Origin of the sequence: Streptomyces sp. TP-A0874, from assembly GCF_001748085.1 — a bacterium.
Classification (GTDB): domain Bacteria; phylum Actinomycetota; class Actinomycetes; order Streptomycetales; family Streptomycetaceae; genus Streptomyces.
In genome coordinates this window covers 632,736-690,406 of sequence record NZ_BBZK01000003.1, presented here as the reverse complement: position 1 = coordinate 690,406, position 57,671 = coordinate 632,736, and the positions used below count along the sequence as shown (strand labels likewise).

48 protein-coding genes (2 of these 48 cut by a window edge) are annotated in these 57,671 nt (G+C 72.5%); 27 read left to right on the top strand and 21 right to left on the bottom strand.

Annotated elements, in window-relative coordinates:
* On the top strand, positions 1 to 428 hold the 3' end of the coding sequence (nadA, locus tag BGP73_RS02770; RefSeq protein ID WP_069811761.1) for a quinolinate synthase NadA. It extends 745 nt beyond the left edge of the window; only the last 428 of its 1,173 coding nucleotides appear in the window; its start codon lies off the left edge, out of view; its stop codon occupies positions 426 to 428.
* A gap of 104 nt (positions 429 to 532) precedes the next feature.
* On the opposite strand, the gene pspAA is transcribed toward nadA, so the two are convergent.
* A complete protein-coding gene (gene pspAA / locus BGP73_RS02765) occupies positions 533 to 811 on the bottom strand; it encodes a PspA-associated protein PspAA (RefSeq protein ID WP_069811760.1) in 279 nt (92 codons plus the stop codon).
* 43 nt (positions 812 to 854) lie between these two features.
* On the bottom strand, positions 855 to 1,640 hold the full coding sequence (locus tag BGP73_RS02760) for a PspA/IM30 family protein (protein WP_069811759.1): 786 nt from the start codon (positions 1,638 to 1,640) through the stop codon (positions 855 to 857).
* 258 nt (positions 1,641 to 1,898) lie between these two features.
* Here BGP73_RS02760 and BGP73_RS02755 point away from each other — a divergent pair, with 258 nt between their 5' ends.
* Together BGP73_RS02755 and BGP73_RS02750 are read left to right on the top strand one after the other, a co-directional pair.
* Entirely contained in the window at positions 1,899 to 2,495 is a 597-nt protein-coding gene (locus BGP73_RS02755; RefSeq protein WP_069812086.1) for a DUF3043 domain-containing protein, read from the top strand.
* Positions 2,496 to 2,521: 26 nt separating this feature from the next.
* Positions 2,522 to 3,232, top strand: a complete 711-nt coding sequence (locus BGP73_RS02750; RefSeq protein ID WP_244501056.1) for a class I SAM-dependent methyltransferase — start codon at positions 2,522 to 2,524, stop codon at positions 3,230 to 3,232.
* Between the two features lie 151 nt (positions 3,233 to 3,383).
* Here BGP73_RS02750 and BGP73_RS02745 read toward each other — a convergent pair whose 3' ends face one another.
* On the bottom strand, positions 3,384 to 3,635 hold the full coding sequence (locus BGP73_RS02745) for a hypothetical protein (protein ID WP_069811758.1): 252 nt from the start codon (positions 3,633 to 3,635) through the stop codon (positions 3,384 to 3,386).
* Between the two features lie 181 nt (positions 3,636 to 3,816).
* Here BGP73_RS02745 and cobT point away from each other — a divergent pair, with 181 nt between their 5' ends.
* The 8 genes from cobT to BGP73_RS02705 all read left to right on the top strand — a co-directional run bounded on the left by cobT (position 3,817) and on the right by BGP73_RS02705 (position 15,625).
* Positions 3,817 to 4,881 (top strand): nicotinate-nucleotide--dimethylbenzimidazole phosphoribosyltransferase, encoded by a 1,065-nt coding sequence (gene cobT, locus BGP73_RS02740; RefSeq protein WP_069811757.1) that lies wholly within the window; start codon positions 3,817 to 3,819, stop codon positions 4,879 to 4,881.
* Between the two features lie 144 nt (positions 4,882 to 5,025).
* The gene (locus BGP73_RS02735; RefSeq protein ID WP_069811756.1) at positions 5,026 to 6,570 is read left to right on the top strand and encodes a leucyl aminopeptidase; all 1,545 of its coding nucleotides are present in this window, start codon (positions 5,026 to 5,028) and stop codon (positions 6,568 to 6,570) included.
* A gap of 357 nt (positions 6,571 to 6,927) precedes the next feature.
* Positions 6,928 to 8,316 (top strand): dihydrolipoyl dehydrogenase, encoded by a 1,389-nt coding sequence (gene lpdA, locus BGP73_RS02730; RefSeq protein WP_069811755.1) that lies wholly within the window; start codon positions 6,928 to 6,930, stop codon positions 8,314 to 8,316.
* A 50-nt stretch (positions 8,317 to 8,366) separates the two neighbouring features.
* The gene (sucB, locus tag BGP73_RS02725) at positions 8,367 to 10,136 is read left to right on the top strand and encodes a 2-oxoglutarate dehydrogenase, E2 component, dihydrolipoamide succinyltransferase (protein WP_069811754.1); all 1,770 of its coding nucleotides are present in this window, start codon (positions 8,367 to 8,369) and stop codon (positions 10,134 to 10,136) included.
* A gap of 210 nt (positions 10,137 to 10,346) precedes the next feature.
* Positions 10,347 to 10,934 carry an NADPH-dependent FMN reductase gene (locus BGP73_RS02720; protein ID WP_069811753.1) on the top strand — a complete coding sequence of 196 codons (588 nt, stop codon included), beginning with the start codon at positions 10,347 to 10,349 and terminating at the stop codon, positions 10,932 to 10,934.
* A 194-nt stretch (positions 10,935 to 11,128) separates the two neighbouring features.
* Positions 11,129 to 11,773 (top strand): GntR family transcriptional regulator, encoded by a 645-nt coding sequence (locus tag BGP73_RS02715; protein WP_069811752.1) that lies wholly within the window; start codon positions 11,129 to 11,131, stop codon positions 11,771 to 11,773.
* A gap of 188 nt (positions 11,774 to 11,961) precedes the next feature.
* The gene (gene aceE, locus BGP73_RS02710; protein WP_069811751.1) at positions 11,962 to 14,649 is read left to right on the top strand and encodes a pyruvate dehydrogenase (acetyl-transferring), homodimeric type; all 2,688 of its coding nucleotides are present in this window, start codon (positions 11,962 to 11,964) and stop codon (positions 14,647 to 14,649) included.
* Position 14,650: 1 nt separating this feature from the next.
* Entirely contained in the window at positions 14,651 to 15,625 is a 975-nt protein-coding gene (locus tag BGP73_RS02705) for a helix-turn-helix transcriptional regulator (protein ID WP_069811750.1), read from the top strand.
* Positions 15,626 to 15,683: 58 nt separating this feature from the next.
* Here the strand turns inward: BGP73_RS02705 and BGP73_RS02700 are convergent, their stop codons facing one another.
* The gene (locus BGP73_RS02700) at positions 15,684 to 16,601 is read right to left on the bottom strand and encodes an SDR family oxidoreductase (protein ID WP_069811749.1); all 918 of its coding nucleotides are present in this window, start codon (positions 16,599 to 16,601) and stop codon (positions 15,684 to 15,686) included.
* 207 nt (positions 16,602 to 16,808) lie between these two features.
* Between BGP73_RS02700 and BGP73_RS02695 the strand changes: the two genes are divergently transcribed.
* Positions 16,809 to 17,327 (top strand): DUF4240 domain-containing protein, encoded by a 519-nt coding sequence (locus tag BGP73_RS02695; RefSeq protein ID WP_069812084.1) that lies wholly within the window; start codon positions 16,809 to 16,811, stop codon positions 17,325 to 17,327.
* A gap of 81 nt (positions 17,328 to 17,408) precedes the next feature.
* Here BGP73_RS02695 and BGP73_RS02690 read toward each other — a convergent pair whose 3' ends face one another.
* Entirely contained in the window at positions 17,409 to 17,915 is a 507-nt protein-coding gene (locus BGP73_RS02690) for a GNAT family N-acetyltransferase (RefSeq protein WP_069811748.1), read from the bottom strand.
* A 60-nt stretch (positions 17,916 to 17,975) separates the two neighbouring features.
* Between BGP73_RS02690 and BGP73_RS02685 the strand changes: the two genes are divergently transcribed.
* On the top strand, positions 17,976 to 18,875 hold the full coding sequence (locus BGP73_RS02685) for a TIGR01777 family oxidoreductase (protein ID WP_069811747.1): 900 nt from the start codon (positions 17,976 to 17,978) through the stop codon (positions 18,873 to 18,875).
* Between the two features lie 302 nt (positions 18,876 to 19,177).
* Entirely contained in the window at positions 19,178 to 20,506 is a 1,329-nt protein-coding gene (locus tag BGP73_RS02680; RefSeq protein ID WP_069811746.1) for an NAD(P)/FAD-dependent oxidoreductase, read from the top strand.
* A 98-nt stretch (positions 20,507 to 20,604) separates the two neighbouring features.
* Here the strand turns inward: BGP73_RS02680 and BGP73_RS02675 are convergent, their stop codons facing one another.
* Complete coding sequence (locus BGP73_RS02675) at positions 20,605 to 22,191, bottom strand: regulator (protein ID WP_374701109.1); 1,587 nt, start codon at positions 22,189 to 22,191, stop codon at positions 20,605 to 20,607.
* Positions 22,192 to 22,557: 366 nt separating this feature from the next.
* On the opposite strand from BGP73_RS02675, the gene lipB reads away from it, so the two are divergent.
* From lipB to BGP73_RS02660, 3 genes are all read left to right on the top strand, one after another.
* Complete coding sequence (lipB, locus tag BGP73_RS02670; RefSeq protein WP_069812082.1) at positions 22,558 to 23,352, top strand: lipoyl(octanoyl) transferase LipB; 795 nt, start codon at positions 22,558 to 22,560, stop codon at positions 23,350 to 23,352.
* A gap of 175 nt (positions 23,353 to 23,527) precedes the next feature.
* The gene (gene lipA, locus BGP73_RS02665; protein ID WP_069811745.1) at positions 23,528 to 24,472 is read left to right on the top strand and encodes a lipoyl synthase; all 945 of its coding nucleotides are present in this window, start codon (positions 23,528 to 23,530) and stop codon (positions 24,470 to 24,472) included.
* 255 nt (positions 24,473 to 24,727) lie between these two features.
* Positions 24,728 to 25,420: a DUF4191 domain-containing protein gene (locus BGP73_RS02660; protein WP_069811744.1), complete on the top strand. Its 693-nt coding sequence runs from the start codon at positions 24,728 to 24,730 to the stop codon at positions 25,418 to 25,420.
* Between the two features lie 185 nt (positions 25,421 to 25,605).
* Here the strand turns inward: BGP73_RS02660 and BGP73_RS02655 are convergent, their stop codons facing one another.
* Entirely contained in the window at positions 25,606 to 26,073 is a 468-nt protein-coding gene (locus BGP73_RS02655) for an RDD family protein (protein WP_069811743.1), read from the bottom strand.
* A 251-nt stretch (positions 26,074 to 26,324) separates the two neighbouring features.
* Here BGP73_RS02655 and glnA point away from each other — a divergent pair, with 251 nt between their 5' ends.
* Positions 26,325 to 27,734: a type I glutamate--ammonia ligase gene (glnA, locus tag BGP73_RS02650; RefSeq protein ID WP_069811742.1), complete on the top strand. Its 1,410-nt coding sequence runs from the start codon at positions 26,325 to 26,327 to the stop codon at positions 27,732 to 27,734.
* Between the two features lie 131 nt (positions 27,735 to 27,865).
* On the opposite strand, the gene BGP73_RS02645 is transcribed toward glnA, so the two are convergent.
* From BGP73_RS02645 to BGP73_RS02635, 3 genes are all read right to left on the bottom strand, one after another.
* On the bottom strand, positions 27,866 to 29,143 hold the full coding sequence (locus BGP73_RS02645) for an MAB_1171c family putative transporter (RefSeq protein WP_069811741.1): 1,278 nt from the start codon (positions 29,141 to 29,143) through the stop codon (positions 27,866 to 27,868).
* Entirely contained in the window at positions 29,136 to 29,606 is a 471-nt protein-coding gene (locus BGP73_RS02640) for a hypothetical protein (protein WP_069811740.1), read from the bottom strand. Before BGP73_RS02640 ends, BGP73_RS02645 begins: the two co-directional genes overlap by 8 nt.
* Positions 29,607 to 29,733: 127 nt before the next feature.
* A complete protein-coding gene (locus BGP73_RS02635) occupies positions 29,734 to 30,168 on the bottom strand; it encodes a helix-turn-helix domain-containing protein (protein ID WP_069811739.1) in 435 nt (144 codons plus the stop codon).
* 313 nt (positions 30,169 to 30,481) lie between these two features.
* Between BGP73_RS02635 and lanKC the strand changes: the two genes are divergently transcribed.
* From lanKC to BGP73_RS23730, 3 genes are all read left to right on the top strand, one after another.
* Positions 30,482 to 33,100, top strand: coding sequence for a class III lanthionine synthetase LanKC (lanKC, locus tag BGP73_RS02630; protein ID WP_069811738.1), 2,619 nt, complete (start codon positions 30,482 to 30,484; stop codon positions 33,098 to 33,100).
* A gap of 36 nt (positions 33,101 to 33,136) precedes the next feature.
* Complete coding sequence (locus BGP73_RS22455) at positions 33,137 to 33,280, top strand: SapB/AmfS family lanthipeptide (RefSeq protein WP_107473933.1); 144 nt, start codon at positions 33,137 to 33,139, stop codon at positions 33,278 to 33,280.
* A 294-nt stretch (positions 33,281 to 33,574) separates the two neighbouring features.
* Positions 33,575 to 35,755, top strand: a complete 2,181-nt coding sequence (locus BGP73_RS23730) for a LuxR C-terminal-related transcriptional regulator (RefSeq protein ID WP_069811737.1) — start codon at positions 33,575 to 33,577, stop codon at positions 35,753 to 35,755.
* 37 nt (positions 35,756 to 35,792) lie between these two features.
* On the opposite strand, the gene BGP73_RS02620 is transcribed toward BGP73_RS23730, so the two are convergent.
* The 7 genes from BGP73_RS02620 to BGP73_RS02600 all read right to left on the bottom strand — a co-directional run bounded on the left by BGP73_RS02620 (position 35,793) and on the right by BGP73_RS02600 (position 44,940).
* Entirely contained in the window at positions 35,793 to 37,607 is a 1,815-nt protein-coding gene (locus BGP73_RS02620) for an ATP-binding cassette domain-containing protein (protein ID WP_079127141.1), read from the bottom strand.
* A complete protein-coding gene (locus BGP73_RS02615) occupies positions 37,589 to 39,367 on the bottom strand; it encodes an ABC transporter ATP-binding protein (protein WP_069811736.1) in 1,779 nt (592 codons plus the stop codon). The genes BGP73_RS02620 and BGP73_RS02615 overlap by 19 nt, the downstream gene beginning before the upstream one ends.
* 130 nt (positions 39,368 to 39,497) lie before the next feature.
* Entirely contained in the window at positions 39,498 to 40,100 is a 603-nt protein-coding gene (locus BGP73_RS02610; RefSeq protein WP_069811735.1) for a flavoprotein, read from the bottom strand.
* A 20-nt stretch (positions 40,101 to 40,120) separates the two neighbouring features.
* Positions 40,121 to 40,267, bottom strand: coding sequence for a hypothetical protein (locus tag BGP73_RS22955; RefSeq protein ID WP_170837730.1), 147 nt, complete (start codon positions 40,265 to 40,267; stop codon positions 40,121 to 40,123).
* A gap of 168 nt (positions 40,268 to 40,435) precedes the next feature.
* The gene (locus tag BGP73_RS23260) at positions 40,436 to 40,570 is read right to left on the bottom strand and encodes an ALQxL family class IV lanthipeptide (protein ID WP_212732772.1); all 135 of its coding nucleotides are present in this window, start codon (positions 40,568 to 40,570) and stop codon (positions 40,436 to 40,438) included.
* 119 nt (positions 40,571 to 40,689) lie between these two features.
* The gene (gene lanL, locus BGP73_RS02605) at positions 40,690 to 43,401 is read right to left on the bottom strand and encodes a class IV lanthionine synthetase LanL (protein WP_139134520.1); all 2,712 of its coding nucleotides are present in this window, start codon (positions 43,399 to 43,401) and stop codon (positions 40,690 to 40,692) included.
* A gap of 663 nt (positions 43,402 to 44,064) precedes the next feature.
* Entirely contained in the window at positions 44,065 to 44,940 is an 876-nt protein-coding gene (locus BGP73_RS02600; RefSeq protein WP_069811733.1) for an MBL fold metallo-hydrolase, read from the bottom strand.
* A gap of 362 nt (positions 44,941 to 45,302) precedes the next feature.
* On the opposite strand from BGP73_RS02600, the gene BGP73_RS02595 reads away from it, so the two are divergent.
* On the top strand, positions 45,303 to 45,827 hold the full coding sequence (locus tag BGP73_RS02595) for a hypothetical protein (protein WP_139134519.1): 525 nt from the start codon (positions 45,303 to 45,305) through the stop codon (positions 45,825 to 45,827).
* 135 nt (positions 45,828 to 45,962) lie between these two features.
* A complete protein-coding gene (locus tag BGP73_RS02590; RefSeq protein WP_069811731.1) occupies positions 45,963 to 47,408 on the top strand; it encodes a glyceraldehyde-3-phosphate dehydrogenase in 1,446 nt (481 codons plus the stop codon).
* 249 nt (positions 47,409 to 47,657) lie between these two features.
* Here BGP73_RS02590 and BGP73_RS02585 read toward each other — a convergent pair whose 3' ends face one another.
* Positions 47,658 to 48,254 (bottom strand): TetR/AcrR family transcriptional regulator, encoded by a 597-nt coding sequence (locus BGP73_RS02585; protein WP_069811730.1) that lies wholly within the window; start codon positions 48,252 to 48,254, stop codon positions 47,658 to 47,660.
* Positions 48,255 to 48,419: 165 nt separating this feature from the next.
* On the opposite strand from BGP73_RS02585, the gene BGP73_RS02580 reads away from it, so the two are divergent.
* The gene (locus BGP73_RS02580; protein WP_079127140.1) at positions 48,420 to 50,078 is read left to right on the top strand and encodes an MDR family MFS transporter; all 1,659 of its coding nucleotides are present in this window, start codon (positions 48,420 to 48,422) and stop codon (positions 50,076 to 50,078) included.
* 133 nt (positions 50,079 to 50,211) lie between these two features.
* Positions 50,212 to 50,598: a VOC family protein gene (locus BGP73_RS02575; protein WP_069811729.1), complete on the top strand. Its 387-nt coding sequence runs from the start codon at positions 50,212 to 50,214 to the stop codon at positions 50,596 to 50,598.
* Positions 50,599 to 50,814: 216 nt separating this feature from the next.
* Here the strand turns inward: BGP73_RS02575 and BGP73_RS02570 are convergent, their stop codons facing one another.
* Positions 50,815 to 51,720 (bottom strand): Gfo/Idh/MocA family protein, encoded by a 906-nt coding sequence (locus BGP73_RS02570; RefSeq protein ID WP_069811728.1) that lies wholly within the window; start codon positions 51,718 to 51,720, stop codon positions 50,815 to 50,817.
* Positions 51,721 to 51,987: 267 nt separating this feature from the next.
* Between BGP73_RS02570 and BGP73_RS02565 the strand changes: the two genes are divergently transcribed.
* Together BGP73_RS02565 and BGP73_RS02560 are read left to right on the top strand one after the other, a co-directional pair.
* The gene (locus BGP73_RS02565; protein WP_069811727.1) at positions 51,988 to 55,122 is read left to right on the top strand and encodes an alpha-N-acetylglucosaminidase; all 3,135 of its coding nucleotides are present in this window, start codon (positions 51,988 to 51,990) and stop codon (positions 55,120 to 55,122) included.
* 75 nt (positions 55,123 to 55,197) lie between these two features.
* Complete coding sequence (locus BGP73_RS02560; RefSeq protein WP_079127139.1) at positions 55,198 to 55,938, top strand: TetR/AcrR family transcriptional regulator; 741 nt, start codon at positions 55,198 to 55,200, stop codon at positions 55,936 to 55,938.
* A gap of 11 nt (positions 55,939 to 55,949) precedes the next feature.
* Here the strand turns inward: BGP73_RS02560 and BGP73_RS02555 are convergent, their stop codons facing one another.
* Positions 55,950 to 57,020 (bottom strand): LacI family DNA-binding transcriptional regulator, encoded by a 1,071-nt coding sequence (locus BGP73_RS02555; RefSeq protein WP_069811725.1) that lies wholly within the window; start codon positions 57,018 to 57,020, stop codon positions 55,950 to 55,952.
* On the bottom strand, positions 57,005 to 57,671 hold the 3' portion of the coding sequence (locus BGP73_RS02550) for a glycoside hydrolase family 13 protein (RefSeq protein WP_069811724.1). 1,010 nt of this gene lie beyond the right edge of the window; 667 of the gene's 1,677 nt are visible here — the last part of the coding sequence; the start codon falls outside the window, past its right edge — the gene reads right to left on this strand; it ends in the stop codon at positions 57,005 to 57,007. The genes BGP73_RS02555 and BGP73_RS02550 overlap by 16 nt, the downstream gene beginning before the upstream one ends.

Sequence of the window (57,671 nt, the reverse complement as noted above, 5' to 3'; positions counted from 1 at the left end):
GCGGCCACTGCTCGGTACACGGCCGCTTCTCGCTCGACTCGGTGCGGGACGTCCGGAGCCGGATCCCCGACGTCAACGTCCTGGTGCACCCGGAGTGCCGCCACGAGGTGGTCCAGGCCGCGGACCAGGTCGGCTCGACCGAGTACATCATCAAGACCCTCGAGGCCGCCCCGGCCGGCTCCAGCTGGGCCATCGGCACCGAGCTGAACCTGGTGCGCCGCCTGGCGAACCGCCACAGCGACAAGACGGTGGTCTTCCTCGACAAGACGGTCTGCTTCTGCTCCACGATGAACCGCATCGACCTGCCGCACCTGGTCTGGGCGCTGGAGTCGCTGGCGGACGGCAAGCCGGTCAACCGCATCCGGGTGGATCCGGAGACGGAGAGGTACGCCAAGCAGGCGCTGGAGCAGATGCTCGCACTGCCCTGACCCGGGCGAGCACCTCCCGGCGTTCGGGCGGAGCAGGAAAGGCGACGGGCTGGTGGACCTCCGCGGAGGTCCACCAGCCCGTACCCGTCACCGTCCCGGCACCGCTACCCCGGGATCAGCCCCTGCTCGTCGAGCATCTCCCGCACTTCCTCGAGGGTGGCGTCCGGCGCCGGCAGAATCAGCTCCGACGGCTCCAGGGAGTCGTCCGGCAGCGCCTCGCCGAGTTCCCGCACCGCGCCGAGCAGCGCGACCAGGGTGCGCCGGAAACCCTGCTCGTCGCCGCTCTCCATCTCCGCGAGCAGCTCGTCGTCCAGCTTGTTGAGTTCGGCGAAGTGACTGTCCGCCAGCTCCACCTGCCCCTCACCCATGATCCGTACGATCATGAAAGACCTCCCATGTCGTGAGACCTCGTCGGCGAGGGGTCTCTTACTGCTTGTCGAAGTCGGGCCGCGCTTGCTGCTGCCCCTGGGACTGCCCGCCGCCCTCGATCGCCTGCTGCGAACCGCTGCCGCCGGCCAGCTCGGCCTTCATCCGCTGCAGCTCCAGTTCCACGTCCGCCCCTCCGGAGAGCCGGTCCAGCTCCGCGGAGATGTCGTCCTTGGCGGTCCCGGTCGGGTCGTCCAGGGCACCGGAGGCCATCAGCTCGTCGATCGCCCCGGCCCGCGCCTGCATCTGCGCCGTCTTGTCCTCGGCCCGCTGGACCGCCAGGCCGACGTCGCCCATCTCCTCGGAGATACCGGAGAACGCCTCGCCGATGCGGGTCTGGGCCTGAGCGGCGGTGTAGGTGGCCTTGATGGTCTCCTTCTTCGTCCGGAAGGCGTCGACCTTGGCCTGCAGCCGCTGGGCAGCGAGGGTCAGCTTCTCCTCCTCGCCCTGCAGGGTCTGGTGCTGCGTCTCCAGATCGGTGACCTGCTGCTGGAGGGCGGCGCGCCGGGACAGCGCCTCACGGGCCAGGTCCTCACGGCCGAGCGCCAGCGCCTTGCGGCCCTGGTCCTCCAGCTTGCTGGACTGGCTCTGGAGCTGGCCGAGCTGCAGTTCCAGCCGCTTGCGCGAGGTGGCGACGTCGGCCACCCCCCGCCGGACCTTCTGCAGCAGCTCGAGCTGCTTCTGGTACGAGTAATCAAGGGTTTCGCGTGGGTCCTCGGCCCGGTCCAGGGCCTTGTTGGCCTTCGCGCGGAAAATCATCCCCATCCGCTTCATGACACCGCTCATGGGCCTCGCGCGCCCCCTTCTCCGGGCTTGAGCTCCAGCATTCTCAGGACCCAGCCTACGGGTCCCACCCCTATTACCGCACTGATCGAGCGCTGATGCGCTCCTCCCGCAGGACGAACACGATACGGACTTCCTACGGCGCAGGGAGTAGGCGAGGGGCGCTATATCCGGATTGGACACGTGTCGGGCGGCCTGCCGCCGATCTTTCCCGGCACCGCACGGGACCTCTGCGGCGAAGACACCGTACCCTTGGGTCTCGTGTTCCGAAGCCGTTCCAAGGATGAGCAGGCCGCCGAGTCCACCGCGACCGCGGGCCAGCCCAAGCAGCCCCGTGACCCCCAGGCGCCCAAGGGCCGCCCGACGCCCAAGCGCGCCGTCGCGCAGTCCCAGCGTCGTGCGGCGGCCCTGACGCCGGTCTCCCGGAAGGAGGCCGCCAAGCGGCAACGCGAGGCCCGCCGAGCCGAGCTCGGCAAGCAGCGCGAGGGCCTCGCCAAGGGCGACGAGCGGTTCTTCCCCGCTCGCGACCGCGGGCCGGTCCGGAAGTTCGTCCGCGACTACGTGGACTCGCGCTTCTCCGTGCCCGAGTTCTTCCTGCCGCTCGCCGTGATCATCCTGGTGCTGAGCACCATGCCGTCGCCGACCCTGCAGAACATCTCCCAGCTGCTGTGGCTCTGCGTCATCGTCGTGATGATCCTGGACTTCGTCACGCTGTCGTTCCGGCTGAAGAAGCGGCTGCGGGAGCGCTTCCCCGACGAGAACCTCCGGGGCGCCGTCCCGTACGCCCTGATGCGGTCGCTCCAGATGCGGCGGCTGCGCCTGCCGAAGCCGACGGTCAAGCGTGGAGAACGGCCCTGACGACCGCCGCCACCCTCCCGGCCGGCGTGCCCGGCGGGGAGCGCGAGACGCTGCGCGGGGAACTCGTGGCCCGGCAGTTGTCGGAGCAACTCGACAGCCGTTTCGGCCCGGACCGACGACTGCGGATCCTGGAGGTCGGCCTCGCGGCCGGCCCGCACTCCGTACGGCTGGCCCGAGCGGGCCACGAGGTGACCGCGCTCGAGCCCGACCCCGCGCGGTCGGCCGCCCTGCGCCACGCCCTGGTCGACGACCCGCTCCGGGTCCAGCGGCGGGTCCACCTGGTCGCGGGCGACTGCCCGGACACCGGTGCGCACTTCCCGCCCGGCAGTTTCGACGTGGTGCTCTGCCACGGCGCCCTCATCCCGCTCCCCCAGCCCGACCCGCTGCTGGCCGGCCTCGCCCGGGTCCTCGCCCCGGGAGGGCTCCTCTCGCTGCTGGTTCGGAACGCCGACGCCCTGGCCATGCGCCCCGGCCGGGCCGGCGACTGGACGGCCGCCCTCGCCGCCTTCGACTCCCCCGCCCAACCCGACCGGTTCAGCAACCTGACCAGGACGCTGGCGGACCTCGGGGTCCCCGTCCACTCCTGGTACGGGGTCGGCGTCTTCACCGATCCGGCGCCCGCGGCGTCGGATCGGCGGAACCGGGAACAGCTGCTGGCCGCCGAGGAGCGCGCCGGGCGCACCGACCCCTACCGTGCGATAGCGGACCTGCTGCACGTCTGCGGCGTCCGCGGCTGAGCGACCGCCGCCCGCCGGAGCCCGACCCCCCGGGCGCTGCCCGGGACGGTGGGACGGCGGACCCGGCCGGCCCCTCCCCCGGTCGGCCCGTACCGGGCTCCGTACCGGAGGGCCGGTGGACGGTCCGCCGCCCCAGCCGTGCCCGTCGCGCTCACCCGTTGAGGGAGTCGCCCGCCCCTTCGCCGGTCTCCGAGACGGCTTCCGGACCGTGCAGGACCATCGGCCCGTAGACCTTCCTGCCGTCCTCCAGGAGCGTCACCTGGTCGGTGCCGCCGTCCAGCAGCTCCCGCCACACCTCACCCACCCAGGACTCCGCATCACCTTGGGTGCTGAACTCCTCCTGCTCGACCGAGGGTTCGGTCTCGGTGCCGTCGGCCTTCTCGAACCGCCACGTCCACGCCATGTACTGCCTCCTGGCTCCGCCGTCTGCCTGCTCGTCGCAGCCTATGGTCTTCCGGGCCCCGCCGGACCAGGGCCGCTCCGCACACCGGACCGATCCGGCCGCCACCGCCCGCGACCGCCCGCTCCGCACCCCACCGGGCCAGTCCGGTCACCAGCCTCGGGGCAGCGATAGGGTTCGGCGGATGAGCGGTCTGAATCTTGATGACTTCGGCAACCTGATCAAGCGCCCGGACTCCGCCGTGCGGCGCGAGGCCGAGGAGCGCCGGGGGCGGCTGGCAGTGCCCCCCGGATCGCTGGGCCGCCTCGACGACCTCGGCGATTGGCTGTCGGCGGCCCAGTCCACCGCCGCGGTACGCCCGGTCGAACACCCCAGGGTGCTGCTCTTCGCCGGTGACCACGGAGTCGCGCGGCTGGACGTCTCGGGGCGACCCGCGGGGAGCACCGAGCGACTGGTCCGCGGGGTGCTGGACGGCGAACGGGCCGTCGCCATCCTCGCCCGCCGCTCCGGAACGCCCGTCCGGGTGGTGGACCTCTCCGTCGACTGCGAACCGGGTGACCTGCCGGCGGAGGTGGTCCGGCACCGGGTACGGCGGGGCTCGGGCCGGATCGACATCGAGGACGCGCTGACGGCCGAGGAGGCGGAGCAGGCGTTCCGCTCCGGGATGGCGATCGCCGACGAGGAGGCGGACGCCGGCACCGACCTGGTCGCGCTCGGCGATCTGAGCGTCGGTGGCAGCACGGCGGCGAGCACCCTGATCGCCACCCTCTGCGGCACCGACGCCTCGGTGGTGACCGGCCGCGGGGGCGCCGGAATCGACGATCTGGCCTGGATGCGCAAGTGCGCGGCGATCCGGGACGCGCTGCGCCGCGCCCGCCCCGTCATGGGGGACCCGCTGGCGCTGCTCGCCACCGCGGGCGGGGCCGACCTCGCCGCCATCACCGGGTTCCTGCTGCAGAGCGCGGTGCGCCGGATGCCGGTGGTCCTGGACGGCGTCGTCTCGGCGGCCTGCGCGCTGGTGGCCCAGCGCGTGGCCTTCCGTGCCCCGGACTGGTGGATCGCCGGTCACCTGAGCGGGGAACCGGCCCAGGAGAAGGCGCTCGACCGGCTGTCCCTGGAGCCGTTGTTGGACCAGGGGCTGCGCGTGGGGGAGGGCGTGGGGGCGCTGCTCGCGCTGCCGATCGTGCGGGCCGCCGCGGCGCTCACCGCCGAACTGCCCGAGCAGGTCCCGCCGTCCGTGACACGGTAGGTGGACGGCGACGGCCTGGAAGGCCATTAAGGTGCGGACAACGGCCCACGCCCGGCGGCCAGTAGTCCGGAACGTACGATGCACCGGGCGGCGGCCGGCCCACCCATCGGCCGAGGAACTCAACGGAAGAGGGACCCCACAACCGTGACAGCACTGACTCTCAGCACCTCTGCCCCGGCCGCTCTGCGTTCGGACGCCATCGTCGTCGCCGTGGCCAAGGGCGCCAAGGGCCGCCCCGTCGTGGTGGCCGGCGCCGAGGCCGTCGACAAGGCGTACGACGGCAAGTTGGCCGCCGTTCTGGAGACTCTCGGCGCCTCCGGGGGTGAGGGGGAGGTGACCAAACTCCCCGCTCCCTCCGGCTTCAAGTCCCCGGTCGTGTTGGCCGTCGGCCTGGGCGACGCCCCGGAGAAGGGCGAGACCTTCGACGGTGAGACGCTGCGCCGCGCGGCGGGGTCGGCGGCCCGGGCCCTGGCGGGCGCGGAGTCCGCCGGTTTCGCGCTTCCGCTCGACAGCGCCGAGTACGCCGCGGCCATCGCGGAGGGCGCCCTGCTGGGCGCGTACTCCTTCACCACCTACCGCGCCGGCGCCGCCCAGAAGGCCGCCGCCGACCAGGAGAAGAAGGACAAGAGCGCGCCGCTGGGCGAGGTCGTCCTGCTCGGCGGGAAGCCGAAGGACAAGGCCTACAAGGCGGCCACCGAGCGCGCCACGGCGCTGGTCGGAGAGGTGCACCGGGCGCGTGACCTGGTCAACATCCCCTCGAACGACCTGTTCCCGAAGTCTTTCGCCGACATCGCCCTGGCGGTCGGCAAGGAGCACGGCCTCAAGGTCGAGGTCCTCGACGAGCAGGACCTCCGCGAGGGCGGCTACGGCGGCCTCCTGGGCGTCGGTCAGGGTTCGGCGAACCCGCCGCGCCTGGTGCGGCTGGTCCACAGCCACCCCAAGGCGAAGAAGACCCTGGCGCTGGTCGGCAAGGGCATCACCTACGACTCTGGCGGCATCACGCTGAAGCCGGCCGGCCACAACGAGACGATGAAGTGCGACATGAGCGGTGCGGCCGCCGTCTTCGCCGCCGTCGTCACCGCGGCCAAGCTGGGTCTGGAGGTCAACGTCACCGGCTGGCTCGCCCTGGCCGAGAACATGCCGTCCGGCTCGGCCACCCGCCCCGGCGACGTCCTGCGGATGTACAGCGGCAAGACGGTGGAGGTGCTCAACACCGACGCCGAGGGCCGACTCGTGCTGGCCGACGCCCTGACCCGGGCCTCGGAGGAGAAGCCGGACGCGATCGTCGACGTGGCGACCCTCACCGGCGCCATGATGCTCGCCCTGGGCAACCGCACCTTCGGCATCATGGCGAACGACGACGCCTTCCGCACCTCCATCCACGAGGTCGCCGAGGAGGTCGGCGAGCAGTCCTGGCCGATGCCGATGCCGCGCGAACTGCTCAAGGCCATGGACTCCACGGTGGCCGACATCTCCAACATGGGCGAGCGCATGGGCAGCGGCCTGGTGGCCGGGCTCTTCCTCCAGGAGTTCGTCGGTGAGGACATCACCTGGGCCCACCTGGACATCGCCGGTCCGGCGTTCCACGAGGGCGCCCCGTACGGCTACACGCACAAGGGCGGCACCGGCTCGTCCGTCCGCACCCTGGTGCGGCTGGCCGAGCGGATCGCCGCCGGAGAGCTCGTCTGACGTCCGGGCCGGAACGGGTGCCCGACGGCGGCCGCACCCGTCGGGCCCGGACCGCTGCCCAGATCCGCCCGGCCCCGGCACATCGCCCGGGGCCGGGCGTTTGCGTTCGCTCTGGACGAATTCCGCACCTGATACGCACCGGTAACCCGGTTTCCTGGCCTTCCGGTCCACCGAGCGACCGGCCCGGCGTCCCGTCTGCCGCCGACAAGTGCGAAGATGTTGTCCCGGCAGGACAGGGCCCGGGCTCTCTTAACCGAGCGAGCCACACATACGAGCCGAGTACACAGCGGCCGAACGACAGCCGCCGCCCGGTCACCGCAGACCGGCTCCGGCGTACCCATGCATGGAGGACGTGACGTGGCGAACGACGCCAGCACCGTTTTCGACCTAGTGATCCTCGGCGGCGGCAGCGGCGGTTACGCCGCTGCGCTGCGCGCGGCTCAGCTGGGCCTGGACGTCGCCCTGATCGAGAAGGACAAGCTGGGCGGCACCTGTCTGCACTACGGATGCATCCCTACCAAGGCCCTGCTGCACGCCGGTGAGCTGGCCGACCAGGCCCGCGATGGCGCCAGCTTCGGTGTCAAGACCTCTTTCGAGGGCATTGACATGCCGGCGGTCCACAAGTACAAGGACGGCGTGGTCTCCGGCCTCTACAAGGGCCTGCAGGGGCTTGTGGCCTCTCGCAAGGTCACCTACGTGGCCGGTGAAGGCCGCCTCTCCTCGCCCACCTCGGTGGACGTGGACGGCCAGCGGTACGAGGGCCGGCACATCCTGCTGGCCACCGGTTCCCGGCCGAAGTCGCTGCCGGGGCTGGAGATCGACGGCAACCGGGTCATCTCCTCGGAGCACGCCCTGGTGATGGACCGGGTGCCGCAGTCCGCGATCGTCCTCGGCGGCGGGGTCATCGGCGTCGAGTTCGCCTCGGCGTGGAAGTCCTTCGGGGCCGACGTGACCGTGGTCGAGGCGCTTCCGCACCTCGTCCCGGCCGAGGACGAGAACAGCTCGAAGCTGCTGGAGCGTGCCTTCCGCAAGCGCGGCATCAAGTTCTCGGTGGGCTCCCGCTTCTCGGGCGTGGAGTACACCGACGCCGGTGTCCGGGTCTCCTTGGAGAACGGCAAGACCTACGACGCCGAGCTGCTCCTGGTCGCCGTCGGCCGGGGACCGGTCTCCGAGGGCCTGGGCTACGAGGAGGCCGGGGTCCGGATGGACCGCGGCTACGTCCTGGTCGACGAGTACTGCCGGACCAACGTGCCGACGATCTCCGCGGTGGGCGACCTCATCCCCACCCTCCAGCTCGCCCACGTCGGCTTCGCCGAGGGCATCCTCGTCGCCGAGCGGCTGGCCGGTCTCAAGACCGTGCCGATCGACTACGACGGTGTGCCCCGGGTGACCTACTGCCACCCGGAGGTCGCTTCGGTGGGCATGACCGAGGCCAAGGCCAAGGAGGTGTACGGCGCCGACAAGGTCGTCGCCCTCAAGTACAACCTCGGCGGCAACGGCCGGAGCAAGATCTTGAAGGCCGCGGGCGAGATCAAGCTCGTCCAGGTGCGGGACGGTGCCGTGGTCGGCGTCCACATGGTCGGCGACCGGATGGGCGAGCAGGTCGGCGAAGCCCAGCTGATCTACAACTGGGAGGCGCTGCCAGCCGAGGTCGCGCAGCTCATCCACGCGCACCCGACGCAGAACGAGGCTCTCGGCGAGGCGCACCTGGCGCTGGCCGGCAAGCCGCTGCACGCCCACGACTAGCAACCCCGGGCGCGAACCGTCCGCACCACTCATAAGGAGCAACAGGAACCATGGCGGTTTCCGTAACCCTGCCGGCGCTCGGTGAGAGCGTGTCCGAGGGAACTGTGACCCGCTGGCTGAAGGCCGAGGGCGAGCGCGTCGAGGCCGACGAGCCACTGCTCGAGGTCTCCACCGACAAGGTCGACACCGAGATCCCGGCACCGGCTGCCGGGGTGCTCTCCTCCATCAAGGTGGCGGAGGACGAGACCGTGGAGGTCGGCGCCGAGCTGGCCGTCATCGACGACGGCTCCGGCGCCCCGGCCGCGGCTCCGGCCCCGGCCGCCCAGCCCGAGCCCGAACCGGCACCGGCCGCCGCGGCCCCCGCGACGCAGCCCGAACCGGCACCGGCGGCACCGGCACCGGCGCCCGCCGGCGGAGCCGAGGGCACCCCGGTGACCCTCCCCGCACTGGGCGAGTCGGTGACCGAGGGCACCGTGACCCGCTGGCTGAAGGAGGTCGGCGAGTCGGTCGAGGCCGACGAGCCACTGCTCGAGGTCTCCACCGACAAGGTCGACACCGAGATCCCCTCCCCCGCGGCGGGGACGCTGCTGGAGATCGTGGTCGGCGAGGACGAGACCGCGGCGGTCGGCGCCAAGCTGGCCGTCATCGGCTCGCCCTCGGCCGCACCGGCCGCGGCGCCCGCACCGGCGGTGCCCGCACCGGCCCCCGCCGCGCCGGAGCCCGAGCCGGCACCTGCCGCACCGGCGGCACCGGCACCGGCGCCCGCTCCGCAGGCGCCGTCCGCCCCGGCCCCGCAGGTCGCCACTCCGGCGCCGGTCGCGCCGGAGCCGACCCCGTCCGCCCCCGCACCCGCTCCGGCTCCGGCCCCCGCTCCGGCGGCCCCCGCCGGTGACACCGGCGGCGCCTACGTCACCCCGCTGGTGCGCAAGCTGGCCACGGAGAACGGCGTCGACCTGGCCTCGGTGAAGGGCACCGGGGTGGGCGGCCGGATCCGCAAGCAGGACGTCCTGGCCGCGGCCGAGGCCGCCAAGGCCCGGGCCACGACGGCCGCTCCGGCCGCCCCGGCCGCCAAGGGACCGGCGCCCGTGGTCCCGTCCTCGCTGCGCGGGCAGACCGTCAAGATGTCGCGCATCCGCAAGGCGACGGCCAAGCACATGCTCGAGTCGCTGAAGGTGTCGGCGCAGCTGACCACCGTGGTCGAGGTGGACGTCACCAAGGTCATGCAGCTGCGGGCCAAGGCGAAGGAGAGCTTCCTGGCGCGCGAGGGCGTCAAGCTCTCTCCGATGCCCTTCTTCGTCAAGGCGGCCGCCGAGGCGCTGAAGGTCCACGCGGTCGTGAACGCCCGGGTGAACGACGACGACACGATCACCTACCACGACGTCGAGAACATCGGCATCGCTGTGGACACCGAGAAGGGCCTCTTCGTCCCGGTCATCCACGGTGCGGGCGATCTGAACATCGCCGGCATCGCCAAGAAGACCGCCGACCTGGCCGCCCGGGTCCGGGAAGGCGGCATCAAGCCGGACGAGTTGGCCGGCGGCACCTTCACGGTGACCAACACCGGATCGCGCGGTGCGCTGTTCGACACCCCGATCCTCAACCAGCCGCAGGTCGGCATGTTGGGCATCGGCGCCACCGTGAAGCGTCCGGTCGTCGTCTCCACCCCGGAGCTCGGTTCGACCATCGCCATCCGGGACATGGTCTACCTGGCCCTGTCCTACGACCACCGCCTGGTCGACGGCGCGGACGCGGCCCGTTTCCTGGCCACCATCAAGGACCGTCTGGAAGCCGGCGAGTTCGAGGGCGACCTCGGTCTCTGACCGGTTCCCGCACCGGCGGACGCGCCCCCTGCCCAACCCCGGGCGGGGGGCGCGCCCCGTCTCAGGCCGTGTTCCCGCACCGGCCCGGGAGGCTCCCCGTTCGGCTGCCATCCACCGCGGTCCGCCCTGCCACTGGCGGACTGGGCCGCCCGACGTCCCGCCCAAGTGGACCCACCACCACCCAGACCTGACCAACGGAAGAGAGACCCCATGTCGACCGCCCCCGACCCGCTGCGTGTCTCGGTCATCATCGGCAGTTCCCGCGAGGGCCGTTTCGGCCCCACCGTGGCCACCTGGTTCATCGACCACGCCCGTCAGCGCGAGAACCTCGCGCTCGACGTCATCGACCTCGTCGAAGCCCCGCTGGCGCTGGCCCCGGGAGCCGCTTCCCCGGGGAGCCGCCGGGAGGCGGAGGAACTGTCCGAGCGGCTGCGGACGGCCGACGCCTTCGTCGTCGTCACGCCCGAGTACAACCACAGCTTCCCCGCCTCCCTGAAGAGCGTGATCGACGCGCACTCCACCGAGTGGCGGGCCAAGCCGGTCGGCTTCGTCTCCTACGGGGGCCTGGGCGGGGGGCTGCGGGCGGTCGAGCAACTGCGACTGGTCTTCGCCGAACTGCACGCGGTGACCGTGCGCGACAGCGTCAGCTTCCACACGGCCTGGGAGCGGTTCGACGGCGAGGGATCGCTGATCGAGGCGACGATGTACGAGGGCTCCGCCAAGGGCATGCTCGACCAGCTCACCTGGTGGGCCACCGCGCTGCGGGAGGCCAAGGCCGTCCGCCCCTACGAGGTCTGACGCCCCGGGCCGCCCGCCGCCGGGAAACACCCTCGCCCGCTGGCGGCGACCCCTCCTCGGACCGCCCTCCAGGGCCTATGAGCGTCACGGACCCGCATCCACCCCTCCGGATACCGCCCCATGCCCCCGATAATGGCTACGTCACCGCTGCCCGCCGCGCCCGACCGGGCCGGCCACCGACCTACGGAGCCCGCATGTCGCCGCCCGTCGTCCGATCGCTGCGCGAGCAGATCCGGGAGCAGATCCTGGAGGGGATCGTCAGTGGCCGGTGGAAGCCCGGAGAGCGGATCGTCGAGCGCCGGATCGCGGCCGAGATGGAGGTCAGCCAGGCTCCGGTCCGGGAGGCGCTCCGGGAGTTGGAGGCGCTGCGGCTGATCGAGTCGGCGCCGAACAAGGGGGTCCGGGTCCGCGCCCTGACCGCCGCCGACGTGGAGGAGAGCTATCCGGTGCGGGCCGGGCTGGAGCGGGTGGCCGCCGAGCTGGCCGCGCCCAGGCTGGCGGAGGACACCGGAGCGCTGGAGCACGAGGTCGCCGCGTTGCGCGAGGCAGACCGGGTGATGGACGGGGAGGCGCAGGTCCGGCACACGGTGGCGTTCCACCGGGAGATCGTCCGGGCCGCGGAGAACTCGGTGCTGCTGCACAGCTGGGAATCGCTGGGGATCGAGGTGTGGACCACGCTGTCCATCCGCTGGCTCAGCCCGGAACCACGCCGGCACGCCGAGGAGCACGCCGAGATCGTGGCGGCGTTCCGCCGGCGCGACCCGTTGATCGGTGAACTGCTGCGGGACCACGTGCTCAGCTGCGCCCCGCAGGTACGGCCGGAGACGGCGGCCCCCTGAACGGCCATACCGTCCCCTTTTGACACCGAGTGCCGAGCGACCAGGCACGTGGTGCCGACTTTCCTCCCACTCCCCCATGAATATTGATCGATCATCGATCAAAGCCTATGGTCGAGCGCAGGGGCGCGAGCTGCCTGTCCTGCCTGCTCGCCCCCCGCCCTCTGCACCCCTCCGGAAGGCGGACCACCATGCCCGACCCCGTCAACCGCCGCCCCGGCCAGCTCGACCAGCTGCCCGACCGCGACCCCGAGGAGACCGCCGAGTGGCGGAGCTCGCTGGACGCCGTCCACCGGGCGGCAGGCGCCCACCGCGCCCGCTACCTGATGCGCCGGACCCTCGAACACTCCGAGCGGTCCGGCATCGGCCTGCCCGGGCTGCTCACCACCGACTACGTCAACACCATCCCCACCTCCGCCGAGCCCCCGCTGCCGGGCGAACCGGAGCTGGAGCGCCGGATCACGGCCTGGAACCGCTGGAACGCCGCCGCCATGGTGACCCGCGCCGATCTGCGCGGCGGTCTCGGCGGGCACATGGCCACCTACGCCTCGGCCGCCTGGCTCTACGAGATCGGCTTCCAGCACTTCTTCCGCGGCAAGGAGTCCGGCCACCACGCGTCGGCGACCTCCGGAGACCAGCTGTACGTCCAGGGCCACGCCTCCCCCGGCATCTACGCTCGCGCCTTCCTCGAAGGGCGCCTCTCCGAAGGCCACCTGGACCGGTTCCGGCAGGAGGTCGCCGGTGAGGGCCTGCCCTCCTACCCGCACCCGCGCCGGCTTCCGGACTTCTGGGAGTTCCCCACCGTGTCGATGGGGCTGGGCCCGCTCTCGGCCATCCACCAGGCCCGGTTCAACCGCTATCTGCACGCCCGCGGCATCAAGGACACCTCCGCCTCGCACGTCTGGGCCTTCCTCGGCGACGGCGAGATGGACGAGCCGGAGTCGACCGCGGCGCTGGCCCTGGCCGCCCGGGAGGGCCTGGACAACCTCACCTTCGTCATCAACTGCAACCTCCAGCGGCTGGACGGGCCGGTACGCGGCAACGGGAAGATCGTCCAGGAGCTGGAGGCGCTGTTCCGGGCGGCCGGCTGGCACGTGGTCAAGTCCCTGTGGGGAGATGCCTGGGACGAGTTGCTCGCCCGGGACCTCGACGGAGCGCTGGTCACTCGGCTGGGCGAACTGCCGGACGGGCAGTTCCAGACCTACGCCACCCGGGACGGGGCCTACGTCCGCGAGCACTTCTTCGGTGCCGACCCGGCGCTGCGGGCCCTCGCGGAGCCGTTCGACGACGCGCGGCTCGCCGAGGTGTTCGGCACCTCGCGGGCCGGCCACGAGCCCCGGAAGGTCTACGCCGCCTACCGGGCGGCCCTGGCCCACCGCGGCGCGCCGACCGTGGTCCTGGTCCAGACGGTGAAGGGCTGGACGCTCGGACCGGGCTTCGAGTCGCGCAACGCCAACCACCAGATGAAGAAGCTGACGACCGACGGTTTCCGAGCCATGCGCGACCTGCTGGAGCTTCCCGTCCCGGACAGCGCGCTGACCGGGGAGCTGCCGCCCTACGTACACCCGGGGGCGGACTCCCCCGAGGTGCGCTATCTGCGGGAGCGGCGGGCGGCGCTCGGCGGGCCGGCGCCGGCGCGCAGACTCTTCTCGGTACCGCTGCCCGAGCCGGCCGCCAAACCCTTCGAGGCCCTCCAGAAGGGGTCGGGCAGCCAGGAGATCGCCACCACCATGGCCTTCGTCCGGCTGGTCAAGGAGCTGATGCGGGAGAAGGCGACCGGCCACCGCTGGGTGCCGATCGTGCCGGACGAGGCCCGCACCTTCGGCATGGAGTCGCTCTTCCCGACCGCCGGGATCTACTCGCCGCTCGGGCAGACCTACGAGCCGGTCGACCGGGACCAACTCCTCTACTACAAGGAGGCGGCGAACGGGCAGATCCTCAACGAGGGCATCACCGAGGCCGGTTCGATGGCCTCGTTCACGGCCGCCGCGACCTCGTACGCCACCCACGGCGAGCCGATGATCCCTTTCTACATCTTCTACTCGATGTTCGGCTGGCAGCGGACCGCGGACCAGATGTGGGCGCTTGCCGACCAGCTCGGCCGGGGCTTCCTGATCGGCGCCACCGCGGGCCGCACCACCATGACCGGTGAGGGCCTCCAGCACGCCGACGGCCACTCGCATCTGATCGCGTCCACCAACCCGGCGGCGGTCAGCTACGACCCGGCGTTCGCCTACGAGATCGCGGTGATCGTCCGGGAGGGTATGCGCCGGATGTTCGGGGCGAGCCCGGAGCACCCGAACGGCGAGGACGTCTTCTACCACCTCACCGTCTACAACGAGCCGAAGCGGCAGCCGGCCATGCCGGAAGGCGTCGAGGAGGGCATCCTCCGCGGCCTCTACCGGTACTCGGCGGTCGCCTCCCCGCAGCTCCAGTTGCTGGCCAGCGGCACCGCCATCCACTGGTCGCTGGAGGCCCAGCGGCTGCTCGCCGAGGACTGGGGGGTGGCGGCCGACGTCTGGTCGGCCACCTCCTGGACCGAGCTGCGCCGCGACGCCCTCGCCTGCGACGCCGCCCGGCTCGCCGGGGAGGACCGGGTTCCGTACCTGACCCGGGCGCTCGCCGGGACGACCGGACCGGTCCTCGCCGTCAGCGACTGGATGCGGGCGGTCCCGGACCAGATCGCGCCGTGGGTGGAGCAGGACTGGACCTCTCTGGGCACCGACGGCTTCGGGCTCTCCGACACCAGGGAGGCGGCCCGGAGGCACTTCGGGGTCGACGCCCAGTCGGTGACGGTCGCCGCCCTGGCCGCCCTCGCCCGGCGCGGCGAGGTCAAGCCCGGCACCCCGCGGGAGGCGGCCGAGCGCTACGGTCTGTGACATGCGGGCCGCTCGACTCCTCAGAATGGTGTTGCTCCTCCAGTCCCGGGTCTCCATGACGGGCCCGGAACTGGCCGAGGAGTTGGAGGTGTCGGAGCGGACCGTGGCCCGGGACGCCGCCGCCCTCTCGGAGGCCGGGATACCCGTCTACGCCGACCGCGGCCGGGCCGGCGGCTACCGGCTCGTCGAGGGCTACCGCACCCGGCTGACCGGGCTGGGCCGTACCGAGGCCGAGGCTCTGTTCCTCTCGGGGGTGCCCTCGGCGTTACGGGAGATGGGCCTCGCGGACGCCGCTTCGGTGGCCCGGTTGAAGGTCTCCGCGGCGCTGATGCCGGGCCTGCGGGACGCTCCCGACAGCGCTGCCCAGCGCTTCCACCTGGACGCGCCGGGCTGGTGGCAGGCGCCACCGGTGCCCGCGCTGCTGCCGCCGGTGGCGGAGGCGGTGTGGGCGGACCGAGTCGTCTCGGTGCGCTACCGGCGCCGGGACACCGAGGTCGAGCGGAGACTGGAGCCCTACGGCCTGGTGCTCAAAGCGGGCGTCTGGTACCTCGTCGCCCGGGTCGCCGAGGCGACCGAGTACCGCATCTACCGCCTGGACCGGTTCTGCGAGGTCCGGCCCGGCGACGAGTGCTTCATCCGGGACGCCGACTTCGACCTGCCGGGCTTCTGGAGGGAGCAGGCGGCGCAGTTCGCCCGCTCCCTCCTGCGTACGGAGGTCGTGCTGCGGCTGTCGGAGGCCGGGGCCCGCCGACTGCCGTACGTCACCGACCGGGCCGCCGGCCGGGAAGCCGTGGCGGCGGCCGGTGAACCGGACCGGGACGGCCGGCTCACCGTCACCCTTCTGGTGGAGTCGGTCGAGGTCGCCTACGAGCAACTGCTGATGCTCGGCCCGGAGTGCGAGGTGCTGGCCCCCGTCGAGTTGCGCCGGCTGTTCGCCGAGGCGGCCCGGCGGTCGATCCGGCTCTACGAGGGCTGAGCACCTCTTCCCGAGTGGGGGCAACGAGCCGCGCCGGTCGCGCCACGGGCGGGGGCCGTCAGCGGTAGTCCCGGTCGTCCGCCTTCCGTCCGCCCAGGGCGACCTCGCTGATGTAGGCCCATGCGTCCGGCTGGGTGCCGTCGGTGTCGGTGAAGCCGTAGACCCGGGCGAGTCGGCCGCTGGAGAGCGACTGCCCGTTCCAGCGGGCCACGTCCGGGTCGGCCGCCAGCGCCGCGACCGCCCGCCCCACGTAGACGGGGGACTCGGAGATGCAGAAGTGCGGTTCCTTCCGGACCCCCTCACGCCAGTTCTCCTCGGTCACCCCGAAGTGGTCGAGCATCTGCTCGGAGCGGAGGAAGCCGGGGGTGATCGAGACCGCCGTGGCCCCCCGCTCCGCCAGTTCCTCGCCGAGGCACTGGGCCATGCGGATCGGGGCGTTCTTGGTGAGGTCGTAGTAGAAGTTCTCCCGGTAGCGCCGGTTCGTCTCGGCCGTGCCGTCCGTCACCTCGATCAGGAGGCCGCCGGGGCGACGCAGCAGCAGCGGAAGGGCGAAGTGGCTGGTGACGATGTGGCTCTCGACCCCGAGCCGCAGCATCCGCAGGCCCCTCTCCAGCTCGATCTCCCACATCCGCGAGTCGAAGTCGATCAGGTGTTCGCCACCCCACAGGTCGTTGACGAGCACGTCCAGCCGCCCCTGCTCGCGGTCGACGCGCTCGACCAGGGAGCGCACCTGCTCCGGTTCCAGGTGGTCGGTCGGCACGGCGATACCGGTGCCGCCGGCCGCGGTGACGAGTTCCGCGGTCTCCTCCAGTGTCTCGGGGCGGCCCACCTCGCTGCGCCGCTCCCGGGTCGTTCGCCCGGTCGCGTACACGGTGGCTCCCGCCGCGCCGAGTAGTACCGCCATCGCACGGCCTGCGCCCCGGGTCGCTCCGGCGACGAGCGCCACCCTGCCGGTCAACGCGCCCTGCTCGCTCATCCTCATTCCTCTCCCTGTCACGGGACAGCGCTCGGTTCGCTGCCCGGCGAGCGACTCTTCCCGGTTAACCGGACATCCACTGTCCTGTTTTTCCGCCCGGCCGCCTTTCGGTGCGTCCCGCGGCCGCCGAGGACCTCACGTCGCGCTCGGGTTCGGCCGCCGCTTCGGCGTGCGGGCCCCGAGGCCAGGACCGATGCTGGTCGGATGATGGACGAGACGGGTTTCTGGGAGATCGTCGACGACGCGCGGGAGCGCGCCGACGGCGATCCGGTGGAGCAGGCGGAGCTGGTCGTCGAGCGGCTGCTGAGCCTCGACCCCGAGACGGTGCTCGACTTCGCCCGGCACTTCGAGGTGCGCTACAACCGCGCCTACCGCTGGGACCTCTGGGGGGCCGCCTGGATGCTGCTGGACGGCGCGGGCGACGACGCCTTCGACAACTTCCGATGCTGGTTGATCGGCCGGGGGCGGCAGGTCTTCGAAGGGGCGCTGCGGGATCCCGACGACCTCGCCGACCTGCTGGACGACTTCGACGAGGAGAGCGGCGGCGACGCCGAGGACCTCGGTTACGCCGCCGACCAGGCCTACGAGAACCTGACCGGCACCGAGACACCGGAGCTGGGCGTGCCCCCGCAGCCCGGGGAACCGCACGGCTCCCCGATCGACTTCGAGGACGAGGAACTGCTCGCCCAGCGGTTCCCCCGGCTCTGGGCCAGGTTCCGGGCCTGAGGGGCGTGCCGCGCTCCCACCCGTCCGGAGCTCCCCCGGGGGCTTCCGACCGCTGGCTGCGGGGTGCACCGCCCCCGGCGGTCACTCCCGGAGGCCGCGCCCCATCAGCACGTCGTCGACGTACGCCCCGGCCAGCAGGAACTCGCCCGGTAGCACCCCCTCGACCACGAAGCCGGCGGCCTCGTACAGCCGCCGGGCGGGGGCATTGTGCCCCAGCACCCGGAGCGTCACCCGGATGGCGCCCTGCCGGCGAGCCTCTTCGCAGGCCGCCTCGATCAGCGCCCGCGCCAGACCGCGGCCCCGGGCCCAGCTGTCCACCGCGAGACCCTGAATCTGCCGCACATGGGCGTTGCTGGCCAGTGGAGTCGGCGGCACCAGCCGTATGTAGCCGGCGAGCCGCCCCGCCACTACCGCTACCAGGTAGTGGGGCGGCTGATGCCCCGAGTCGAAGAACGGCACGTCCTCGGCCGGCGGCGGCTGGACCGCGTGCAGCGCCGACCAGGTCCGCCGGTTCAGTGCGGCCAGCCGCCGTTCGTCGGACGGTTCGGCGTGGCGGATGACGGTCTGCTGCGGGAGCGGCTCGGACATGGGCGTCATTCTGCCCTCCACGGGGACACGGCAGGGTGCCGGGAGCCGCTTCGGGGCAGGATGGCGTGCATGCGCATCGCGATCACCGGTTCGAGCGGTCTCATCGGCTCGGCCCTCCTCGGCTCGCTGCGGGCCGACGGTCACGAGACGGTGCGGCTGGTGCGCCGGCCGCCCCGCGCGCCGGACGAGGTCCGCTGGGATCCGCTGGGGGGATACGTCGACACCTCCGGTCTGATCGGCTGTGACGCGGTGGTGCACCTCGCCGGCGCCGGCGTCGGCGACCACCGCTGGACGGCCGGGTACAAGGAGAAGATTCGGGACAGCCGGGTCCTGGGCACCACGGCCATCGCCGAGGCGCTCGCCACGCTGGACACCCCGCCGCGGGTACTGCTGTGCGGCTCGGCGATCGGCTACTACGGCGACACCGGGGACCGGCCGGTGGACGAGGAGGCGCCCCCGGGTGAGGGTTTCCTGGCCGAGGTGTGCCAGGAGTGGGAGGCCGCGGCGGGCGCCGCCGTGCGGGCCGGGATCCGGACGGTCTTCGGCCGGACCGGGCTGGTGGTGGCCCGCGAGGGAGGCGCCTGGGGCCGGCTGTTCCCGCTCTTCCGGCTGGGGCTCGGCGGACGGTTGGGCGACGGGCGCCAGTACTGGAGTTTCATCGCCCTGGCCGACCACATCGCCGCCCTGAGGCACATCCTGGAGACGGACTCGCTCTCCGGCCCGGTCAACCTCACCGGCCCCGCCCCGGTCACCAACCGCGAGGTGACGGCGGCCATGGGGCGGGTGCTGCGCCGCCCGACGGTCGCCGCCGCGCCCGCGCCCGCGCTGCGGCTGGTGCTCGGCGAGTTCGCCGGCGATGTCCTCAGCAGCCAGCGGGTGCTGCCGGCGAAGCTGTCGCGGTCGGGCTTCTCCTTCGTCTTCCCCGAGGTGGACGCCGCGATCCGGGCCGCCCTGCACTGACCCCCGCGCAGGGCGGGACGGATTGGATCAGCGGTGGTGCGGCAGCCGGCCCGGGCGCGACGGGGAGACGTCGGCGGGCCGGTGCGGATCGCCGGGCGCCGGCGGACGGACACACGGTGGAGGGCGCGCGACGGCCGGAGCCCGTGCACCCGTGCCCGGTCGGTGCGCGACTGCGCACCCATCTCATCCGAACTTAGGCTCATCGCGATATCGGGCATGCCGGTGGCCGCTGAGGGGCATGAGGTCTCCAGCACCCCGGGAGAACCCAGCGCGGAGAACCAGCCGACCTCGGGGAGGGTCACGTGCTCAGTAGCGCACGCCGCACCAAGGACCAGCGGGCGGACGTCATCGTCGTGGGATCGGGCCTCGCCGGCCTCTCCGCCGCCCATCGGATCGCCGAGGCGGGCTTGTCCGTCGCCGTCCTGGAGGCCTCGGGACGTCCCGGCGGGCGCATGGTCACCGACCAGGTCGACGGCTTCCTACTGGACCGCTCCGGCCGCCTGCTCACCACCGGTTCCATGGAGCTCACCCGCCACGCCGGGCTGTCCTCGCTGGTGCTGCGGCCCTTCTCCGCCGGGGTGCTGGTGCGCAGTGGCGGGCGCTCGCGGCGGATGCCCGAACTCCGGAGCACCCGGGGGGCGCTCACCACGGTGCGTGCTCTGGCGCATGCTGCCCGTGCTCCCCGGAGCGACGCCCTGGACCAGGCCCGGCTCACCGCCGCCCTGAACCGCCTCGCGGGGACCCCCACCGGCCGCACCCTCGCCCGGCCGGAACGCTCGGCGGCGGAGGCGCTCAGCTCCCGGGGCCTGCCCGCCCGCACCGTCGACGGCTTCCTCCGACCGCTGCTCGCCGCGCTCCTCGGCGACCCGGAGCTGACCACCTCCAGCCACTGCGCCGACCTCGCTCTCCGCGGTTACGCCCGCGGCCGACTCTGCCTGCCGGCCGGCGGCGCCTCCGCCCTGCCCGACCTGCTGGCCGCGGCCCTCCCACCGGACACGGTGTGCACCGGGGTGCGGGCCGTCTCGGCCGCCACCACCAGCGTGACCACGGCCGACCACGGGGTGCTGGGCTGCCGGGCCGTGGTGGTGGCCACCGACGCGCGCTCGGCCTCCGAACTGCTGCCGGGGTTGCGGGTGCCCGACTTCCACCCGGCGACCGTGCTCCACCACACCGCCGAGGCCGCCCCCACCGAGGAGCCGGCGCTGTTCCTGGACGCGGACCGCCGGGGACCGGTCTCGCACACCGCGGTCGTCAGCGCGACCGACCCCTCCCGCACCCCACCGGGCCGCCCGCTGATCACCTCGACGGTGCTCGGGCCGGTCTCCGCCGAACCGATCGGCGTCCTGGACAAGGCGGCGCGTCGCCAGCTGGCGGAGCTGTACGGGACCTGCACGGAGGACTGGGAACTGATCGGCGCCCACCATGATCCGGAGGCGGTGCCGGCGATGCCCGCGCCGCATGACTTCCAGCGCCCCGTACGGCTGCTGTCCGGCCTCTACGTGTGCGGCGACCACCGGGACACCAGCTCTGTGGAGGGAGCGCTGATCTCCGGCCGACGGGCGGCCGACGCCCTGCTCGGAGACTTCGGCCTGGCCGCCGCCCCCTCGGCACCGGCCGCGGCCGCCGCCTGACCGAACCACCTCGCGGGGGCGGCACCCCCACCGCCGGGCCTCGGCCCGCTCCGTCGACCCGTCGGGCGCCGGAGCGGGCCGAGGCGCTCCCCCGCCGCTCAGAGGGCCAGCGCCTCGACCCGCTCCCGGTAGCCGCGGACCGGCCCGGCGTCCCGGTACGGCTCCAGTCGGCGCTCGAAGTCGCGCACGTACTCCAACGCCCGGGTCGACCGCATCTGCGCGGCCTGCCGAGCCGCCTCCAGCCCCAGCGCACAGGCCTGTTCGAGATCGCCTAGTGCCAGCCGGGCGGAGGCCAGGACCACCCGGCAGAACAGCCGGCTCCGCACGTACCCCGCCGCACGGAGCCGCAGCGAGCGCTCGGCGTACTGGGCCGCCGCCCGGTACTGCCGCAGGTCCCGGTAGCAGTGACCGAACTCGTCGGCCAGTTGTGCCTCGTCGAAAAAGGCCGCCCAACCCGGTGCCTGCTCGGTGCCCCGGGCCGCTTCCAGGGCCCGTTCCGCCCGGGCCAGCGCCCCCGTGCAGGCGCGCACGTCCGACAGCACACCGTGTCCGCGCGCCTCGGCCGCGTGCAGCAGGGCACGCACCGGCGGTGGCGCGTCCGGTCCGACCCCCTGCTGGGCCACCCGGGCGAGCTGCACCGCTTCCCGGCCGTGGCCGAGGTAGACCGCCTGCCTGCTCATGGTCACCAGCACGTAGCCGCCGTACTCCCGGTCCCCGGCGGCCTGGGCGAGCCGGAGCGCCTGCACGAAGTAGCGCTGCGCCAGTCCGTGGGCCGCGATGTCGTACGAGGTCCATCCGGCGAGCCGGGTCAGGTCGGCGACGGCGGCGAAGAGCCGTCGGCCGATCCGTTCGGGGTACACCCCGCGCAGCATCGGCTCGACCTCGTGCTCCAGGTACCGCACCAGCGCCTGCCGAGCGTGCCCGCCCCCGTACGCGTGGTCGAGGTTCCGGAAGAGGGCGCTCACGGAGTTCAGTGCGGCGATGTCCCCCTCGGTGACCCGGTGCCCGGGCTCCCGGTCGGCCTGCCGCTGGCGCGGCACCGTCGATCCGGTCGGCGGCGGCCCGGCGGAGGGCGGCGGAACGCGGGGCCCGCCCCGGCCTGCTGCGGCCGGACCCGGCTGCCTCCCCCCGGCCCGCCCCGCGAGGGGCGAGCCGGCGGACCGGCCCTGGCCGGGCACCGTCTCCGGCGCTGCCTCCACCCCTCGGGCCACCCGTTCGTCCGGCTCGCCGATGAGCCAGTCCCGGCTGGGCACCACGAGCCCGGCGGGGGTGAAAGCGATCCTGCGGAGGTCGGCCACGCTGCCGCAGTCCTTGCGCCACAGCCCGCTCACGATGTCCACGGCCTCCACCGGGGTGGCCGCGAACTCCAGCCCCGCGTAGACCGGGGCGCAGGCGTCGAGCCCGAGGTCCTGTGCCGAGAGCCGACGGCCCAGCCGCCGGGTGAAGACCTCGGCGATCAGCGCGGGCGTCGCCCCCCGCGGCTGTTGGCCGCGCAGCCAGCGGGTCACCGAGGTCTTGTCGTACCGCAGGTCGAGGCCGTGCTCGGCGCCGAGTTGGTCGACGCGCCGGGCCAGACCGGCGTTGGAGAAGCCGGCCTCGGCGATGAGCGCGGCCAGCCGGCGGTTGGGGAGGCGCTGCTGGGCCGGCGCCTCGGACAGTTCGATAGGGGGTCGTTCAGTCGTCAACTGTGCGGTCTCCTGCCTTCCGGACCCCGTGGTACGAGCGGCGGCGGTCGAGGAACCAGTGGTGTGTGATCGCCCTCGCTGGACCGCCGCGAATTTAGCGCCCCCGGCGCCCCTCCGGCAGCCGTCCGCAGCTCATTCATCCGTTCGTGTGAGCAGGACTCCGTCAGACTCCGGAGGCCCACTCGACGGTCGGCTGGTACCCGTCGGAGTGACTGGTCGTAGAGTGGCTGGGGCGCGGGAGGCCGCGTCGATCGGAGACATCGAAGAGGAGCTGCCGTGAGTGCTGCGCTCTCCGGGGAAGCACCGTCCGCGTCCTCGGTCCACACCGCCCCCCTCCCGCCGACCGGCCCCGTCGAACCGCCCGAGCTGCGCTGCGTCCATCTCGGCTTCGGGCCGGAGGCGGTGGAGTACCGGGAGGCGTGGGCGGAGCAGCGCCGGGTGCACGCCGCCCGGTTCGCCGACGAGATCCCCGACACCTGCCTGCTGCTGGAGCACCAGCCGGTCTACACCGCCGGCTCCCGGACCAGGGACGACGAGCGGCCGCTGGACGGCACTCCGGTGGTGGACGTCGATCGGGGCGGCAAGATCACCTGGCACGGTCCGGGGCAGCTCGTCGGCTACCCGATCCTCAAGCTGCCGAGGCCGGTGGACGTGGTCGCGCACGTACGCCGCCTGGAGGAGGCGCTGATCCGCACCTGCGCCGAGTTCGGCCTGGAGACCGCCCGGGTCGAGGGCCGCAGCGGAGTCTGGGTGCTCGGCGACCCGGTGGCGCAGCGTCCCGCTCTCGGCGGGCTCTCGCTCGATCTCGCACCCTCGATGGCGCCGGGCGGCGCTCCGGAGGAGGAGTTCGACCCGCGTATGGCGGGGCCGCAGTACGCGCCCTCCAACGCGGGCCAGCGCGGCGAGGACCGGAAGGTCGCGGCGATCGGGGTGCGGGCCGCCAAGGGCGTCACCATGCACGGCTTCTCCCTCAACTGCGATCCGGACACCACCTCCTACGACCGCATCGTGCCCTGCGGCATCCGGGACGCCGGTGTCACCTCCCTCTCCGAGGAGCTGGGGCGGAAGGTGTCGGTCGCCGAGGTGCTGCCGGTCGTCGAGCGGCATCTGCGGGAGGTGCTGAGCGCGGCTCGGCCGCTCCCCCGCCCGGCCGACGGGTGAGCCAGGGCCGCTGCTCCGGCCGCCGCGGACCGGATGCGACGGCTCTGGTGTCCGGCCGCCGGGCCAGCCGCGCACAGCGTCGGCTCCGGCCCCCGAACAGCCGACGAAACCTCGGGCGTACCCTGGTTTCGGCCGAAGAATCCAAACCCGCGCCAAGCGAAGGGGAGTGCCGGACGTGTCCGCAGTCGCACCCGACGGACGGAAGATGCTGCGCCTGGAGGTCCGGAACAGCCAGACCCCCATCGAGCGCAAGCCCGAGTGGATCAAGACCCGGGCGAAGATGGGGCCGGAGTACACCGAGCTGCACAGTCTGGTGAAGCGGGAGGGGCTGCACACGGTCTGCCAGGAGGCCGGCTGCCCCAACATCTACGAGTGCTGGGAGGACCGGGAGGCCACCTTCCTCATCGGCGGCGACCAGTGCACCCGGCGCTGCGACTTCTGCCAGATCGACACCGGCAAGCCGCAGGCGCTGGACCGGGACGAGCCCCGCCGGGTCGCCGAGTCGGTCCGGACGATGGAGCTCAGGTACGCCACGATCACCGGTGTGGCGCGGGACGACCTGGACGACGGCGGCGCCTGGCTGTACGCCGAGACGGTCCGGCAGATCCACGGGCTGATGCCGGAGACCGGTGTCGAGCTGCTGATCCCGGACTTCAACGCGGTCCCCGAACAGTTGGCCGAGGTCTTCTCCTCCCGTCCGGAGGTACTGGCCCACAACGTCGAGACGGTCCCCCGGATCTTCAAGCGGATCCGCCCCGGCTTCCGCTACGAGCGCTCCCTGGAAGTCCTCACCCGGGCGCGGGAGGCGGGTCTGGTCACCAAGTCCAACCTGATCCTCGGCATGGGCGAGGAGCGCGAGGAGGTCAGCCAGGCGCTGCGGGACCTCTACGAGGCCGGTTGCGAGCTGATCACGATCACCCAGTACCTGCGCCCCTCCCCCCGGCACCACCCGGTGGAGCGCTGGGTCAAGCCGCAGGAGTTCGTCGAGCTCAAGGAGGAGGCGGACGCCATCGGGTACGCGGGCGTGATGTCCGGGCCGCTGGTCCGCTCCTCGTACCGCGCGGGCCGGCTGTACCGGCAGGCGATGGACCGGCGGTCGGCCTCGGCCGAGGCCGTCTGAGGCGCCGCAGGCCGGGTCGGGGCGGCGCTACCGGGAGTACGACGCCCCGGAACGAAGGTCTCCGGATGCGGGTCGGAGGCCGTCACCGCACCGGCCCCGCTGTTGTTCCTACGGTGTGGGCGGCGGCTTCCGCCGCCCACACTCGTCGGGGATCGGGTGGTTTCGGGGGACGGGCCCGGCGGGTCTACCGCGGGCTCGCGGGGGTAGCGGAGGCCGCGGCCAACAACGCTCCGCAGGCCACGTAAACTCGGCCGCATGGCGAGGCAGGAAAACTCCGAGAATCCCGGGCGTCTCAAGCAGATCGCCCTGACTTACAAGATGACCAAACGGGTCGACTCCAAGGTCGGCCTTGTCGTCGCGGCTGTGGGAATCGTCACCTTCGGTGTGCTGCTCGCCGTGGGCTTCCTGATCGACCACCCGATCTACCTCGGCTTCCTCGGCTTCCTGCTGTCCTTCCTGGCGATGGCCATCGTCTTCGGCCGCCGGGCCGAGCGGGCCGCCTTCGGCCAGCTCGAGGGCAAGCTGGGGGCGGCGGCCTCCGTGCTGGACAACATGAAGCGCGGCTGGACCATCACCCCCGCGGTGGCCATGAACCGGCAGCAGGACGTCGTACACCGGGCGGTCGGCAAGGCCGGGATCGTCCTGGTCGGCGAGGGCAACCCGAACCGGCTCCGCGGTCTGCTCGGCGCTGAGAAGAAGCGGATGTCCCGCGTGGTGGCGGAAGTGCCGGTGCACGAGGTGATCGTGGGCAACGACGAGGGCCAGGTGCCGCTGAAGAAGCTCCGCACCCATCTGATGAAGCTCCCCCGGGTGCTTCCGGGGGCGCAGGTCACCGTGGTCAACGACCGGCTGCGGGCGCTCGGAGACCTGATGAGCAACATGCCGGTGCCGAAGGGGCCGATGCCCAAGGGCATGCGGATGCCCCGAGGTGGCGGAAAGATGCGCTGAGCCCCGCTCGCGAGTCGGAGTGCGGAAGCGGCCGGGAGCGTGTCGTCCCCGGCCGCTTCCGCCGTCTTCGTCCCCGTCACCCGCACAGCTCTTCCCGTCGCGCCCCGCGCCGCCCGGGCCGGGGACGGAGGTCGGCCGGCAGCAGGAGGGCCCGGCCGGTCCGGGGCGGCCCCGGACGAGTCGCCTCAGATGCGTACCTGCACGGCGCGGCTCAGCCGGTCGTGGAGCCCGCGGCCGTCGCGGTCCCAGACCACCGCGGGGATCACCACGACCAGCAGCGCGGTACGGAGCAGCACCCGCAGCGGCCCCAGCCGTCCACCGCCCTCGGCGACCACCCGCAGGCCGAGCAGACGCTTTCCGGGGCTGCTCCCCACGGTGCCGACCGTCAGCACCTGGAGCACGGCGAAGATCGCCAGCGCCCAGTTGCTGGCCGACCGCGGGTCGCCGCCGGAGAAGAGACCGTAGGCGACCAGCACGCAGAGCGCCCAGTCGATGAAGAGGGCTCCGAACCGCCGGGCCACCGGCGCGAGAGAACCCGGCCCCTGCTCGGGCAGACCGAGGCGCTCGCCCCGGTACCCGAAGTCGACGCCCATCTCCTCGGCCGCGGCGCGGGGGCCGGAGAGCCACGATCCGAGTGCTTGCCTGTTGTCCACGCGTCCACGGTACTGCCAGTGCGGTCTCCGGCGGAGTGCGCCCCATGGCGGAGAACCGGGCCGCCGGCGGCGGCCCGGCGGCACGTCTCGCAGATGGACCCGGTCCGCACAACGGACCGGTTAACCTCGGCGAAACAAATGGGTCATGTCCGGGAAATGCCTTCTCCCTATGGTCGAGGCCCAGCGGGCCAGCACATACGGGCCGTATGTCAGGCGATCCCGCCCTCCGGCGGGGAGCTAGGAGGAGTGGCATGTTCGAGAACGCCGACGACGCGCGGAGGTTCATCGCGGACGAGGACGTCAAGTTCATCGACGTCCGGTTCTGTGACCTGCCCGGAGTGATGCAGCACTTCACGGTGCCCGCCGACACCTTCGACCCGGAGGAGGAGCTGGCCTTCGACGGTGCCTCGATCCGCGGTTTCCAGGCCATCCACGAGTCCGACATGGCGCTCGCGGCCGACCTCGCCACAGCTCGGGTCGACCCGTTCCGGCGGGACAAGACGCTCAACATCAACTTCTTCATCCACGACCCGATCACCGGCGAGCAGTACAGCCGCGACCCCCGGAACATCGCGCGGAAGGCCGAGGCCTACCTGATCTCCACCGGCATCGCCGACACCGCGTTCTTCGGGCCGGAGGCGGAGTTCTACGTCTTCGACAGCGTGCGCTTCAACACCGCGGCGAACGAGTCCTTCTACCACATCGACTCCGAGGCCGGGGCCTGGAACACCGGTGCCATCGAGGACAACCGCGGCTACAAGGTCCGGTACAAGGGCGGCTACTTCCCGGCCCCGCCGGTGGACCACTTCGCCGACCTCCGCGCGGAGATCTCCCTGGAGCTCGACAAGGTGGGCCTGAAGGTCGAGCGCCAGCACCACGAGGTGGGCACCGCGGGTCAGGCGGAGATCAACTACAGGTTCAACACGCTGCTCGCCGCCGCCGACGACCTCATGCTCTTCAAGTACATCGTGAAGAACGTCGCCTGGCGGAACGGCAAGACCGCGACCTTCATGCCGAAGCCGATCTTCGGCGACAACGGCTCCGGCATGCACGTCCACCAGTCCCTGTGGGCCGGGGGGAAGCCGCTCTTCTACGACGAGCAGGGCTACGCGGGCCTCTCGGACACCGCCCGCCACTACGTGGGCGGCATCCTCAGGCACGCCCCGTCGCTGCTGGCCTTCACCAACCCCACGATCAACTCCTACCACCGCCTGGTGCCGGGCTTCGAGGCTCCGGTCAACCTCGTCTACTCGCAGCGGAACCGCTCGGCGGCGATGCGGATCCCCATCACCGGCTCCAACGCGAAGGCGAAGCGGGTGGAGTTCCGGGCCCCGGACCCGTCCAGCAACCCGTACCTCGCCTTCTCCGCGCTGCTGCTGGCCGGGCTGGACGGCGTGAAGAACAAGATCGAACCCGCCGAGCCGATCGACAAGGACCTCTACGAGCTGCCGCCGGACGAGCACGCGAACGTCGAGCAGGTGCCGACCTCCCTCCCCGCGGTCCTCGAGGCCCTGGAGGCGGACAACGAGTACCTCCAGGCGGGCGGTGTCTTCACCGAGGACCTGATCGAGACCTGGATCGACTACAAGCGGACCGCCGAGATCGCCCCGATGCGGCTGCGGCCGCACCCGCACGAGTTCGAGCTGTACTTCGACATCTGATCGAGAAAGGCCGCCGGCCCCCTGCCCGACCAGTGAAACGCCGGCTCGGCAGGGGGTGCGCCGTCCGTGGGCCTCCCCTGGGGACTTCGCCAACGCGGGCACCCAACCTAACGACTCATCAGGTCGTCGGATCAACAGTCCGGTGAGCCCCGGGTGGTGTCGGCGGGCTCCCCCCGGCCATCCCGCGCCTCCGCCGACCGTGTGGCAGCCGACGCCTCCCCCCGGGCCCGCGCCCGTACGTCGGCGACAACGGGAGAGTGCAGCAGGGCGCCAGCGACCTCGACCAGCCATGCCACCTCGGCGTCGATCGTCCCCTCCACGGTCCGGAGCGCCTCGCTCGCCTCGCTGCGGTCGCTACGGTACGGTCCGGGCGAGGCCCGCATCTCCAGCGCGGCGGCGATGCGAGCGGCTTCGCGCACGGAGGGCGGCACCTTGGAGGCCGTGCCGGAAGCGGCCTGCTCCAGCCAGTCCGGAACCTCAGCCGGCACCCAGGCCCGGAGCGTCAGGTGGGCGTCGTGGATCTCGATGACCCGGCGGTAGAGCGCGAACTCCGCTGACAACCGCTGCGGCCGGCCTCGTGATGTGCCCGACCCCATGGCGATCTCCGGCACGGCCGCGTGCATCGCGCGCCACAGCGGCTCCAGCGCCCGGTGGCTGCGCCGCAGCCGGAACCAACGCAGTGGAGCGGCCAGGATCCTGTCCCACCAGGCGACGGTCGTCCCTGCGATGATCAGCACCACGACCAGCGTGCTGAGCACGGTGGCCACCGGCTGCTCACCGGGGGTCTGCTGTCCGGTCCGCAGGACGTCGGCGACGTCCGTCACTCCCCAGAAGGTCCATACCGTCCCGACGGCCACGCCCAGTTGCAGGAGCAGAAGCCCGGTGCGCAGGCGGGTCTGGACCACGGTGCGACGGTGCCAGGCCAGTGCCCTGAGCATCGGGACCAGGCAAGCGGTGCTGTAGCCGGTGAACAGCAGGTTGTAGACGGCGAACGCCCAGCGGGCGCGGTGGACGGTGACCGCCGTGCCGGTGACGGAGACGCCGGCCACGAAGAACAGCCCCGTCATCACGCCCAGCACCGCGGCCAGGTACATCCGGTATCGGCGGACGGCCCGCCGGGTGACGGCCTCCGGTGGCGCGGTGAGCGCCACCGCCAGCAGTGCGAGGAACATCATGGAGACGGTCTTGAACAACCGGCACACCAGGATGACCGGTTCGACGGGCAGCACACCACCCACCGCCCCCAGTACCGGGGGCGCGTTCACCAGCAGCGAGAGCCCGGTGAAGCCGGTGAAGCCACAGACGTAGCGCTGCACCAGGTCGTCCGGCGCTCCGCGCGACAGCGCCAGTCGGGCCACGGTGAACACCAGGAACACGGTGGGGGTGACCAGGGAGAGCAGGCTAGCCATGGTCGGCCCTCCGCCCCCGTCCGAGGGTGAACAACGACCATAGCCCGGGGCGGCACTCCCCGGCCGGTACCGGGGCCCTGTCCTCCCGCACGATCCTGGCCAGGATGAGCGATGCCACCAGTTCGGCCTCCTGTTCCTGCGGGTCGGTGTAGACCGTGCGGCCCAGGACCCGCCGCACCAGGGCGCTGTCCAGGTTCGGCAGCACCACACCGGTGAACTCGCCGCGGCCGGGATCCCGGTGGGCGCAGAGCAGGTGGGCGACCTCGTGCAGCAGGATGTGTTGCTGGTGCAGTGGGGTCGTGTCCGCCGAGTACAGGATGTAGTCGACGCGTTCGGTACTCACCAGCAGGCCGCAGGGCGACTCCGTCCGGTCGGTGAACGGCATGAGCTCGATGGGCCGCTGCCGCTGCCGGGACAGCAGCTCCAGGAAGGCGGCCATGTCGAACGGGTGCGGCAGTGGCACCGACTCCGCTGTCTCCTGACAGCGGCGCCACAGTTCCCGTTCGATCCCCCTCCCCCTCACCGCGGGCCGCCGTGGTGTGCTGGAGCCCGCCCGGCGGGGACCGGCCGCGGGGTGCGGTCGAGCCGGTTCAGTCGCGCGGCGGGTCGTCCCTGTCGCGCTCCCGACGGGCGATGACGTCGATCATGTCGCTGATGGTCCCGACCCCCTCGGGGGAGAGGTTGACCGCCCTCAGCGCCACACTCCGGACACCCGCCTCGCGGAGCGCGCCGAGGAGTTCCAGCTCCTCGGCGATCTCCCGCCCCGCCTCGTCGTCGAAGAAGTAGGCAACCGGCACCTGGAAGAACTGGGCCAGCGCCTCGAGGTGACGTTTGGTCGGGTTGTCCCGGCGTCCGGTACGCAACTGCCACAGATAGGTGGCCGAGAAGCTCTCGCCGGTCACCTCGCGGCACGCCCGTGCGACATCTTCGTTGCTGTACGGTTCGCGGTTCGGCCGCCGCACGACGCGGAAGAGCGCGTCGATCTTCTCGGCCAGGGTGGTGACTGCGGAATCCGGTTCCGACACAGGTCACTCCCTCTGTTCGGGTCATCCGTCCTGCCCCCACGGCGTGCACTCCCCCTCGCCCCGGAGACGCACGTTCACACACCTGCCGGTCAGCTTAGCCGACCCGACTTCCACCCGTTGATCGAGAGGGAGGCCCGCTCCGTCCGCACCCCGGACTATGGATGTTCTGACATGAACGGCTGGCGTCACTTCATTCACTTCAGTTGACCTCACTGGGCTGTCATGCCATCGTTTCATCAGCTGAGGTGAATCAGGGGGGGCCTGGCACCCATATCAGCTGATTTCTTTGTGTGGGATTGCTCTGGGAGGGCTCATGTGGCGGCCATACACCTTCGCCGTGGCGGACGACGACTTCTACGCCCCGTTGGAGACCGCCGAACACCTCGGTGAGATCTTCCGTCCCCAGCGGATGCCCGAGGGGTGGGAGGACATCCGTCTGGGGGTGTGGACGATGTGGCGGCCCCAGAACGTTCCACTGCCGGAGACGGGCTGGAAAGTCCATGTCTCCGCCCGGCCCGACCGGCTCTCCGCCGTACTCGACAAGGCCGCCGGGGTCTGTGCCGACCAGGGGGTCGCCTTCAAGCACCTGAGTTCCCGGCTCTTCTACACCTGGTCCCACCACAAGCACGCCGCGCGCTCCCAGTGCGGCAAGTTCATCGCGGCGTACCCCTGCGACGCGGAAGCCTCCCGTCGTCTGATGGAGGCCCTGCGCGAAGCCCTCAGGCACGAGGAGGGTCCCTACGTCCTCACCGACCGGCGCTACCGCGACTCCCGTACGGTCCACTACCGCTACGGCGCCTACCGGCGCGTCGAACGGCTGCTCCCGGACGGTACCCGCAGACCCCTGGTGCGCAACGGACACGGCGAACTCCAGGAGGACGAACGAGGCGTGTCCTTCCGGCCGCCGGCCGGAATCACCGATCCGTTCGCGCCGGACCGCCCGGTCCCCGTGTCCGCATCCGGATCCACCGCCTTCGAGGGCTTCGTCTTCGAGAAGGTCCTGCGACACAGCAACTCCGGAGGGGCCTACCAGGGTCGGCAGGAGGCCACCGGGCGGCGGGTGTTCATCAAGGAGGCCCGCCCGCACACCGGGGTGGGGCCCGACGGACGGGACGCCGTGGCCCGGCTGCGCGCGGAACGGGAGACCCTGCACACCCTGCACACCGTCGCCCCCGGGCTGGCGCCCGAACCGCTGGGCTACTTCCGCCGCTGGGAGCACGAGTTCCTGGTCACCGAGTTCCTGCCGGGACGCTCGCTGGCCGGATGGGTCGTCAACAACAGCGAGGTGATCGTGACCTCGGCCGGCGCAGAGGACCTGACCGCCTACTATCTGCGCTGCGGCCGCGTCCTCGACGCGGTGGAGGAGGCGCTGAAGCGGCTGCACGCCACCGGCCACGTCTTCGTGGACGTCAGCCCCGGCAACCTCGTGATCGACGATGACGACACCGTGCGGCTCATCGACTTCGAGGGCGTCCACCGCATAGGAACCCCGATCACACCCATCACCACCCGCGGCTACGCGCCACCCGCCGGTCTGGCCGACGACGACCCGACGGTGTACGACGACTACGGGACCTGCGCGCTGGCACTGTTGATGCTGCTCCCGATGCACGAGGTCGTCCAGCGCCACCCCGGTGCCCTCGACCACCTCGCCGCGGACCTGCGCACCCGCGCCCCCCTCCCGGTGCCCCTGTGGGATCGCGTCACCCGGTACCACCCGCCGGCCCCCGCCCCGGAGGCCGCCTGGGAGCCCCCGGCTGCGGAGGAACTGGCCGCCGATCCGCTACCGCATCTGGCGGTGCTGCGCGACCACGTCGCCGACGCTCTGCTGGCGATGGCCGAGCCCGACCACCCCGACCGGGTGTTCCCCACCGTCGCGGAGGGCTACACCGCGAACTCGCTGTGCGTCGCCTACGGAACGGCGGGCGTCGTCCACGCCCTGCACAAGGCCGGACGGGCGGTACCCGAGGGCGTCCTGGAACGGCTCCGCAGCGACGCACTGGCCGAGGCCGGCGACCTGCCGCCCGGCCTGCACTTCGGGCTCGCCGGCATCGCCTGGGTACTGGCCGACCAGGGGCTGCTGACCGAGGCGACGGACCTGCTGGCCCGGGCGACCGAACACCCCCTGACCGGCTCCTGCGCCACCCTGGCCGGCGGCGCGGCCGGTGTCGCCCTGACCCACCTGGCCCTCCACCGGCACACCGGGGACGCCCGCCACCTCGACCGCGCCCGGGAGCTGACCGGTGCCCTGCTCGGCCTCCCCGATCTGACTCCCCGGCTCGGGGACGACGATGCCACCGGTCTGCTGCACGGCCGCGCCGGCATCGCGCTGCTCCTCCAACAACTCGCCGAGGTCACCGGAGAGCAGGCACTGCTGGACAGCGGGGTAGGGCTGCTGCACGCCGAACTCGACCGTGATCTCAGTCCCGACGCCCCGACCCTGGACTTCCCGCTCTCCCGCGTCGACCAGCGCGTCCTGCCCTACCTGTTCTGCGGGTCGGCCGGCTTCACCCATGTCGCCTCGCGCTACCTGCCGCACACCGGCGACGAACGCCTCAACCGGGCGATGTCCCGGCTGCTGCCCCGGATGACCACCCGGTTCGCCGCGATGCCCGGGCTCTACCAGGGGATCTCCGGTCTCGCCCTGGTCCTGTCGGAGCACGCCCGGCTCACCGGGGCCGCCCCGGCCCGCGAGGCCGCCTTGGACACCGCCACCGGGCTGTTCAAGCACGCCGTACCGCATCCGACCGGCGCCCGCTTCCTCGGCGACCAGATGCTGCGCTACAGCGCCGAGTTGTGGAGTGGCTCGGCCGGTCTGCTGCTCTCCCTGAACCAGCTCACCAAGCCCGTGCCCGACCCGTTCTTCACGGTCGACGCGCCCACCGTCCCCACGGGCGTCCCAAGCCCCCGGACCACCGCGTCCGGGTCCTGAGAAACACCAACGACACCATTTGGAAAGGACTACGCCATGACAGCCATGGACCAGGTTCTCGCCCTCCAGGAGATGGAGACCGAGTACGGCGAGTACGGCGAGCAGACCCCTCACCTTCCCCCGGCCAGCGACATGAGCCTCGCCGCCTGCGACAGCAACTTCAGCATCGTCGTCTGCTGACGATCCGGCTCAATGCCTCCCGGGCGGCGCTTCTCCGCCGCCCGGGAGGTCCGCGGGCCGGTCCCCGGCCCGCGGACCCGGCGGTCGGAAGGTCCCACCGAGAGGCGCTGCTCCGAGAGCCCGGGCGGCCCCGCCGTCCCGGCCGATCAGAATCACTGCCCGACACCTCAGGACGGTTCCATGCCCCGCAGTTCACCGACCCTGACGGTACGTCCCGTTCCCTCGGCCCGCCGGCGGGCACCGGTCAGCGGCCCCCGCTCCCCCCTTGCACACGCTCCGGGCGCTGATCTTCCCGTGGCGACGCCCGTTCGGAACACCTCGTCGGTCGAGCTGCCGGACCCGCGCCACGCCCTGCTGCTGCGACTCACCGAGAGCGCGCCGGAGTGGCTCACCCCGCTGTCCGGGCTGTCGGACGAGGAACTGCGGGAACTGGCCGGTACCGGTCTGTTCTCCGGGCGGTTCCCCGCCGGCCCGGACGCCGCACTCCGCCGGGAGCTGGTGGCACTGGCCGATCTGCCCCTGCGGGTGCTCCACAGCGCCGCCGTGCTCGGCCCCGTCTGCGCCCCCACCCACCTGGCGACCATGGTGGAGGCCACAGCGCACCGTACCCTCGCGGCCCTCGACGACCTGGTGGCCCGCGGCCTCCTGCACGCCGACCCCGCCGAACCGGCCTTCCACTTCCGGTACCCGCTGCTGCGGGCGCTCGTCCACGCGCTGACGCCGCCGGGTCGGCGCATCGCCGCGCACGCCCGCGCCGTCGAGGTGCTACGCGCCGACGGCGCCCCGGCGACCGAAATCGCCCCGCACCTGGTCCGTTCGGCCGCTCCCGGTGATCTGGCGGCGGTGGCGACCCTCCGCGCCGCGGCCGACACGACCGCGGCCACCGAACCGGCGCAGGCCGTCCGCTGGCTGCGGGCCGCCCGGCGCATCGCCCCCACCGGTCGGGAGCCCGAACTGGACCGGGCTCTCACGGCCTCGCTCCACCAGGCGGCCGACCGCGCCGGAGAGTACCGCCTGTGCCGGGCTCTCCTTCCGTGCCTGCGGGACTCGGCGACCCCAGCCCGGTGGTGCGACATCGCGGTGGTCCACGCCCGGCAGGAGCGGGCCGAGGGCCGCCGCCGGGAGGCGCGCCGCTTCGCCGAACGTGAGCTGTCCCGGTTCCCGGGCCATCCGCCGATGCGCCGGCTGCTCGCCTCGCTGGCCGCGGCCGACGGTGAACTGGCCCTGGTCCGGGAACTGCTGGACCCGCTACCGGACGGCGCCGCCGCACTGGACGCACACGCAGCGCTCGCCCTGGCCGGTGCGGTCGCCGGCGACCGCCGGACACTGCACACCGCCACCGAGCAGGCCGGGGCACTGCTGGCCGTGCTCGACGACACCGCGCTCGCCGAACGGTCGGCCGCCGTCCACGACCTCGTCCGCGCCTGGTGCCGCGCCGGCCGCTGGGACGCGGCCCACCGCCTGCTCGTGCGGGCCCTGTGGGCCCTGGACCACAGCACCGGGCCGTCGGCCGCCTCCGCCGATCTGTTCCTCGCCCAGGGGTACGTCCATCTGGCGGCCGGCCGGTGGGACGCCGCCGAGCACGCGGCCCACCGGTCCCGTGACGCCGCGTTCGCCTCCGGCCGATGCGAACCGGCCGGCCGCGCCGGCCTGTTGACGGCCGCAGTGGCCGGCTGGCGGGATGGACCGGCCCCCGCGGCGGCACTGGTGGAGCACATCGTGCGGGAGGCGGAACCAGGAGGGGGGCTGTGGCAGACCGGCACGGCGGTGCTGGCGGTCCTCCGGTTCCGTCAGGACCGCCCGGAGGAGTGTCTGCGACTGCTCGACACGCTGCCGGAACCGGACGCCGGTCTGCTTCCGCCGCTGTGGTGCGCCTACGCTCTCACCCCAGCCCCGGAGACAGCGCGCGGGAAGACGGCGAGCGACGGGAGGCGGGAACGCGCCTGGGCCGCCGTCATCCAGGCCGCCCGCGACAGCGGCTACCCGGTCGCTTGGGGCCTCCGACCGGCCGACCGCCCGCCCGCGGCCGTCCAGCACTCCGGTGCTCCTCTGCTGGAGTGCTGCGCCCGGCTGGCCGCCGCCGACCGGCTCGCCGCCGACGGCCGGCCGGCCGAGGCCGCCGACGAGGTGGGGCGGGCCAAGGCGTTCGCCGAAGCGGCCCAGAGCGCCTGGCTACACCGTCTCCTGGTCGACCGGCAGCGCGCGCTGGGAGCCCGCCGACCGCGTGGGACTCCGGAGCGGGCCGACGACCGCACCGGGGCGGCGCTGACCGGCCGGGAGCGGGAGGTCGTCCGCATGGTCTGCCGGGGCATGGCCAACCGTGACATCGCCGAGGTGCTCTTCGTCTCGGTCAAGACGGTGGAGGCTCATCTGACCCGCATCTTCCGCAAGACCGGGGTCGGTTCGCGCACCGCGCTCGCCGGGGCCTTCGCCGGAGACGACCGCCCGGCTCTGCCCCCGGCCGCCGGGGCGTAGCCCACCCGTCCGTCCCCTTCACCCGGTCGCCGTCCGCTCATCCGGCCGTCCCGGTCCAGTGCCCGACCAGATCGGCGTAGGCCGCGTTGCGCGCCAGCAGTTCGTCGTGTGTCCCGAGCGCGACGTCGTCGCCGTCCAGCAGCAGGACCCGGCGGGCCCGGGCGGCGCTGGTGAGCCGGTGGGCGATGACGACGAGGGTGCCGGGCCGGAGGGCGAAAGCGGCCTCCGCCCGCGCCTCGGTGACCGGGTCCAGATGGCAGGTCGCCTCGTCCAGGATCACCGTGCGAGCCGGCGAGAGGAACACCCGCGCCAATGCCACGAGTTGGCGCTCCCCACCGGAGAGTGCGGTGGTCGGGTCCGGGATCGGCACATCGTAGCCGCCGATCCGGTGTACCAGGTCCGTCATCCCGACCGCCTCGACCCCCCGGTGGAGTTCGTCGTCCGTCAGGCCCGGTGCCAGGTAGCTGAGGTTCTCCCGCAGGGTCCCCGGCACGACGTACGCCTCCTGGGGCAGCAGCGCCATCACGGCCCGGCGCTCGTCGTCGCCGAACGCGCGGACCGGCCGGCCGCCCAGCAGGACGGCACCGTGCTGCGGCTGCTCGACACCCACCAGCAGTCCGGCGAGCGTCGACTTGCCGACCCCGCTCGGACCCACCACCGCCAGGTGGTCCCCCGCCGGCACCGTGACCGTCAGATCGGACAGGACCGGCGCCGCGTGCGGTCCGTACCGGAAGGTCAGTCCGCGTACGATCAGGTCACCGCCCGCGACGCCGGACCGTTCCTCCCCTCCCCGTTCCGCCGGGAGGGTTCCGGAACGGTTCTCGCGTACCTCCCCGGCCACCTCCGTCGCCTGCGCCAGGCGGCCCAGCACCACGCGCAGCTGACTCCAGTAGCCGGCTACGGCCCCCGTCATCAGCTGCAGCGCGGGAACCAGGTACGTGGTGAGGCACAGGACCGCGCCGACGACCGCGCCCGCACTGACCGTTCCCCGCTCCACCAGCGCGGGACCGGTCAGCAGCAGCACCAGGATCGGTACGTAGCCTCCCAGCAGCAGCACCGGCAGCCGCAGGGCGTCCGCCCAGGAGATCGCGACCGAGGCGCGCGCCGCTTGGGCCGCCGCCTGTTCCACGTCATCGTGTGCCGCCTCCTCGGCGCCCAGGGCGGTGATGTCCCTCCCCGCGGTGAGCACCGCGCCGGTGGCCGCCGCCACCCGCTCCTCGGCCATCACCGCGGACAGTCGCCGCCGGATGAGCGTCCGCATCGCCAGCGCGAACAGCACCACCGCCAGCACCAGCGGCGGCACGACGATCACTGCCAGCAGCGGGTCGAGCGCGGCCATGCCCACCGAGGCGGCCACCAGGGTGGCCGCCAGCGGCCGGGCCGTCCGCAGCAGCGCGGCCACGATGCCGCGCACGGTGTCGGTCTGGGTGCTCAGCCGGGAGACCCCGCTGGCGTCGACCGGACGGGTGCGGTACACCGCGTGGTGCAGGGTTCCGCGTACCACGCGGCGCACCAGGGCGTCCCGCAGCGGTTCGACGATCTCGGCCAGCGGGTCGAAGACGGCGCGTTCGGCCAGCGCCCGCAGCAGGTAGAGCACCGCCAGCAGGGCCAGCCAGCCCAACCCCGTGCCGATGTCCCCGGCGAGGAAGCCCCTGTCCAGGGCGATCGCCACCACGGTGCCCGCCGCCATCGCCGGTGCCGCCTCCGCCACCGACCAGAGGCCGACGTGCAGCATCGGGCGGCGGCTTCCGCGGAGGCCCTCGCGCAGCAGCCGCAGCGCGGACGCGGCCGGGGCCGGTCCACCCGCCAGGGCCTCCGCCGTGTGCTCGGTCGTCACGGCCGTACCGGGCATGCCGCCTCCTTCTCGTCACCCGCGGGTACGGCACCGTCCACCGCCGCGGCACCGCCCGCCGTGTGACCGGCGCGGCCGAACACCGCCCGGTAGGCCGGGTCCCGCCACAGCACGGCATGCGGTGCCAGCGCCCTGATCCGGCCGTCCGCGAGCCACGCCACGAGGTCGCAGCGGGCCGCCGTGGCCGCCCGGTGCGCGACCACCAGCCGGGTCCGGCCCACCAGCGCACCGGTGACCGCCTCGCTCACCTTCGCCTCGGTGACGGTGTCCAGCCCCGAGGTCGCGTCGTCCAGCACGTACACTCGGGCGCTCCGGGCCAGTGTGCGGGCCAGCCCGAGCCGCTGCCGCTCCCCTCCGGACATGGGAGCGTCCACCAAGAGGGTGTCGTAGCCCTGTGGGAGCCGGGTGACGAAGGGCGCCGCGTGCGCGGCCTCGGTGGCGCGGCGCACCACCGAGCCGGTCAGGCCGGGCCGGCCGTAGGCGATGGCCTCACCGATGGTGCCGCCGACCAGTTCAGGCCGTTGGAAGGCGTAGGTGACGGAGTCCCGCAGACCGTCGCGGCTCAGCTCCCGCACCGGCACCCCGTCCAGCAGCACCTCGCCCTCGTCAGGTTCGGTGAGCCGCCCCGGCAACCCGGCCAGCACGCTCTTGCCCGCGCCGGTCCGCCCGACCAGCGCGACCACACTGCCTCCCGGGATCTCCAGGTCGAGCCCGTCCAGTACCACCTCGGCGCCGCGCCGCACGGTCACTGCGCGCAGGCTCACCGCTCCGGGGCCTCCGGGCGCCGTGCGCTTGCCGTAGCGCGGGGCGGGACGGTTGAGCACGGCGGCGATCCGGCCCGCCGCCGAGCGGGCCTGGGCCAGCCCGTACAGCCCGTCGACGCGCTGCAACCCCTGGAAGGCCATGCCCAGATAGCCCTGGACGGCGAGGAGTTCACCGGGAGACAGCCGCCCCTGGGCCACTCCCATGCCCGCCACGGCCAACGCGGCCACCGAGGTGAGTGATATCAGCAGGCCCAGTTGCCACACCACGCCCTTCTGGAGTCCCCACATCCGGCGTCCCGCGGCAGCCACCTCGGGAAGCGGCTCCAGCACTCGGGTGATCTCGGACTCCAGGGTTCCGGAGACCCGGATCGTTCGGGCGCCGGTGAGCGCGGTCAGCAGCCGGTTCGCCAGGCCGGCCTGGGCGGTGAGATAGGCGTCATGGGTGTGGACCGCCCTGCCGAGAAAGGTCTTCGTCAGAAGCACGGTCACGGGAACAGCCACGGTGAACACCAGGCCGGTCTGCCAGTCCACCGCCCACAGCGCCGCGTAGGCGGCCAGCGAGCCGCCGATCCCTACGCACCAGCTCACCAGGGCCACCGGCAGCGCACCCGCCTGCGGGGCGGCCTGGGTGAGATGGGTGACCGATTCTCCCGTGGGCGGGGAGGAACGACCGCCCAGGGCCAGCAGGTGCCGGATGCCGCGCAGGCGCAGCCAGTAGGTGGTGCCGCTGCCGCTGACCGCGGCCAGCGGCACCATCAGGATGTCCAGCAGGGCACCGGCCGCGACGGCCGATGCCCACAGCAGCGCCGGGGCAGCCGCGCCGTCGCCGCGCAGCAGCGTGTCCACCGAGGCTGCCAGCAGCGTCGGCACGGTCAGCCCGGCACCGGTACGGACCACCATCAGGGTCACCAGTAGGGCCAGCCGGCCCCGGATGCGACGGGCACCGCCGAGCAGCAGTGACCGGCCGGAGACTTCGGTGTCCGCGGGGTCCTTCACCGTGTTCGCGCCTTTCGGGGATTGTGCCGGGGGCGTGTGCCATGCGGGATCCGCTCCGGGCACGCGTCCGGGGCCTGTACCGCCGTGTCTCCGGTCCGCCCTCCAGTGGCGCCTGCCACCGGACCGCCGGTCACGACCCTGCCGGCCCGTTCGCCCTCTGCTCCGAGAGCACCTGCTGAGCACGTTTCAGAATGCTGCTCAGCTGGGGCATTCCGGTGGGGCTCATCGCCTGCCGGTGCACCGAGTAGACGGCCTCCATCGCCACCACGTGATAGCCGTCCTCCTCCAGCAGCTTCAGATTGCGCTGCACCGAGGGGCGTCCGGCCGCGGTCTCGGGCAGGCTGGGCGCGATGAGGACGGGTGCCGTGGTCGTGATGACGGTGGTGAGTGCGAGACCGTCGGCCATTCCCGCGGCGCACTTGGCCACGAAGTTCAAGCCGGCGGGAGCGACGATGACCAGGTCGGGCCACTCCGCGAGTTCCTGGTGGGGAACGACCCCCCGCGCCGCCCCCCACTCCGGTCCCTCGACCGGGGCTCCGCTGACAGCCGCCAGAGCGTTCCGGGACACCAGTTGCTCGGCCGAGTGTGTGAGGCACACCCTGACAGACCAGCCGTAGTGGGCGCGCAGGAGCGTCGCCCACTGCGGCAGCGCCGTGACGCTGATGCTCCCGGAGGCCACCAGCAGCACCCGCTTCCGGCGCAGGGAGATCTCCGGCAGTCTCCGCGGTGTCACGTCACGCTCCGGCGGCGCCGTCACAGCTGCGGCTCTTGGACGCCGGTGACCAGACAGGTCCCGTTACTGCAGGTGGGAGTGCCGCCGCAGGTCACGGTCCCGCAGATGCCGCTGACCGTGCCGTACTCCTCCGGAATCTCCTGGAGCATGTCGATCGTCGTGACCATCGTGGTCTCCTTCGGTTCTCCGTGCCCCTGGGGCACGGGTGTTGGTGAGATGTGGACTGGGCGACGGCGCGTCGCCCGGTGGCGCTCGCCGTCTCGGCTGCAGGCGCCGGCACGGGCGCTCCGGGCCGGGTCCTCACGGCACGGCCCGGACGCTCCCGCCGCGGACCGTCAGACGGCCCGGAGGGTCTCCACGGTGGTGTTCAGGCAGGTGAAGCCACCACCACAGGTGATCTCGCAGGCAAGCTCGGCGGAGTAGCCCTCCTCGGCCGGTATGGTCTGCAGGGCGTCAAGGTCGTTTTCCACGGTGTCCCTCCACAGGTGTTGGGTCGCCGACGGTGCCGGCGGCTGGTGCCGTTTCACTTACGCGTGGCGCGTGACGCGCCGGAGATGTCCGGGACTCGTCCCCGGAAGGGGCGGAACCTTCACACCCCCTTCCTCCCGGCCGCACCGAGCGGGGAGGTGTCCACCATCCAGGGGCGGGTGCCGCCATGGACGAGTCTCAGAAGGAAGTCGAGCTGGCCGCCGAAACCGGTCTGCTGGTCGCCCCGCAGGCCGATACCCGAGTCATCGGGCAGCAGCAGCAGGTCCCCGGCCAGGGCGTGCCGGGAGTACATCACCACCGCCGCCTCCTCGGCCCAGGCACGGTACGGACCGTCGGGCACCGCCTCGGCGACGTCCAGCAGGTAGTGGGCGTCGCCCGCCAGACCGTGACAGACGGAGTTGCCCCCCTCCCACACCGCGCGGCGCACCGCCGCCGCGGCCTCCTCGGCGAGCCTCAGCTGCGCCGGGTCACCCGTGTGGTCCCACAGCCTCAGCAGGAACGTGCCGACGCCCGAGGCGCCGCTGCACCAGTGGTGGAGCATCCCCGTGCCGCGCTTGTCCCCGATGTCGGCCCGCCACCGGGCTCCCCATGGGCCGCGTTCGGCCTCCGTGGCCAGCGTCTCCCCGGCTGCCTCCGCCAGGTCCAGGTAGCGCTGCTCCCCGGTCGCCCGGCCGGCTGCCAGCAGGAACGTCCCGACCCCGGCGACACCGTGGGCGAAGCCCAGGTACCGGATGCCGGCCAGGGTGGAGTCGATGTCCGGCGGGACCGGCCACAGCACCTGTCCGGTGCTGTGGTCCGCCGCCTCGGCCAGTGCGTCGGCGCACTCACGCGCCCGGTCGAGGAACCGGTGCGTCCCCGTGGTGTGCCAGAACCGCAGCTGGGTCAGTCCGGATCCGGCGACACCGTGGCAGACGTCCGGGTTGGGCCACCGGGTCGGCACGGACAGCGCCAGCTCGGCGGCTTGCTCCCGCAACCCCTGGTCGCCCAGGGCCAGTCCGGCTTCTTCCAGCGCCCACGCGGTGCCCGAGCGCCCGAAGTACAGTCCGGGCAGCAGCCGGGGCACGGCGGTACGACGCGCGGCCACCCATGCGGCCACGCGTACGGCGAGTTCCCGCGCCTCCCGGTGACCGGGCAGCGCCGACGCCCGGCTGAGCAGGCTCAGCACACCGGCAGCGCCGTGCTGCACGCTGCACGGGTCAGTGCGGTCGCCGAAGTCGCCAATGCTCCACAGCCGTTCGGCGGGCCCCTCCGGGTCGGCCATGGACCGAGCGAGGTGGCGGATTCCGTCGTCGACCGCCCGAGCGCACTGTCCCTCGGTCAGACGGACCACCGGGTCCCCGGCTGCGTTCGGCCGCAGCCGCGCCTTCTTGGCTCCTGGTGTCCGCTCCGGTCCGACCGGCGGACCGGACAGGTGCTCGCGCACCCGGTCCAGGCTCCAGCGGCGTTCCGGTTCGTGGCGGGTCAGCCCCTCGATGACCGGCTCCAGCACCGCGAAGGCGGGCCGGTCCATGCGCAGCAGCGGCACCAGGCCCCGCAGCCGCTCCAGCAATGAGCGCTCCGCCTCCTCGTCCGCGGGCAGCAGCGGGACCATCCCGGTGGCCAGGTGGAAGAGCACCGCCCCCAGCGAGAAGCGGTCCACAGCATCGCCCTGCACCACCCCCTCGTAAGGGCGCAGCCTCTGTTCCGGGGCACCGAATCCCGGGGTGTAGGCCCAGCGGGTCCAACTGCCCGGCGCAGCCGCCCACTCGGCATCGACGAGCCGCACCTGCTCGTCATCGGTGACCAGGAGGTTGTTCGGCGAGAGATCCTGGTAGACCAGCCCACGCGCGTGGACGGCGGTCAGCAGTTCGGTCAGCGACCTGGCCAGCCCCACCGCACGGTCCACGGACAGTCCTCCGGTGCTGTCCGGGTCGGTGTGCCTTCGGCGCACCCACGCCAGGAGCGGCTCACCGGCCACCAGTTCCTCGACCAGGAAGGAGTGGCCGTCCTCCGCGACGTGTTCCACAACCTCGGGGGCGAGGCCGGCCAGCTTGCGCAGCGACGCCACCTCGTGCCGCTGGCGTTCCCTGGCGTCCTCCCCGGTCAGTCCGCTCCCCACATGGGCTCGGGCCTGTTTGACGATCACGGTGGAGCCGGTGCGCCGGTCCAACGCCCGGTAGACGCCGCCCCGGGCCGAGTGCCGGATCGCCTCCCGGACCACATACCGCCCGGCCAGCAGCACCTCCGCGGGCTTGCCGACGACCGCAGGCCGGCCCGGCTCGCCCGGTAGCGGCAGCTCGGCCCACTCAGGCGGACAGAACCACGGCTGCCGCAGATCCGGCTCGGTGCCCCCGTCCGGGGTGCGGATCCGGGGCTCGAAGACCCCGTCGTCGGTGAAAACCGTCACTCCGTCGAACGCGCCGTAGCGGTAGGAGACCACACCGCCGGGGCGGTAGGGGCGGTCCGTGAGGACCGCGGGGCCGGGCAGCCCCGCCGTCGCGGCGTCGAGCGCCGCCGCCAGATCCCGGAAGTGGACGTCGTCGCGGGGATAGGCCGTGAGGAACTTCCCACACTGCGCCCGGTCGTACTGCGCGGACGTCATCTCCGCGACGGTCTCCAGATCCTTGGCGAACTTGAACATGCAATCGCCGTCCACCAGCACGTCGGCGGCCCGGTACAGCATTTCGGGGGCGGACAGCCGGGTGGCCGAGACATGGAGTTTCCAGCCCTGGACCCGTCGCACCGGCTGTGGTGCGGTGACCTGGCACCAGACATCGCCGGTCTCGATGCCCCACCCCACCGCACGGCGCTCGTCCAGTACCGCACGCACCACGGAACACAGCGGAAACGCCCTCACAGGACCCCCCTCTCATGACCGGATACCGCTCGTGAACGGCCTGCTCAATCTCGCACCGCCGGCGCGCCCTCAGCATCGGGGAAACCCCTACATCCCTCACCGCCCCGGGTGGGACGGTGCTGTGCGTGGAACCGTGCCGCACCGCAGTCGTGTGTTCCCCCGCTTCACCCTCTACGGCGTCGGGGGAGACGCAACGGCATACGAGCGCGGTAAGAAACGTCCACCGCCGAGCGGCCAGGTTCCCAAGGGGAGGAACCCCGGCGTGCTCGGCGGCGGTGGAGGACGGTGCTGGCCGGAGCCGCCCCGGCTCAGGTAGCAACGGCTCGATCTGCGACCACAGTTCATCCGAGACGACCCACGGACGCGACTCTCTCTTCCCCACGAACAGATCGACGAGCATCCAAGCCGACGGTCACATCATCAGTGACTTCTGTTAGGACCTCTAAGGACAGAACGCCGGAAAGAACCTGGTCGACCCGCTCCCGGTCGATCTCCTCGGCCAAGTGCCGATCAGCACCGTGGCGACCGCGTTCCCAGCGGCCCAGGTACTTGAACTGGGTCTAGACGTTCAGCCCGGCGATGATCCGCATCATGACGAAGAGCACCAGGAAGATGAACGGCGAAAAGGCTGACTCGACGTCAGGCCGCGGCTGGTCCCGAGGTCCGAGTGCCGGACGGAGCGGACCGCGCAGGGTGGAAGCGGTAGGTGTCTCCGTGCGAGACGTAGTGGAACTCGGTGGCGACCGATGTCCGGGCGGCCGCCTGCTGGAACTCCTCGAGCCCCGAGAGGAACACCGAGAAGTCGTTGTAGTGGATCGGGACCGCCGTCCTCGGTTCGACGATCTCGATCGCACGCACCGCCTGGGCCCCCGTCATGGTCACCACCGTCCCCAGCAGGGTGGTGCCGCCCGCGTGCACGAGCGCCAGGTCGATGTCCGGATACCAGCGGGGGATGTCGTACAGCCGCTCGTGCAGCAGGGTGTCGCCGCTGATGTAGAGGCGGAAGCGGCGCTCGTCGGCGAGGCTGAAGTCCAACATGCTGCCCATCACCGGGGGAAGCATGCCCGCGACGTGGTCGGGCGCGTGTTTTCCGGGCATCGAGGTCACCCGGAGGCGGGCGTCCCCCCTGACGAGGTCCACCGACTCCCAGGTGTCGAGGGCGTGCCCGCGGGTGAACCCCTGCTCGCGCAGCAGGCCCACCGCGTGCTCGTTGGTGATGATCGGCAGTTGCTTGTCGAGTTCCCGGGCCGCCACGTCGTCGAAGTGGTCACCGTGGTGGTGGGAGAGGACCACCGCGTCCAGCGGCGGGAGATCGCCGATCTGGCAGGCCGGTTCCACGTTCCGTCGCGCGTAGATGCCGTGCCCGAGGTGGACGTGTTCCCCCGCGTGCAGGAACGCCGGGTCGGTCAGGATGGTGAATCCGGCGTACCGGATCACCGTGGTGGCGTTGCCCACGAAGTAGAGCTCGCCCGCACTGAAATCCGCCTTCGGCCCCGCCGGCAGCTCGATCCCCACAGCCGTCCACCTCCGTACGCCTCGCGGGCGGGTCCGGGCTGCCCGCGGTCTGGAGCGAGCGGAACCGCGCCGGGTCCATCTTTCGGTGTGTTGTCGTCGCACCGCGGGTCCGTGGGACGCCCGCGCGGCCGCCGAAGCCTCTCTGAGCCGGAGGGGGCGGCAGATCCCTTTCAGCGTAGGGCCCACCGAACCGGCGCGCGACACGTGCCGGTCCCGGCCGCCGCTCCCGCTGCCGCTCTGTGATCCGTGGGCCACCCAGGGTTTTCAGCGCCGTTGCGGGGTACGAGCCCTTGGTGGTGTGCTGGTCGAGTCTTTCCGGTCCAACGAGTGTCTTCCTCAGGCGATCCTCCCTGGTGGTGGGGATGGTGGGGGGACTGCTGCCCGTCTGGGCCGTCCCGGGGTGGCTGTTCGGCTGGGCTTGGGCCGCGCTGACGGTGGGCGTCATCGCCGCCTACGCACTGCTCTGCCCCATGGGTTCCCCCTGCTTCGGCGTGCTGCCGTTGTTCGGCGTCCTCCCGCTGATGGTCGGGGGGTTCGCGCTGCTGGCGTACGCCCTCGGCGTCGAGTTCACACCGCAGCACTGCGATCCCTACGTCGAGGAGTGCGTCGCGATCGGCGGTGGGGATCCTTACGAGGTCAGACGGGGACAGGAGGACGGCTTCTGGATCGCGAGGCTGTTCGCGCTGTGCGCCGCCGTCGCCCTGATCTGGGCGGGAGTGCGGGTGGCTTGGTCGTTCCTCGTCTCGTACCGGGACCCTTCACGGCCGGCGCTCGTGATCAACCGGGCAACAGGCAAGGAGGCCCGGCGACATCAGGCTGACCGAAGAGAGCGACGGGACCGCGAGTTGGAGGAATGGGCGGACGAGCTCCGTCGGAGGTCTGACTGAGCCCGGGAGCGGGACCGGACGTCTCCCCCGCTCCGCTGCCCACGGCCGGAAAATCCCTGCTCAGGGCCGCCCCAGGCGGATCGGAATCACCGACGGGTTAGCATATGAGCGCCACCTAGCTCGAAAGATAATCCTGTGACTCTGAACGACGGCGTGTTTGCCGACTGGAAGCACCGCGAGGAGATCGCGGAGTCGATGATCCCGATCATCGGGAAGCTGCACCGGGAGCGGGACGTCACGGTCCTGGTCCACAGCCGCTCCTTGGTGAACAAGTCGGTGGTCAGCATCCTCAAGACCCACCGGTTCGCCCGGCAGATCGCGGGTGCGGAGCTCTCGGTGACCGAGACGCTTCCGTTCCTGCAAGCCCTCACCACGCTCGATCTCGGCCCCTCCCAGATCGACATCGGCATGCTCGCCGCGACCTACCGGAGCGATGAGCGCGGTCTCTCGGTGGCCGAGTTCACCGCCGAGGCCGTCGCCGGTGCCACCGGCCCCAACAAGATCGACCGCCGTGAGCCGCGCGACGTCGTGCTCTACGGGTTCGGCCGCATCGGCCGCCTCCTCGCCCGGCTGCTCATCGAGAAGGCCGGCTCCGGGAACGGTCTCCGACTGCGCGCCATCGTCGTCCGCAAGGGTGCCGGTCAGGACATCGTGAAGCGCGCCTCGCTGCTGCGCCGGGACTCCATCCACGGCCAGTTCCAGGGCACCATCACGATCGACGAGGCGAACAGCCGGATCATCGCCAACGGCAACGAGATCCAGATGATCTACTCGGACGACCCGACCCAGGTGGACTACACGGCGTACGGCATCAAGGACGCCATACTCATCGACAACACCGGCCGGTGGCGCGACCGCGAGGGGCTTTCGAACCACCTCCGCCCCGGCATCGACAAGGTGGTGCTGACCGCGCCGGGCAAGGGCGACGTCCCCAACGTCGTCCATGGCGTCAACCACGACATGATCAAGCCGGACGAGCGGATCATCTCCTGCGCGTCCTGCACGACCAACGCGATCGTCCCGCCGCTGAAGGCGATGGCCGACGAGTACGGCGTCCTACGCGGCCACGTGGAGACGGTGCACTCGTTCACCAACGACCAGAACCTGCTGGACAACTACCACAAGTCCGACCGCCGCGGCCGCTCCGCGCCGCTGAACATGGTCATCACCGAGACGGGCGCCGCCTCCGCCATCGTCAAGGCGCTGCCCGACCTGAAGGCCAAGATCACCGGGAGCTCGATCCGGGTCCCGGTGCCGGACGTCTCGATAGCGATCCTCAACCTCCAGCTCGGTCGCGAGGCCGAACGGCAGGAGGTGCTCGACTACCTCCGGGACGTCTCGCTGACCTCGCCGCTCAAGCGCCAGATCGACTTCATCACCGCCCCGGACGCGGTCTCCAGCGACTTCATCGGCTCGCGCCACGCCTCGATCGTCGACGCCGGCGCCACCAAGGTCGAGGGCGACAACGCGATCCTCTACCTCTGGTACGACAACGAGTTCGGCTACTCCTGCCAGGTGGTCCGGGTCGTCCAGTACGTCTCCGGGGCCGAGTACCCGACCTACCCTGCTCCAGCGGTCTGATCCGGGCCGGCCGCACCACCGCCGGACGCCCGCCGATGCGCTCCGGCGCAAACACGCCGACCCGCACGAAGACGGTGAGGGCCGCCACTGAGTGGCGGCCCTCACCGCTGTGAACCGGCACCCGCGCGGATCGGCACCCGCGCGGATCGACGCCCGCCCTCCGGCGGGCCGGCCGTGGGCGCGGACGGGCGCTCACCGCCGACACCCGCGCCCCGCCCTTCAGAACCGCGGGCAGCGCCCATCCCCCCCTCAGGTGGTCGGCACGGCCACCGGAGCCTCGTCGTGCTCGAGGAGCCGGTCGGCCGCGTCTCGGGCGACCGCCAGGACCTGCTCGTCGCCCAACTCCAGCCCCCGGCCAGCGAGGAAGGCGAAGTTCAGCGAGAGCACGGCCATCCGGATGCGGAGTCGCCGCTCGGGCGGGGCGTCGGACTCGGTGATGGCGGAGAAGAGCGCCTCGATCCGCTCGGCGAGGTTCTCCCGCCCCGGATGGAGATCCCGGACCACGCTGTGGTTCGCGATCATGAACCGGGCCATCTGGAGACCGTTCGTACGGAACAGCCCCATCCAGCGCTCGACCACCTCTCGCCGGAGCTCGGGGGTGGCGGGCCTGCCCGAGGCCCAGTCGATCAGCTCGTCCAGCGCTTCGAGGTGGTACCTGAGGAGCGAGCGGACGATGTCTTCCTTGTTCTTGAAGTGGTAGTAGAGGGCGGCCTTGGTGATGCCGAGGCGCTCGGCGATCTCGCGCAGCGAGGTGGCCTCGTAGCCCTGCTCGCTGAAGAGGTCCAGGGCCACCTGTTGGATCTCGGCCTTGGTCTCGTCGCCCCGGCGCTGCCCCGAGCTCGCCATCCTCCGCCACCTTCTCCACACATCGACCCGTACGGCCTGGTCGCCCCGGCGGGGCCGACCCTCGGTTGTAAGCTTACCGGCCGTTAAGTAACCTGTCTTCTCGGTCTGCGTCCACAGACGGCGGACCGACATCGCGGAGCATCCCAAGGACGGATTGAACACCCCATGAATGCCACGGCAAACCAAACGGAGGCCGGGTCTCCACTACGGCTCACCCCCCGGGAGATCCTGGTCACCATGAGCGGTCTGGTGATCGCCATGCTGCTCGCGATGATGGACAACATGATCGTCGCCCCGGCCCTGCCGACGATCGTCGGTGACCTGGGCGGCCTCAACCACCTGGCCTGGGTCGCGACCGGCTACATCCTGGCCACCACCGTGGCCACCCCGCTCTGGGGGAAGCTCGGTGACCTCTTCGGCCGCCGCGCCACCTTCCTGTCCGCCGTGGCCATCTTCCTGGTGGGCTCCGCGCTGTGCGGCATGTCGCAGGACATGACCCAGCTCATCGGCTTCCGGGCGCTCCAGGGCGTGGGCGCCGGCGGCCTGATGGTGGGCGTGATCGCGATCATCGGCGACATCATCCCGCCGCGGGAGCGCGGCAAGTACCAGGGCGTCATGATGGCCGCCATGCCCGTCGCCATGATCGGCGGACCGCTGGCGGGCGGGTTCATCACCGACCACCTGTCGTGGCGGTGGGCGTTCTACGTCAACCTCCCGCTGGGCGTGGTCACGCTGCTGGTCTGCTGGTTCACCCTGCGGAAGCTGCCCCGTGGCACCGGCAAGGCCACCATCGACTGGGGCGGCGCGGCGCTGCTCTCGGTCTGGATCACCGCACTGGTGCTGGTGACGAGTTGGGGCGGCAGCGAGTACGAGTGGTCCTCCCCGCAGATCCTGGGCCTCAGCGCGGTCGCGGCGGTCGGTCTGGCGGCCTTCATCCTGACGCAGCAGCGGGTCAAGGAACCGATCATGCCGCTGAGCGTCTTCGGGCACCGCAACTTCACCCTCGCCGGTGTGCTCAGCTTCATCACCGGTTTCGCCATGTTCGGCGGCGTGACCTTCCTGCCGCAGTTCCAGCAGTTCGTTCAGGGTTCCTCGGCGACCAACAGCGGTCTGCTGCTGATGCCGATGATGATCGCCTCCATGGTGGTCTCGCTGGCCGGCGGTCTCATCATCAGCAAGACCGGCCACTACCGTCCGCTGCTGATCGTCGGCAGCGTACTGATCACCGCGGGACTCGGGCTGATGGCCACCATGGGGCTGGACACCACCAAGGGGACCACCTCGCTCTACATGGTCCTGCTGGGTGCCGGGATGGGCTGCATGATGCAGACCACCATGCTCATCGCGCAGAACGACGTGCCGATGCGCGACCTGGGCGCGGCCACCGGTGCGGCCACGTTCCTGCGCAGCATGGGCGGATCGCTGGGTGTCTCGATCCTCGGGGCGATCTACTCCCGCACCCTCCTCGACAAGATGGACTCGGCCGGCGCCGCGGGCCCGGCGGGCCAGACCCGGTCGGCGACGGAGATGACCCCGGAGGCCCTGCGCCAGCTGCCGGACGGCCTCCGGCGGCTGTTCCAGGAAGGCGTCACCTCGGGTATCGGCTCGCTCTTCGCCGCCGCGGCCGCGGTGGCCGCCGTGGGCATCGCCGTCTCCTTCTTCATCCGTCATGTGCCGCTGCGCGGCTTCGGATCGGCGCAACCCGCCGAGGCTGGCGGGCCGGAGGGCGCCACGCCCGCCGAGGCCGCGGTGCCCGCCGAAGGCACGCCGACCGCTGAGGACGTCGGGAAGGGCACGGCCAGGCAGGCCGGAGTCACCGGCTGACGGTCCGGGCGCCCCCACCGAGGGGCGCCCGCCGTCTCCCGCGAGCGGAACGCGGAGAGGGTGTCCGGCCCGCCGCCGCGGCGGTACCGTCGCTCCGGACACCCGACGTCTCGAGCATGGAACCGGGGGCACTTTGATCGGCCGTTTGCAGTGTGTCGTGCTGGACTGTCCGGACACCGGGGCACTGGCGCGCTTCTACGCGGCCCTCCTGGGCGGTGAGGTGGACCGTCCGGACGCTCGGTGGAGTCTCGGCCCGGACTGGTCGACGCTTCACACCCCCGACGGGCTGGTACTCGCCTTCCAGCGGGCGGAGGACCACCGGCCGCCGAGCTGGCCGGATCCGAGCCGCCCCCAGCAGAGCCATCTCGACATCGAGGTCGCCGACCTGGACGCGGCCGAGGAGCGGGTCCTCGCCCTGGGGGCCACCACGCTCGACGCCAGTCGGGGCTGGCGGGTCTACGCCGATCCGGTCGGTCACCCGTTCTGTCTCCTGCCGATTCCGGCAGGGCTCTCCGGCTGAGCGACAGCTGTCGTCCGATGCGCTGATCGCAAGCCGGGCGAGCCACGTACCGCACCTACCGGCGCTCCCGGCCTACGAGGCGGGAGGGCGCCAGCCGGCGACAGATGTCGGAACGCGTACCGGAGCCGGCCACGGGGCGGAGCGTACCGAGGGCGGCGCTACCGGGCAGTCGGCGCGCCCCGCCCCGGGCCCCGGTACGGGTCACCGAGGCAGCCGTCAGCCCTGGCCGAGAGCGCGCTCGGCGGCGGCGAGGATCTCGCTCACCCGCAGGCCGAAACGGACGTCGCAGGCGTGCGGCCGACCGGTGGCCACCGAGGAGAGCAGCGCGTCAACCGCCCGCTGGAAGGCCGTGACCGGTCCCACCCGCCCGCCCGGCAGGGTGGTCGTACCGTGCTCTCCCCGGAGTTCGGCGGTGACACCCTCGGCCGCGGCCGGGGCGGTCAGGCTCACCGTCGCCGTACTGGACGCCCCGCCCTCGTGCCGGAAGACCAGATGGACGGTGTCGGCCGGTCCCCTGGCTGCCGCCACGGAGTCGAGGTCGCGGACGTCACCCAGCGCGGGCAGCAGGATCGACAGGGCGTGCGGGGCGATGTCCCACAGGGCGCCCTTGTCCCGCCGCCAGGGCGAGGCGGCGAACGGGCTGGGGACGGCTCCGGGAGCCGGCTCGGCGAAGACCGAACCCAGCCACTCGGCACGGCCGGTGAACCAACCGCCCCTGGCGGACTGCGATTCGAGCCAGTCAGCCGTGGCGGGGTCGAACCGGAGGGTGAAGAAGACCACCGACGAGACGCCGGAGCGGCCGACGGCGTCCACCACCTGTCGGGCCTCCACCGTGGTGGTGGCCACCGGTTTGTCCAGCAGCAGGTGGCGGCCGGCCTCCGCTGCCCGGGCGGCCAGCCCGGCCTGCACGGACGGGGGCAGGGCGATGCTGACGGCGTCCACATCGGCGATGAGGGCGCCCGGGTCGTTGTAGGCGCGGGTCCGCAGGGTGGTGGCCAGCGCCTCGGCCGCCTCCGGCCGACGGCCCCAAACGCCGGTCAGCTCCACTTCCGGATGGGCGGCCAGTCCGGGTCCGTGCACCCGCTCCGCCCACGGCCCGGTGCCCAACAGTCCTATTCGCATCCGACTCCCCTTCCGCTGCGATCGTATGGATGGATTATCGACCGGACGGTGGCCCCACCGCCCTGGCCGTCCGTTGTCCGGACGGCGTGCGGCTCGCCCCGTGTCCTCCTGACGGCTCATCGGTGACGGGGCATCAGGACCACCGACGAGCGTGCCCCGTTGCCCGTCTCCGGACGAGCCAATAACGTGCGACCTCGAACAGTCAGCCGCCGAACACCCAGCCATCGAACATCACGGTTGTCACCGACCGATACCGAGTGGAGTCATGTGACGGCCCTCTCCCGGAGGATGCTGTTGGGCACGGCCGGAGCCTTGGGCGTCGGCGCGGCTCTCAGCGGCCAGGCCCCCGCCCGCGCCGACCATCCCGCCGAGCCTTCTCCCTTCGACGTCGCTCCGGCGCGCTCCGCACTGGAGCGGCTGCTGCCCGACCACAGCGAGCAGTTCCGGCTCCACCCGCTGCCCGGTGCGGGCGACGGAGCCCTGGATCGCTTCCACGTCACCGGCGGCGCCGGGCGGATCGAGGTGTCGGGCAGCAGCCCGGCGGTGCTGCTCACCGGCGTGCACTGGTACCTCAAGTACGTCTGCCGGGCCCACATCTCCTGGGCCGGCAGCCAGCTCGACCTGCCGCGCCGGATGCCGGCGCCCGGCGAACCCCTCGTCCGCTCGGCCACCGTCCCGGTCCGCTTCGCCTTGAACGACACCCATGACGGCTACACCGCCCCCTACGCCGACTGGCCGCACTGGGAGCGGCTGATCGACGTCCTGGCGGCGCACGGCTGCAACCAGGTGCTGGTCACGGCAGGTCAGGAAGCGGTCTACCACCGGGTGCTGCGGGACTTCGGCTACACCGAGGCCGAGGCGCGCGGCTGGATCCCGGCCCCGTCACACCAGCCGTGGTGGCTGTTGCAGAACCTCAGCGGCTACGGCGGCCCGATCAGCCCCCGGCTGCTCGCGAGACGCACCGGCCTCGGCCGACGGATCGTGCGCCGGCTGCGGGAGCTGGGCATGTCCCCCGTCCTGCCCGGCTACTTCGGGACGGTTCCGGAGGACTTCGCCGAACGGAACCCCGGGGCCCGCACCATCCGCCAGGGCGACTGGGCCGGGTTGCCGCGGCCCGACTGGCTCGACCCGCGCACACCGGAGTTCCGTGCGGTCGCCGCCGCCTTCTACCGCCACCAGAGCGAACTGTTCGGCTCGGTCGACCACGTGAAGATGGACCTGCTGCACGAAGGCGGCGACCCGGGCGACGTCCCCGTGCCGGACGCCGCCCGCGCCGTCGAGGGCGCCCTGCGCGCGGCGCGCCCGGAGGCGGTCTGGGTGATGCTCGGCTGGCAGGACAACCCCCGCCCGGAGCTGGTCGACGCCCTCGACAAGGACCGGACGCTGATCGTCGACGGCCTCTCCGACCTGGAGGCGGTGACCGACCGGGAGACGGACTGGAACGGTACTCCGTACGCCTTCGGCACCATCCCGAACTTCGGCGGGCGCACCACCATCGGGGCCAAGACGCACCTGTGGTCCGGGCGGTTCGCGGAGTGGCGGGACAGGGCCGGCAGCAGGCTCGTCGGCACCGCTTACCTGGCGGAGGGCGTGGGGCAGGACCCGGCCGCCTTCGAACTCTTCAGTGAACTGGCCTGGCGGCAGGAGGCGGTGGAGCGCGGACGGTGGTTCGCCCGGTACGCCGACTTCCGGTACGGCGGGGCGGACGAGCGGGCCCGGGAGGCCTTCGGGGCGCTCTGCGAGACCGCCTACCGGATCAGCAGCGCGGACGGCCGCCCGCACGACAGCCTCTTCGCCGCCCGTCCCAGCCTGACCGCCCGATCCGGTACGCATTACGCCACCCACTCCCCCGCCTTCGATCCCGCCGCCTTCGATGTGGCCTTCGCCGCGCTGCTCGGTGTGGCCGCCCCGCTCCACGGTTCGGACGCCTACCGGCACGATCTGGCCGACACTGCCCGGCAGGCCCTCGCCAACCGCTCCTGGCAGCTCCTGCCGCAGCTCCGCACCGCTTTCGAGCGGCGGGACCTGGCGGGCTTCACGGCACTGAGCGAACTCTGGTTGCGCCTGATGCGGCTCAGCGAGGAACTGGCGGGCACCCATCGGAGCTTCCTGCTCGGCCCCTGGCTCACCGACGCCAGGCGGTGGGGCGGCGACGAGGAGGAGTCGGCGCGGCTGGAGCGGACGGCACGCACGCTCATCACCACCTGGGCCGACCGGCCGACGGCCGACGGCGGGAAGCTCGCCAACTACGCCAGCCGGGACTGGCACGGCCTCATCGGGGACTTCCATCTCCCCCAGTGGAGCGCCTACCTGGCGGAGCTGCGGGACGCCCTCGCCGAGGACCGGCCGCCCGCCGAGTTCGACTGGTACTCCCTGGAGGAGTCGTGGACCCGGGAGCGGAAGAGCTATCCGACTCGGCCGGTCGGTGACGGTCTCCGGACGGCGCGCCGGGTGCACGATGTGCTGGCCGGCGCGCCCTACCAGGGGCGGGTGGAGGTGGCGGCAGAGCCCGCCGCGCTGCCTCCCGGGGGAGCCGCCACCGTCTCCGCGGTCTTCCACAACACCAGCGGCCTCTCGGCCACCGGACCGGTGGACTTCGTCCTCACCGCCGCCGGCACCGAGCCCGAGCCGCGGGGACCCGGTTCGCTGCCGGGCGTTCCGGCGGGCGGTGAGGGCGTCGTCCGCTGGCGGTTGCCCGCCCCCGGCGGGCAGCCGAGCCGGCCGCTGGATCCGCTGCCGTACGAACTCGGTGTGCGCTACGGCCCGCTGGGCGGGCCGCGGGTCCGGGTGGTGGAGACCGGCACGCTGTACGTGGCGGGCCCGCCGGGCCCGGGTTGGCGGCGGTTCAACGACAACGACGCGGTGTTCGGCGAGTTGGCGGGACGGTTCGCGATCGACGGCGGCGGTGCCGACCTGTGGAAGGGCACCGCGGAGTTCGGCGCCCTCTACCGGCCGGGAGCGGTGTCCGCGGGCACCGCGGTGACCGTGCGGGTGACCGCCCAGGCGGCCACCGCGCCCTGGGCCCGAGCGGGGATCGTCGTACGGGACGAGCTGGCAACCTCCGGCTCCACCGGCTTCGTCAATCTGGCGGTGACACCGGAGAACGGCGTGGTGCTCTCCTACGACTCGGACGGTGACGGTGCCCTGGACGCCTACCTGCGGGTGACGGGGGTGCGCGCGCCGGTGCTGTTGCGGCTGGTGCGGGCCGACGGGCCGACCGCTTACACGGGTGAGTTCTCGCAGGACGGCGGGGCGCGCTGGCGGACCGTGGGCACGGTGGCCCCGGCCGGTGCCGGGCGGCGGCAGGACGCGGGGTTCTTCATGACCGCCGGTAACGGCGGCGGCGGCACCCGTGGCCTGGTGGAGTTCAGCGACTGGGCGATCTCGGCCGCCGGCGGGTGAACGGCCGTCAAGGACCCGGCGGCCTGGCGGGATGATCAGACGGGGGCGGTGGAGGAAGACCCTTAGGGTGTCGCCATGGCAACCCGGATACGCCGCAGGATGGGTGTCCACGAGCGGCGCGAGCAGCTGATCGCCGTGGCGCTGGAGCAGTTCAGCCTCCGCTCCCCCGAGGAGGTGTCCGTCGACGACATCGCGGCGGCCGCCGGGATATCCAGACCGCTCGTCTACCACTACTTCCCGGGTAAGCACGGCCTCTACGAGGCGGCCGTGGGCCGGGCCGCGGAGGATCTGGCCGACCGCCTGGTGGAGCCCGCCGAGGGGCCGCTCGGCAGCCGGCTGCTCCGGGTGATGAACCGCTACTTCGACTTCGTCGACGATCACGGCCCGGGGTTCGCCGCGCTCCTGCGGGGCGGCTCGGCCGTCGGGTCGGAGCGGACCACCGCGATGATCGACGGGGTCCGCCAGCGGGCCTACGAGCAACTCCTGCGCCATCTGGAGATCTCCGAGCCGGGGCCGCGCGTCAGCCTGTTGGTTCGTTCCTGGATCGGCTTGGCCGAGACGGCGGCGCTGACCTGGCTGGAGGGGTCCGGGATCCCGCGTGAGGAGCTGGAGTTGCGGCTGTGCTACGACTTCCTGGCGCTGGCCGCGGTGAGCGCCGCACTCGACCCGGAGGCCGGCTCGGTGGTGCGGCGCATCCTGGCCGAGGAACCGCCCGACGGCCCCTCCCAGGCGCTGCTGTCCCAGCTGGCCAGGGTGGGACGGGAGAGTCTGCCCGGACCTGCCTCCGGTTCCCGGCCGCGTGCGGCGCGCGCCTGAGGGGCGCCCCGTCAGCCGACCGGCGCGCGGGCCTGGGCCGTGGAGCCGCGTACCACCAGTTCCGGTTGGAAGACGAACTCGGTGCGCTGCACCGGGTTTCCGCCGATCTCTTCGAGGAGTGCGCCGACCGCCGCGGCGGCCATGGCCGGCACCGGCTGCCGCACCGTGGTGAGCGGGGGGTCGGTGAAGGCGATCAGCGGGCTGTCGTCGAACCCCACCACCGAGATATCGCCCGGTACGTCGAGCCCCCGCTGCCGGGCCGCCCGGACGGCTCCGAGCGCCATCAGATCGCTGCCGCACACGATCCCGGTGCAGCCCAGCTCCAGTAGGGTCCCGGCCGCCGCCTGACCGCCCTCCAGGGTGAACAGCGTGTGCTGCACGTGGTTCCCGATCCCCGCCGGGGACAGCCCGAGCGAGCTGCGCAGCGCCGCCTCGAAGCCTTCGGCCTTCCGGCGCGAGGGCACGTAGCGGCTCGGCCCGACCGCGAGCCCGATCCGCCGGTGCCCCAGCTCCAGCAGGTGGGAGACCGCCATCCGGGCCGCCGAGCGGTCGTCCGGCGAGACGAAGGAGGCGCTGATGTGCTCGTTGTAGCCGTTGATCAGTACGAACGGCACTCCGCGGGCGGCCAGCCGGGTGTAGCGCGCGGGATCGGCGGTGGTGTCGGCGTGCAGCCCGGACAGGAAGACGATGCCGGTGACGCCGCGCTCCTCCAGTTGCTCCACCAGTTCGTCCTCGGTGGCGCCGCCCGGAAGTTGGGTGCAGAGCACGGGGGTGTAACCGTGCCCGGCCAACACCTGCTCGATGACCTGGGCGAAGGCCGGGAATATCGGGTTGGTCAGCTCCGGTGTGACCAGCCCGACCAGGCCCTGGCTGCGCCGCCGCAGCCGCACCGGGCGTTCGTAGCCGAGCAGGTCGAGGGCGGCCACGACGCGCTGCCGGGTCGCGGCGGACACCCCGGGCTTGCCGTTCAGCACCCGGCTGACGGTCGCCTCGCTCACCGCGGACTGGGCCGCGATGTCCGCCAGCCGGGGGGCGGCGGGAGGACCGCCGGCCGACGGCGGGGCGGTCACTCCTCCCACCAGACGGAGCCGTCCTCCGGCAGCACGGCCTGCTCCCCCTCGACGGTCACCGGTGCGCTGGCGAGCAGTACCCGCCCGGGCAGCGGGAGCCGTACCGGGGCGGCGGTGGTGTTGACCGTGCAGACCAGTCGCCGGCCGCCGGCCGTGCGCCGGAAGGCCAGCACGCCGGCCGGCGTCGGCAGCCAGTCGAGGTGCTCGCCCGCGCCGAGCGCGGGGTGTTCCCGGCGCAGCGCGATCGCGGCGCGGTAGAGCTCCAGGGTGGAGTCCGGGTCGCCGGTCTGGGCCGCCACGCTGAGTTCCGCCCAGTCGGCGGGTTGCGGCAGCCAGGACGGTCCTCCCGGCTCGGGACCGAAACCGTAGGGGGCCTCGGTGCCGGACCAGGGGATCGGTACCCGGCAGCCGTCACGGAGCCCGTCCTGGCCGTTCTGCCGGAAGAACGACGGGTCCTGCCGCAGCGCGTCGGGGATGTCGTGGACCTCCGGGAGTCCGAGCTCCTCGCCCTGGTACACGTAGGCCGAGCCGGGCAGGGCGAGCATCAGCAGGGCGGCGGCCCGGGCTCGGCGGAGGCCCTGGCCGGGGTCCTCCGGGTCGTCGGCGTAGCGGGTGGCGTGCCGGACGACGTCGTGGTTGGAGAGCACCCAGGTGGTCGGCGCG

Bases quoted from the DNA above. Each gene is read 5' to 3' on its own strand.
- pspAA (WP_069811760.1), bottom strand. From the start codon at position 811: ATGATCGTACGGATCATGGGTGAGGGGCAGGTGGAGCTGGCGGACAGT.
- BGP73_RS02760 (WP_069811759.1), bottom strand. From the start codon at position 1,640: ATGAGCGGTGTCATGAAGCGGATGGGGATGATTTTCCGCGCGAAGGCC.
- BGP73_RS02745 (WP_069811758.1), bottom strand. From the start codon at position 3,635: ATGGCGTGGACGTGGCGGTTCGAGAAGGCCGACGGCACCGAGACCGAA.
- cobT (WP_069811757.1), top strand. From the start codon at position 3,817: ATGAGCGGTCTGAATCTTGATGACTTCGGCAACCTGATCAAGCGCCCG.
- sucB (WP_069811754.1), top strand. From the start codon at position 8,367: ATGGCGGTTTCCGTAACCCTGCCGGCGCTCGGTGAGAGCGTGTCCGAG.
- BGP73_RS02720 (WP_069811753.1), top strand. From the start codon at position 10,347: ATGTCGACCGCCCCCGACCCGCTGCGTGTCTCGGTCATCATCGGCAGT.
- BGP73_RS02715 (WP_069811752.1), top strand. From the start codon at position 11,129: ATGTCGCCGCCCGTCGTCCGATCGCTGCGCGAGCAGATCCGGGAGCAG.
- aceE (WP_069811751.1), top strand. From the start codon at position 11,962: ATGCCCGACCCCGTCAACCGCCGCCCCGGCCAGCTCGACCAGCTGCCC.
- BGP73_RS02705 (WP_069811750.1), top strand. From the start codon at position 14,651: ATGCGGGCCGCTCGACTCCTCAGAATGGTGTTGCTCCTCCAGTCCCGG.
- BGP73_RS02700 (WP_069811749.1), bottom strand. From the start codon at position 16,601: ATGAGCGAGCAGGGCGCGTTGACCGGCAGGGTGGCGCTCGTCGCCGGA.
- BGP73_RS02695 (WP_069812084.1), top strand. From the start codon at position 16,809: ATGGACGAGACGGGTTTCTGGGAGATCGTCGACGACGCGCGGGAGCGC.
- BGP73_RS02690 (WP_069811748.1), bottom strand. From the start codon at position 17,915: ATGTCCGAGCCGCTCCCGCAGCAGACCGTCATCCGCCACGCCGAACCG.
- BGP73_RS02685 (WP_069811747.1), top strand. From the start codon at position 17,976: ATGGCGTGCATGCGCATCGCGATCACCGGTTCGAGCGGTCTCATCGGC.
- BGP73_RS02660 (WP_069811744.1), top strand. From the start codon at position 24,728: ATGGCGAGGCAGGAAAACTCCGAGAATCCCGGGCGTCTCAAGCAGATC.
- glnA (WP_069811742.1), top strand. From the start codon at position 26,325: ATGTTCGAGAACGCCGACGACGCGCGGAGGTTCATCGCGGACGAGGAC.
- BGP73_RS02645 (WP_069811741.1), bottom strand. From the start codon at position 29,143: ATGGCTAGCCTGCTCTCCCTGGTCACCCCCACCGTGTTCCTGGTGTTC.
- lanKC (WP_069811738.1), top strand. From the start codon at position 30,482: ATGTGGCGGCCATACACCTTCGCCGTGGCGGACGACGACTTCTACGCC.
- BGP73_RS22455 (WP_107473933.1), top strand. From the start codon at position 33,137: ATGACAGCCATGGACCAGGTTCTCGCCCTCCAGGAGATGGAGACCGAG.
- BGP73_RS02620 (WP_079127141.1), bottom strand. From the start codon at position 37,607: ATGCCCGGTACGGCCGTGACGACCGAGCACACGGCGGAGGCCCTGGCG.
- BGP73_RS22955 (WP_170837730.1), bottom strand. From the start codon at position 40,267: ATGGTCACGACGATCGACATGCTCCAGGAGATTCCGGAGGAGTACGGC.
- BGP73_RS02595 (WP_139134519.1), top strand. From the start codon at position 45,303: ATGGTGGGGGGACTGCTGCCCGTCTGGGCCGTCCCGGGGTGGCTGTTC.
- BGP73_RS02585 (WP_069811730.1), bottom strand. From the start codon at position 48,254: ATGGCGAGCTCGGGGCAGCGCCGGGGCGACGAGACCAAGGCCGAGATC.
- BGP73_RS02580 (WP_079127140.1), top strand. From the start codon at position 48,420: ATGAATGCCACGGCAAACCAAACGGAGGCCGGGTCTCCACTACGGCTC.
- BGP73_RS02570 (WP_069811728.1), bottom strand. From the start codon at position 51,720: ATGCGAATAGGACTGTTGGGCACCGGGCCGTGGGCGGAGCGGGTGCAC.
- BGP73_RS02560 (WP_079127139.1), top strand. From the start codon at position 55,198: ATGGCAACCCGGATACGCCGCAGGATGGGTGTCCACGAGCGGCGCGAG.